Annotated in this window: 43 protein-coding genes and 2 other annotated features; of the genes, 13 read left to right on the top strand and 30 right to left on the bottom strand. The window is 34.9% G+C overall.

The window, feature by feature from the left end; translation table 11 throughout:
* From OEV82_RS08210 to menC, 12 genes are all read right to left on the bottom strand, one after another.
* The coding region (locus tag OEV82_RS08210; protein WP_263061564.1) for a hypothetical protein at positions 1-198 on the bottom strand (198 nt) is incomplete at its 3' end.
* 143 nt (positions 199-341) lie between these two features.
* Complete coding sequence (locus OEV82_RS08205; protein ID WP_263061569.1) at positions 342-1,931, bottom strand: bifunctional metallophosphatase/5'-nucleotidase; 1,590 nt, start codon at positions 1,929-1,931, stop codon at positions 342-344.
* A gap of 422 nt (positions 1,932-2,353) precedes the next feature.
* The gene (locus OEV82_RS08200) at positions 2,354-3,526 is read right to left on the bottom strand and encodes an acyl-CoA dehydrogenase family protein (RefSeq protein WP_263061563.1); all 1,173 of its coding nucleotides are present in this window, start codon (positions 3,524-3,526) and stop codon (positions 2,354-2,356) included.
* A 222-nt stretch (positions 3,527-3,748) separates the two neighbouring features.
* On the bottom strand, positions 3,749-4,933 hold the full coding sequence (locus OEV82_RS08195) for a CaiB/BaiF CoA transferase family protein (RefSeq protein ID WP_263061562.1): 1,185 nt from the start codon (positions 4,931-4,933) through the stop codon (positions 3,749-3,751).
* A 79-nt stretch (positions 4,934-5,012) separates the two neighbouring features.
* Positions 5,013-5,873 carry a hydroxymethylglutaryl-CoA lyase gene (locus OEV82_RS08190; protein WP_173658057.1) on the bottom strand — a complete coding sequence of 287 codons (861 nt, stop codon included), beginning with the start codon at positions 5,871-5,873 and terminating at the stop codon, positions 5,013-5,015.
* Between the two features lie 44 nt (positions 5,874-5,917).
* Positions 5,918-6,697 carry an enoyl-CoA hydratase/isomerase family protein gene (locus OEV82_RS08185; protein ID WP_173658056.1) on the bottom strand — a complete coding sequence of 260 codons (780 nt, stop codon included), beginning with the start codon at positions 6,695-6,697 and terminating at the stop codon, positions 5,918-5,920.
* A 506-nt stretch (positions 6,698-7,203) separates the two neighbouring features.
* The gene (locus OEV82_RS08180) at positions 7,204-7,641 is read right to left on the bottom strand and encodes a membrane lipoprotein lipid attachment site-containing protein (RefSeq protein ID WP_263061561.1); all 438 of its coding nucleotides are present in this window, start codon (positions 7,639-7,641) and stop codon (positions 7,204-7,206) included.
* A 79-nt stretch (positions 7,642-7,720) separates the two neighbouring features.
* The gene (locus OEV82_RS08175) at positions 7,721-8,647 is read right to left on the bottom strand and encodes an MBL fold metallo-hydrolase (RefSeq protein WP_263061560.1); all 927 of its coding nucleotides are present in this window, start codon (positions 8,645-8,647) and stop codon (positions 7,721-7,723) included.
* Between the two features lie 243 nt (positions 8,648-8,890).
* Complete coding sequence (locus OEV82_RS08170; RefSeq protein ID WP_173658252.1) at positions 8,891-9,640, bottom strand: amino acid ABC transporter ATP-binding protein; 750 nt, start codon at positions 9,638-9,640, stop codon at positions 8,891-8,893.
* Positions 9,641-9,655: 15 nt separating this feature from the next.
* Positions 9,656-10,360 (bottom strand): amino acid ABC transporter permease, encoded by a 705-nt coding sequence (locus tag OEV82_RS08165; RefSeq protein ID WP_173658253.1) that lies wholly within the window; start codon positions 10,358-10,360, stop codon positions 9,656-9,658.
* Positions 10,344-11,168: an amino acid ABC transporter substrate-binding protein gene (locus OEV82_RS08160; RefSeq protein WP_263061559.1), complete on the bottom strand. Its 825-nt coding sequence runs from the start codon at positions 11,166-11,168 to the stop codon at positions 10,344-10,346. The genes OEV82_RS08165 and OEV82_RS08160 overlap by 17 nt, the downstream gene beginning before the upstream one ends.
* Before the next feature lie 154 nt (positions 11,169-11,322).
* Positions 11,323-12,438 carry an o-succinylbenzoate synthase gene (gene menC, locus OEV82_RS08155; RefSeq protein WP_263061558.1) on the bottom strand — a complete coding sequence of 372 codons (1,116 nt, stop codon included), beginning with the start codon at positions 12,436-12,438 and terminating at the stop codon, positions 11,323-11,325.
* 323 nt (positions 12,439-12,761) lie between these two features.
* Here menC and OEV82_RS08150 point away from each other — a divergent pair, with 323 nt between their 5' ends.
* The 4 genes from OEV82_RS08150 to OEV82_RS08140 all read left to right on the top strand — a co-directional run bounded on the left by OEV82_RS08150 (position 12,762) and on the right by OEV82_RS08140 (position 16,178).
* A complete protein-coding gene (locus OEV82_RS08150; RefSeq protein WP_263061557.1) occupies positions 12,762-14,108 on the top strand; it encodes a cytochrome ubiquinol oxidase subunit I in 1,347 nt (448 codons plus the stop codon).
* Positions 14,105-15,115, top strand: a complete 1,011-nt coding sequence (locus tag OEV82_RS08145; protein ID WP_161921738.1) for a cytochrome d ubiquinol oxidase subunit II — start codon at positions 14,105-14,107, stop codon at positions 15,113-15,115. Before OEV82_RS08150 ends, OEV82_RS08145 begins: the two co-directional genes overlap by 4 nt.
* 20 nt (positions 15,116-15,135) lie before the next feature.
* Positions 15,136-15,246 carry a cytochrome bd oxidase small subunit CydS gene (gene cydS / locus OEV82_RS16160; RefSeq protein ID WP_377701276.1) on the top strand — a complete coding sequence of 37 codons (111 nt, stop codon included), beginning with the start codon at positions 15,136-15,138 and terminating at the stop codon, positions 15,244-15,246.
* Positions 15,247-15,413: 167 nt separating this feature from the next.
* Positions 15,414-16,178, top strand: a complete 765-nt coding sequence (locus tag OEV82_RS08140; protein ID WP_263061567.1) for a MerR family transcriptional regulator — start codon at positions 15,414-15,416, stop codon at positions 16,176-16,178.
* Positions 16,179-16,977: 799 nt separating this feature from the next.
* Here OEV82_RS08140 and OEV82_RS08135 read toward each other — a convergent pair.
* The 3 genes from OEV82_RS08135 to OEV82_RS08125 form a co-directional block, all read right to left on the bottom strand.
* On the bottom strand, positions 16,978-18,480 hold the full coding sequence (locus OEV82_RS08135; RefSeq protein WP_173660834.1) for a DHA2 family efflux MFS transporter permease subunit: 1,503 nt from the start codon (positions 18,478-18,480) through the stop codon (positions 16,978-16,980).
* Positions 18,481-18,791: 311 nt separating this feature from the next.
* The gene (gene cyoE, locus OEV82_RS08130; RefSeq protein WP_173660836.1) at positions 18,792-19,715 is read right to left on the bottom strand and encodes a heme o synthase; all 924 of its coding nucleotides are present in this window, start codon (positions 19,713-19,715) and stop codon (positions 18,792-18,794) included.
* Positions 19,716-19,868: 153 nt separating this feature from the next.
* Positions 19,869-20,087 (bottom strand): YkvS family protein, encoded by a 219-nt coding sequence (locus OEV82_RS08125; RefSeq protein WP_263061556.1) that lies wholly within the window; start codon positions 20,085-20,087, stop codon positions 19,869-19,871.
* A gap of 565 nt (positions 20,088-20,652) precedes the next feature.
* Between OEV82_RS08125 and OEV82_RS16100 the strand changes: the two genes are divergently transcribed.
* Positions 20,653-21,318 (top strand): glycosyltransferase family 2 protein, encoded by a 666-nt coding sequence (locus OEV82_RS16100; RefSeq protein ID WP_317634311.1) that lies wholly within the window; start codon positions 20,653-20,655, stop codon positions 21,316-21,318.
* 12 nt (positions 21,319-21,330) lie between these two features.
* Positions 21,331-22,221, top strand: a complete 891-nt coding sequence (locus OEV82_RS16095; protein WP_317634310.1) for a glycosyltransferase — start codon at positions 21,331-21,333, stop codon at positions 22,219-22,221.
* Positions 22,222-22,323: 102 nt separating this feature from the next.
* Here OEV82_RS16095 and OEV82_RS08115 read toward each other — a convergent pair whose 3' ends face one another.
* Positions 22,324-22,914 (bottom strand): VanZ family protein, encoded by a 591-nt coding sequence (locus OEV82_RS08115; RefSeq protein WP_173660841.1) that lies wholly within the window; start codon positions 22,912-22,914, stop codon positions 22,324-22,326.
* A 299-nt stretch (positions 22,915-23,213) separates the two neighbouring features.
* Here OEV82_RS08115 and OEV82_RS08110 point away from each other — a divergent pair, with 299 nt between their 5' ends.
* Complete coding sequence (locus OEV82_RS08110; protein ID WP_173660843.1) at positions 23,214-24,443, top strand: cytochrome P450; 1,230 nt, start codon at positions 23,214-23,216, stop codon at positions 24,441-24,443.
* A 307-nt stretch (positions 24,444-24,750) separates the two neighbouring features.
* On the opposite strand, the gene OEV82_RS08105 is transcribed toward OEV82_RS08110, so the two are convergent.
* From OEV82_RS08105 to OEV82_RS08095, 3 genes are all read right to left on the bottom strand, one after another.
* The gene (locus OEV82_RS08105; RefSeq protein ID WP_263061555.1) at positions 24,751-25,626 is read right to left on the bottom strand and encodes a DMT family transporter; all 876 of its coding nucleotides are present in this window, start codon (positions 25,624-25,626) and stop codon (positions 24,751-24,753) included.
* A 166-nt stretch (positions 25,627-25,792) separates the two neighbouring features.
* A complete protein-coding gene (locus tag OEV82_RS08100) occupies positions 25,793-27,034 on the bottom strand; it encodes an MDR family MFS transporter (protein WP_263061554.1) in 1,242 nt (413 codons plus the stop codon).
* 269 nt (positions 27,035-27,303) lie between these two features.
* Complete coding sequence (locus OEV82_RS08095) at positions 27,304-27,966, bottom strand: hypothetical protein (protein WP_173660910.1); 663 nt, start codon at positions 27,964-27,966, stop codon at positions 27,304-27,306.
* 133 nt (positions 27,967-28,099) lie between these two features.
* Here OEV82_RS08095 and OEV82_RS08090 point away from each other — a divergent pair, with 133 nt between their 5' ends.
* Positions 28,100-29,230: a DEAD/DEAH box helicase gene (locus tag OEV82_RS08090; protein ID WP_263061553.1), complete on the top strand. Its 1,131-nt coding sequence runs from the start codon at positions 28,100-28,102 to the stop codon at positions 29,228-29,230.
* On the opposite strand, the gene OEV82_RS08085 is transcribed toward OEV82_RS08090, so the two are convergent.
* Positions 29,217-29,474, bottom strand: a complete 258-nt coding sequence (locus OEV82_RS08085; protein WP_173660914.1) for a hypothetical protein — start codon at positions 29,472-29,474, stop codon at positions 29,217-29,219. The two genes, OEV82_RS08090 and OEV82_RS08085, sit on opposite strands and share 14 nt — an antisense overlap.
* Positions 29,467-29,742: a DUF1292 domain-containing protein gene (locus tag OEV82_RS08080; protein WP_173660916.1), complete on the bottom strand. Its 276-nt coding sequence runs from the start codon at positions 29,740-29,742 to the stop codon at positions 29,467-29,469. Before OEV82_RS08080 ends, OEV82_RS08085 begins: the two co-directional genes overlap by 8 nt.
* Before the next feature lie 674 nt (positions 29,743-30,416).
* Here OEV82_RS08080 and OEV82_RS08075 point away from each other — a divergent pair.
* On the top strand, positions 30,417-30,983 hold the full coding sequence (locus tag OEV82_RS08075) for a nitroreductase family protein (protein WP_263061552.1): 567 nt from the start codon (positions 30,417-30,419) through the stop codon (positions 30,981-30,983).
* A gap of 97 nt (positions 30,984-31,080) precedes the next feature.
* Positions 31,081-31,614: an NADPH-dependent FMN reductase gene (locus OEV82_RS08070; protein ID WP_263061551.1), complete on the top strand. Its 534-nt coding sequence runs from the start codon at positions 31,081-31,083 to the stop codon at positions 31,612-31,614.
* 83 nt (positions 31,615-31,697) lie between these two features.
* On the opposite strand, the gene pdxR is transcribed toward OEV82_RS08070, so the two are convergent.
* On the bottom strand, positions 31,698-33,101 hold the full coding sequence (gene pdxR / locus OEV82_RS08065; protein ID WP_263061565.1) for a MocR-like pyridoxine biosynthesis transcription factor PdxR: 1,404 nt from the start codon (positions 33,099-33,101) through the stop codon (positions 31,698-31,700).
* 123 nt (positions 33,102-33,224) lie between these two features.
* Here pdxR and pdxS point away from each other — a divergent pair, with 123 nt between their 5' ends.
* Both pdxS and OEV82_RS08055 read left to right on the top strand, forming a co-directional pair.
* A complete protein-coding gene (pdxS, locus tag OEV82_RS08060) occupies positions 33,225-34,079 on the top strand; it encodes a pyridoxal 5'-phosphate synthase lyase subunit PdxS (RefSeq protein WP_263061550.1) in 855 nt (284 codons plus the stop codon).
* Positions 34,080-34,229: 150 nt separating this feature from the next.
* Complete coding sequence (locus OEV82_RS08055; RefSeq protein WP_263061549.1) at positions 34,230-35,732, top strand: glycine betaine uptake BCCT transporter; 1,503 nt, start codon at positions 34,230-34,232, stop codon at positions 35,730-35,732.
* A gap of 55 nt (positions 35,733-35,787) precedes the next feature.
* On the opposite strand, the gene OEV82_RS08050 is transcribed toward OEV82_RS08055, so the two are convergent.
* The 8 genes from OEV82_RS08050 to trpE all read right to left on the bottom strand — a co-directional run bounded on the left by OEV82_RS08050 (position 35,788) and on the right by trpE (position 43,655).
* Positions 35,788-36,822: an NADH:flavin oxidoreductase/NADH oxidase gene (locus tag OEV82_RS08050; protein ID WP_173659296.1), complete on the bottom strand. Its 1,035-nt coding sequence runs from the start codon at positions 36,820-36,822 to the stop codon at positions 35,788-35,790.
* Positions 36,823-37,279: 457 nt separating this feature from the next.
* Positions 37,280-38,083 (bottom strand): tryptophan synthase subunit alpha, encoded by an 804-nt coding sequence (trpA, locus tag OEV82_RS08045; RefSeq protein WP_173659298.1) that lies wholly within the window; start codon positions 38,081-38,083, stop codon positions 37,280-37,282.
* Positions 38,083-39,279, bottom strand: a complete 1,197-nt coding sequence (gene trpB / locus OEV82_RS08040) for a tryptophan synthase subunit beta (protein ID WP_263061548.1) — start codon at positions 39,277-39,279, stop codon at positions 38,083-38,085. Before trpB ends, trpA begins: the two co-directional genes overlap by 1 nt.
* Before the next feature lie 6 nt (positions 39,280-39,285).
* On the bottom strand, positions 39,286-39,888 hold the full coding sequence (locus tag OEV82_RS08035; protein WP_263061547.1) for a phosphoribosylanthranilate isomerase: 603 nt from the start codon (positions 39,886-39,888) through the stop codon (positions 39,286-39,288).
* Between the two features lie 20 nt (positions 39,889-39,908).
* Positions 39,909-40,679 carry an indole-3-glycerol phosphate synthase TrpC gene (gene trpC / locus OEV82_RS08030; RefSeq protein ID WP_263061546.1) on the bottom strand — a complete coding sequence of 257 codons (771 nt, stop codon included), beginning with the start codon at positions 40,677-40,679 and terminating at the stop codon, positions 39,909-39,911.
* Complete coding sequence (gene trpD, locus OEV82_RS08025) at positions 40,680-41,699, bottom strand: anthranilate phosphoribosyltransferase (RefSeq protein ID WP_263061545.1); 1,020 nt, start codon at positions 41,697-41,699, stop codon at positions 40,680-40,682. It lies immediately after the preceding gene.
* Positions 41,696-42,283 carry an anthranilate synthase component II gene (locus OEV82_RS08020; RefSeq protein WP_263061544.1) on the bottom strand — a complete coding sequence of 196 codons (588 nt, stop codon included), beginning with the start codon at positions 42,281-42,283 and terminating at the stop codon, positions 41,696-41,698. Before OEV82_RS08020 ends, trpD begins: the two co-directional genes overlap by 4 nt.
* The gene (gene trpE / locus OEV82_RS08015; protein ID WP_263061543.1) at positions 42,264-43,655 is read right to left on the bottom strand and encodes an anthranilate synthase component I; all 1,392 of its coding nucleotides are present in this window, start codon (positions 43,653-43,655) and stop codon (positions 42,264-42,266) included. Before trpE ends, OEV82_RS08020 begins: the two co-directional genes overlap by 20 nt.
* Before the next feature lie 62 nt (positions 43,656-43,717).
* Positions 43,718-43,986: a binding site (T-box leader), on the bottom strand.
* A gap of 77 nt (positions 43,987-44,063) precedes the next feature.
* Positions 44,064-44,313: a binding site (T-box leader), on the bottom strand.
* A gap of 215 nt (positions 44,314-44,528) precedes the next feature.
* Here trpE and OEV82_RS08010 point away from each other — a divergent pair.
* Positions 44,529-45,170: an FMN-dependent NADH-azoreductase gene (locus OEV82_RS08010; protein ID WP_263061542.1), complete on the top strand. Its 642-nt coding sequence runs from the start codon at positions 44,529-44,531 to the stop codon at positions 45,168-45,170.
* Positions 45,171-45,392 lie beyond the last annotated feature (222 nt).

The raw sequence follows: 45,392 nt of genomic DNA, 5'->3' as shown, positions 1-45,392 counted from the left end.
ATCTACTAAACGTGCAACGTGATTTTCCGGAACAAACATTTCTATATCTAAAATCATCATTGTTTGTTTATTATTATAAGGCTGGAATACAAGTTTCTTTTGTTTCTTTTTGGGTTGATTTCCTTTTTCAATTATTCCCTCTAGAGCTAGTTCCATTTGCATGTTATAATTTGTTTGAATAGTCATTTGATTATTCATAAAAAATCGTCCTTTCTGTTGAATGTTGTCTCGTCAACTTCATTCTACAAAAAAGGACGATTTTTTTGTACCATTAAATAGCAAAAGGGCTAGACCGAAGGTCAATTAAAAATTGACTTTTCGGACAGCCCCTTTTTACTCATTCAATAATTAATTCCTTTATCCGGATGCTTATATTTGTTATAGTTCTTTCCCACATCTATAATACGACCTTCAGTATTCGTCGGTATGTTCGCACTTCCTAATCTTTGTAAATGTTGTCTAAAGTTGTCCCAATCAAATTTACCTAGTTCTTTTACACGACCTTCCTCATATGCTTTCTGGAATATGTCATAACCATCGCCACCTTTTGCTGTAAAGTAGTTTGTAACAATCGTATAAGTTTCTATATCTTTTATTTTTACATAATCGCCATTCTCATCGATAAAATAGATTGCCACTACACGTTTTCCTGCTGCTTTTGTGGAGTCAAATTCAACTTTACCGCCAGCTATATGTAAAAATCCACCAAATTCCTCTGGATACGCATGAACACTATGTTCAAAAGCTTTCTTGAGCTCTATGCCAGTTAAATCTATAGTAGATAATGTATTTCCAAAGGGTAAAACTTGAATTATCTTACCGTTCGTAATCGGACCCGCTTCAATTGGAGCACGGATACCGCCACCATTTTGAACGGCCATTAAAACTTTTTCATCATATTTTTTTGCTGCATAAAGCATCCCATCCGTAATTAAATTCGCTAATATAGTTTCACTGTTACGGACACTAGCGTTCCCATTACTCGATCTAGGATTCTCAAGGGGGTGGTTTAAATGAACTCCTATTTCTTGATTGGCAAAGTTGTAAATTTCTGACTTATACTCATTTAATAAGTCTACAGCTTCCGGGTCTTCTTCGAAATTTTCAATTTTCAACAAATCCCCTTCTGCCTCAATGACTTTTCCACGATTATCAAATGTAACATTTAGCATCCCTAGATTCGTGTTATATTCACCTGCTTGTACAATAACGGTGGGTTCTTCTTTTGCTTTACCATTTACATCCGTTTTAATCAGCACTGGTTCTGTTAATTCAGTATGACTGTGACCTCCAACAATAATATCGATACCATCCACTTTCATAGCAAGTAATAAATCATTATCCACTTTTGCATTGTCATTAAAGCCGATATGGGTTAAGGCGATGATTTTATTAACACCCATGTTCTCGAATTCTTTTACGGCTTTTTTTGCTTTCTCAATAAAACTCGAAAAAATGACTTGACCTGGACTGGATATAGTGGTTGTTTCTTTTGTAGTTAAACCAAAGATTCCTATTTTTTCACCATTTACTTCTTTAATGATACTGTTATAAATATGTCCATTTTGAGCAAGCGTAGATATTTTATCATGATATAAGTCGTTAAATTTATCATCTCTAGAGAAGTCGATATTTGAACTAACGAAAGGAAACTTTGCATTCTTAACAAAGTCAACTAATGCTTGATGACCTTCCAAACTTGAACCTAAATCAAACTCATGGTTGCCAAAAGTCATTACGTCATAGCCCATTAAATTCATAAATTGAAGATCTGCCTTCCCTTTTTTCGTATGAAAATAAAGGGTTCCTGTAAACACATCACCTGCATGAAGAAGGAGAGCATTAGGATTATTCATACGAATTTTTTTGACTGCTGTTACGGTTTTAGCCACATTATCCAAATTAGCATGTGTATCATTGTTATGTAAAATCGTTAACGTAAAACTATCTTCCTTCTTTGTTTCAGCTGAAACAAAGAAAGGATTTAAAATAAGAAAAAGGGAACTGACAAGTAAAGTTTTTACAGTGATCGCTATGACTAGCAGTTTCTTTAAAGGCGATTTTACCTCCAGTATATAGTGACCAATCGGCTTCGTTCAATTAGACAAACCAGTTTTCACGGTGAAACCTAGTGAATGAGGTAAACTTAATAAATAGACATGTATTTATATTATTGCGTTTTTCAAACTATATTTGTATATATTATTTCTTTTTTTCTCTTTTTACACCCTTTAATAAAAGGTAAAATATCTTCAAATCGTAATGTTGGGTTGTTAGTATTTACATATGATGAATTTTGAAGATAAGTGATTGTTTGCGGAAGGCTTATTGTTGCTTAAGTAGAGGCAAATCATTAAACATTTACTGTAGAACTACTTTTCATATATTCTTTATGAATTTGTGCTGCAATAATATTTCGCTGAATTTCTGAAGTTCCTTCGTAAATTTTTGTAATTCTTGCATCACGGTAATATCTTTCAATGGGATAATCTTTAATATATCCAATCCCCCCATGAATTTGCACAGCTAAATCAGCGACCTTGTTATACACCTCTGAACCAAGTAATTTTGCCATTGCCGCTTCTTTAATCATTTTCATGTTTTGGTCAACCATCCACGCAACTCGATAAGTAAAAGTCCGTAATGTTTCAATTTGTAATGCCATTTCAGCTAAATAATGTTGGATAATTTGTTGTTCAAAAATTGGCTTTCCAAATTGTTCTCGTTCATGTGCATACTTTATAGATAATTCTAATAACTTTTGAGATGAACCTAAATTGCGAGCAGCAAGACCTGCACGTCCATTCGCCAAGATCTTTAAAGCATTCACATATCCCATTCCTTCTTCACCAAGAACATTGTCTATCGGTACTTCACAATCTTCAAAAAATATTTCTGAAGAATAAGATCCACGCAATCCCATTTTTTCTTCCTTTTTCCCTACGACAAACCCTGGAAAATCTTTTTCCACAATGAAGGATGTGATACCTTTTGCCCCTTTTTTCGGGTCAGTCACAGCCATTACGGTAAAGACATCAGCAATCGGTCCATTTGTAATATAATGTTTAGAACCGTTCAATATATACTTATCTCCCCTTTTCACAGCACTTGTCTTTAAAGCTGAAGCGTTCGAACCAGCATTTGGCTCTGTTAAAGCAAAAGCCCCGATCAGCTCTCCAGTTGCCATTTTGGGAAGATATTTTCTTTTTTGTTCCTCCGAGCCCAATTCAACAATCCCAACTGTACCTATACCAGTATGCGCACCAATTACAGTTGTATATCCATTTGACGTACGACCCAGTTCTTCATAGATTGCACACTTACCAACCATGCCGATTCCTAACCCGCCGTATTCTTCAGGAATACTCAAACCGAATAGTCCCATTTCCTTGCTCATTTCTAAAATACGTTCAGGGATTTTATCTTCTCTTTCTATTTGATCAGCGACTGGCTCAACTGTATTTTCAACAAAGTCCCGAATAGATTCTTTCATTTCTAGGATTTCTTGGGATAAATTAAAATCCATGTTCACACTCTCCTTTTTATAATCAATCCCCGTGCTATTTTCCAATCAATCTTCCTATTATGAACGATTTTGATATTTTGTGATTATAATTAGAGAAAAAAATTAATCATATGTTAATACAGATTACATACCGTACTCTCTTTTTCAATCGTCCAACTCCATTTCTGAAAGAAGATATCCATAATACGAATGATGTAAGTATTGCGAATTTTGGATTTAACTTCAAACTACCCCTTCATCTTTGAATTTTTGAATTGCTTTCTGTGAATAGCCTAATTCCGTTAAAATTTCCACTGTATGCTCACCTAGTAATGGTGGATAGTATCGAACTTTGGCAGGTGTTTCTGAAAACTTTACAGGAAAGCCTGGAACTTTAAGATCTTTTATCTTCGGATGTTCGATTTCGATCATCATCTCTCTTGCTTTCACTTGAGGGTGATTTATTATTTGATCAACGGTATGTATTGGACCACAAGGCACTCCTGCTTTATCCATTTTTTCAAAAATTTCCTTACTTTCCATCTTAATTAATCGATCGGATAGAATTGAAACAAGTTCTTCTCGATGGGCAACCCGGTCATCATTTTTCTGAAAACGAGGATCCGTTAACAAGTCCTTCCAACCGAAGGCTTCACAACATTTTTTCCATAATCCATCGTTTGCAACAGCTAATATAATATCTATATCCTTTGCTCGAAAAGCTTGGTAAGGAACGAGCGATGGATGGGCTGAACCCATTCTACTTGGAACCTTTCCGGTCGCCATATACCCTGTTGCGAGAAAATTTAACAAACTAATTTGACCATCTAGTAAACTAACATCAATATATTGACCTTTCCCCGTTTTTTGCCTAGCAAATAATGCGCTTAATATTCCATATACGGCAAACAATCCTGTAGACAAATCAACGATCGACATTCCCGCTTTTGCAGGACCTCGGTCCGGTTCACCAGTAATACTCATCAATCCACCGTAACCTTGAAGTAGAAGATCATAGCCTGCTCGATCTTTTTCTGGACCAGTTCTGCCAAAACCTGATATGGAACAATAGATAAGTTTTGGATTTATTTCTTTCATTTTTTCATAACCGAAACCTAGTTTATCCATGGCTCCTGTACGAAAATTTTCTACTAAGACGTCTGCTTCTTTTGCTAACTTATAAATAATTTCTTTTCCTTTTTTACTTTTCAAATTAACTGTAATACTTCTCTTATTTCGATTCGTACTTAAAAAATAAGTGCTTACGCCGTTCCATGTAGGAGGTGTAAATCTCCTCGATTCATCTCCCAATCCAGGTTGCTCTACCTTTATAATTTCAGCACCTTGGTCACCGAGTAACATTGTACAATATGGCCCAGCAAGGGTTCTTGACATATCTAAAATCTTTATACCTTCTAAAGGCTGCATAAAATACCTCCTCATGAAGAAACAATTTATACGTTTCGTTTCTTTGATCGTACGCTCCCTGAAATCCCCTTAATTTTTTTCACACTCTTGTCGATAAACTTTTAGCGTATGGACTCACATTTAAAAGTTCATTATAATCGATCCCTGTTTTTATCCCCATTTTAGAAAGCATTTTGACTAAATCTTCTGTCGCTACATTCCCAGTAGCACCAGGAGAATAAGGACAACCTCCAAGTCCTCCCACTGAGCTATCAAACTTCGTTACTCCTGCTTGCATTGCCGCAATAACATTTGCTAATGCAAGTTTTGATGTATCATGAAAATGTCCGACAAAGGTTACTTCTGGATATAAGTCTTTTAATCTCGCAAAACGCTCATAAACGATTTTTGGGTCAGCCTGACCGTTCGTATCTCCAATATCAATTTCATCTGCCCCCAGACGGACAAAACGATCAACCACAAACTTCACGTCTTCAAAAGATACAGAACCTTGGAATGGACATGTAAAAGCCATTGAAACATATGCCCGAATAAACATCGAATGTTTTTTTGCAACTGAAAACATGTCTTCACATTCATTTAAGGATTCCGCCGTTGTTTTATTAATATTCCTTTTGTTAAACTCGTTGCTTGCACCGATAAATACGGCAATTTGTGGTGCCTTTACTTCAATAGCCCGATCCAACGCTTTCATGTTTGGTGTTAAAGCAATATAAGTAATACCTAGTTGATTACAATATGTAGCAATTTCTTCAGAGTCTGCCATTTGCGGCACCCATTTCGGATGAACAAAGGAGGCCGTTTCCATACGCTTTATACCTACTTTCGCAAGCTGTGCGATTAACTCCTTCTTCTTTTCTGCTGGAATTGGTTCTGGTTCATTTTGTAAACCGTCACGTGGTCCAACCTCAATAATTTCTACTTCTTTTGGAAAAAACAAAACACAATCACTCCTCCATCTTCGTTATCCTCTAAAGTTAAACATTATTTATTAAAGATCGGTTTACGCTTTTCAAAAAATGCCTGAACCCCTTCTTTAAAATTGTCTGATTCAAAGAGCAGACCTTGAGCAAAACCTTCTAATTCCAACGTTTCATCCAACTCAGCTAATACACTACGATTGACCAATTTTTTCATTAAGCCAATAGCCAAATTTGGCGCTTCTGCCAATCTTGTTGCCAGTATTTCTGCCTCTTCCATAAGGAGATGGTCATCAACTACTTTGTTCACGATTCCCAATTCATGTGCCTGTTCTGCAGTAACTTTCTCTCCTAGAAACATAAACTCCAGTGCTCGATGTCGTCCGATTAATCTAGGTAAAAAATAAATAGCTCCTAAATCTGGTACAAGTCCTACTTTTACAAAACTTTGTATGAATACAGTAGATTGACACGCTACAATCATGTCACATGCTAAAGCAATACTTATACCTGCCCCGGCAGCAGCTCCATTTATTGCGGCTATAACCGGCTTTTCAATGTTGACAATTGACCGGATCAACTCATGACCGTATTGTAATCTTTCACGCCCCGATACAGCATCAATATCCTTCATTGTGCTTAAATCGCCGCCAGCTGAAAAAACTTTTCCTTCACCAGTTAAAATAATGGATTTAATATCCGGATCATGCTTCGCTGTTGAAAAGAAATCAATTAAGTCTTGTCTCATTTCTAGCCCAAGGGCATTTCTAACTTCAGGGCGATTAAATTTTACAATTGCCACACCATCCTCTCTTTTTGCAACTTTAATAGATTGATAGTTCATTTAATACTCACCTCACATAAATTATCAACGAGGCTTACGTTTTTCTACAAAATCGCAAGCTCCTATTTAACGACTTTCTTTGTCAATGCTCTGATATACTTCATCCTCTATTTTTTATAAAATATCGTTGAACTCATGTTGTATACGTTTACAAATTATAAAATAACTTAACATTGACTCTTACTATCTATTTTTCAATTTCTAAAGTTTAAACCGAATAATGCGACACTGGTATGAACGGATTGTTTTTCTAGTGAAGTATTTCCGTTTTTTCTTATCCAGTCTTTTTTACGATGCATTCCCCTTGACGATATTTTATATATAAAAAGTTTTTTCGTCAACGAGAATTCTTAATATTCAATATTATCATTATATAACAAACAATTAATTTTCATGTTTTTATTATTCTTTTTGAATCTATGCTAACTGCCGATTATAAAAAAACCCAAGTTCTATATCATTACTAGAACTTGGGCTATCCGGTCATTCCTTTCTGTTTGTATCGATCATAATACACCCGTCAGTTGATTTATTAATACAAGTAGTTTGACGATATCTGATATTGTTTGAAATGTTTCAGAGTTTACGAAACCATGAAGTGTAACTTGTCCGTTTTGAACTGTATCTTTTAACTCAGTTAATAAGTCTTCATTTTTCTCTACAATTTGTTGGTGTACTTCTTCTGCAACAGATGGTACATGAAGTTCATTAAATTGTTCGATTTTTTTAATTAAACCGATGACTTGTTCATTTAGTTGTTTATATGTTTCTCGGTTTGTTGCAGCATCCGCTGCCATTTGCGGTGCTTCCTGGGCAAAATTACTTAATTCTTGAATATATTGAGTCGCCTTATCGACATAGTCCTCTGTTCCATTTGTATCTGCAAAAAGGGAACAACCGCTCAAAAAAAGTGTAAATACAAGGATGATCAACAACTTTTTCATAAATTCCCCCCATTTTTTCTCTTCTTCCAACCATACTTACGAAAACGTTGTAAAAAAGATTCATGAATACGAAAAGATATTAGTTAACGGCTTTAAAAGTATACACACCATTTTGTCCATATCGACGTACTTTCCCTTGTTCTTCCAAATAAATTAATCTTGTTAACGATGCCATAAATGGACTGGCGATAAAATTCTTTTTTAATTGGCCATAAACATCGTATGTAATTTGTAAAGCTGTTTTTGCTTCTTCTTTGACTAATTGATAAATTTGTTCTAATCGCTTTTCATGGCCTTCTTTAATTTCAAGGACCCGATCATGGAAATGCTCAATAGGCTCTCCATGACCAGTTAAAGCAAAATCAGTTGGATATTGTAATATATGGTCAATAGATTGTAAATAATATTGTAGTGCATTATATTCTTCCGCTTCCCATAAACCGATAACGGGTGAAAATTCCTGTAATACATGATCACCAGCAAACATGAATCTTTTTTCAGGATTATAAAAACAGAAATGATCATAGGAGTGACCTGGTGTCCATATCGGTTCATACCAATCATTACCTATTTTAATTCTCTCATCCATATTAAATAATACATCTGGTTCAAATTGGTATATATCTGAACGGTCCAACGGCTCTGGTATATTAGCAATCCCATGAACCCTTAATAATTGAGCCATACGGTTTTCAAAATCAGGATCTCGATGTTTCTCCATTTCACCAAGGCCAATCTTCGATACAATAATCGGAATTCCTTTTTTCTGTAACCATTTTGCTAATCCGATATGATCTTGATGAACGTGGGTCAGAACAACCTTTTCAATCGCAACCCCTTTGTCTAACACTTGTTGCCAAAGGGATTTGGCTTGTTTTGAATAGGATCCTGTATCGATAATGGTGTAACCCTGCTCACCTTCGACTAAGTAACAATTCGTTGCACCCATTCCCCCTGGATATTGTACTTTCAAAAGATATATACCTTCTATAATTTTTGTTAACACTGTCATTTCCCCTTTGTTTACCTGCTTTTTACTTTTAAAATATAATTTATTACTCCTAGGTTTTATCTTAAAACCTATTATCTAACCTATACAAATATTTTGATTTCTTCTCACCGTTTTTTTATTTCAATTTCCAATCTAGGAAATGAGAAATCTCACCTGTGAATTGGCCGATATGCATCTTTTTATAATTTAAAAATAATAAACAGTTCCCATTTGAGAACTGTTTTGAAACACAAATTTTTATGCTGGATTCAATATTCGATGTAAAAATTGCTTCGTTCGGTCAACTTGTGGGTTTTTAATCACTTCATCAGGAGTTCCTTGTTCGACAATATATCCTCCATCCATAAACACAACTTTATCCGATACTTGATAAGCAAATTGAATTTCGTGAGTAACAATAACCATTGTCCAATTATCTTTAGCCAAATCTTTTATAACTTTTAATACTTCTCCTACCAATTCTGGATCTAATGCCGATGTAGGTTCATCAAAAAGCATTAACTCCGGCTCCATTGCGAGTGCTCGTGCAATTCCAACCCTTTGCTGTTGGCCGCCAGAAAGCTGGTAAGGATAAAGATTTATTTTATCCTCTAATCCAACTTTTTTTAGCAAACTTTTAGCTAAATTTAATACTTCTTTCCTATCCCTTTTTTGAACAATCAACGGTCCTTCCATAACATTTTCAATAGCCGTCTTATGCGGAAAAAGATTATATGACTGAAAAACCATTCCTGATTTTCTTCGTAATCTCAATAGATCTTGTTTCTTTTGTTTTTTAGTAAAATCTAAAGTAAACCCATCTTCAAATTGAAATATTCCATTATCGGGAATCTCCAATGCATTTAGGCAGCGTAGGAGAGTCGTTTTCCCTGAACCTGATGGTCCAATAATTGAAATCACTTGTCCTTTTTCAATACTAAAATTTATATCCTTTAATACTTGTAAATCGCCAAATTGCTTCGCTAAACCAGTTACTGATAAATACATTGTTCCCTCCTCCTACTACCGTGCCGTATACCGTTCTAAACGTTTTTCCAATCTTGACTGGATCATCGATAAAATAAAACAAATAACCCAATAAATAAGTGCCGCTTCCACATATAAAAGTAAAAAATCATAAGTAACAGCAGCTATTTCCTGGGACTTCCGAAACAGTTCAACAACAAGAATTTGTGAAGCTAGCGACGTATCTTTTACTAAACTAATAAATGTATTAGATAAAGGCGGAACTGATACTCGTGTTGCTTGTGGAAGTATAATTCTTCTTAACGCCATAGTTTTTGTCATCCCAATAGTCGCAGCCGCTTCCCATTGCCCTTTTGGAATCGATAATATCGAACCCCTGATGATTTCTGATGCATAAGCACCTACATTTAAAGAAAATGCAATAATAGCAGCCGGATATGGATCAAATGTTATATCCAATGTAGGCATCCCATAAAATATAATAAACAATTGAACAAGTAACGGTGTTCCACGAATAGCTGAAACATAAAATGTCGCAGGAATTGTTAAAAAGGGAGATTTAGAGATGCGCATCATTGCTGTTAGTAATGCAATTATTAAACCGATAATAAAGGATATAATTGCTAATGGAATTGTCGCTTTAATTGTACCTGTTAACATTGGAACAAGGGAGTTGATAAACAACTCCCATCCTTCTGTTTGTCCGGTTATTGTAAATAACACATTATTTAGTGGATACATCTTCACCAAACCATTCTATCGCAATATTTGATAACGTTCCGTCTTCAATCATTGATTCTAATGCTTCATTTACAGCATTTACTAATTCTTCGTTTCCTTTATTAAACGTAAAGGCCATTTCTGATTTTTCATCGGATTCAGCAACAATTTTTAAGTCATCGCCTTTTTGTTTCAAATAATCTAATACTGCTAATTTATCATTGACGGTCACATCTGCATGACCTTGTTTAATTACCTCTGCCGCTTGGAATAGACCTTCAACACTTACAAGTTCTGCACCATACTCTTTGGCAATTTCTCCATAATTACTTGTTAAAGTTTGAGCAGATTTTTTTCCTTTCAAATCTTCAAAAGATGTAATATCTGTATTATCCTTAGGTACTACCACAACTGCTGATGAATAAGTGTATGGAATAGAGAAGTCATAGTTGGCTAAACGATCCTTATTAATACCAACTTGATTGGCAATCACATCAAAACGACCTGCATTTAATCCAGCAAACATTGCATCCCATTGCGTTTCCTCAAATTTTACTTCAACACCCATACGTTTTGCTACTTCACGAATAACTTCTACATCATAACCTGTTAATTTCCCTTCGTCATTATGAAAAGAAAATGGAGGATATACGCCTTCAGTACCAACTGTTAATACACCTTTTTCTTTTATATCTTCATATAGGTTTTTTCCTTCATTTGTATTATCTTCGTTCGTTTCATTGTTGTTTTCTCCGCTGCCACAAGCAACGAGTGAAATGGCGACAACAGCAAAAATTAATGTGAATATTAGTTTGTTTAATCTTTTCATGTGTTAAACCCCCAGTAAGTTAGTAGGAAATAGTAAGTTGAGTATAGTACAAGTTTTATTTTATGTAAACTACCTTTATACATAATTGTTAACATTTTTACATCGAAAATTCTTGCGTAATTCAATCGTTTTCTAGATGTTTTCACAATTATTATTATAGTTGATAAACTTTTTCCCATTCTAAAAAGTGATCAACCTTTTCTTCATCTAACTGATATCCTATACCAGGTTGATCTGGAACCTCAATCATACCATTTCTAGCAACGATCTCAGGGTAAATAATATCCTTTTCCCAATATCGTGATGAACTCGAAATATCGCCAGGTAACGTAAATTGCGGCAGCGATGCTAAAGCAATATTTTGTGCTCGACCTACACCTGTTTCCAACATTCCACCACACCATACATGTATATCCTTCTCTTTACAATAATCATGAATTCGTTTGGCCTCTGTTAATCCACCTACTCGTCCAGGTTTAATATTTATAATTCTACAACTCCCAAGCTCATAAGCCATTTTTACATCTTCTAAAGAATGAATACTCTCATCTAAACATACCGGTGTATGTATAACAGATTGCAACTTGGCATGATCCATAATATCGTCATCCGATAACGGTTGTTCAATCATCATTAAGTCAAATTCATCCAATTGTTTTAGATGTTCAATGTCATCAAGAGTATATGCAGAATTTGCATCAACCATTAAAGGAATACTTGGAAAATGCCATCGTACTTCTCGTAATACTTTTATATCGTAACCTGGTTTAATTTTGATTTTAATGCGTTTATATCCTTCTTGAAATGCTTGATCAATGGTATGTAAAAGCTCATTGATCGTCGGTTGAATTCCAATTGCGATACCAACTTCAATTTTCTTTCTTTCTCCACCTAAAGCACGTGCCAATGACACCCCTTCTCTTTTTGCATAAAGGTCCCAAATTGCTCCCTCTATGGCTGCCTTCGCCATATGATTCCGTTTAATAGGCTTAAAAATATTTGACACATCTTGCGGGTGAGTTAAACACTCCATTTGCAAAATTGGAATTAAATAATCTTCCATCATATGAAAAACCGTTTTCACCGTTTCTTCTGTATACCAAGGTACCTCAAAAGCAACAGATTCGCCGTAGCCACAATTTCCCTCCCCGTCTCTTGCTTCAATTAAAAAGAACTCCTTATCTTTTACAGACCCAAAACTAGTTGAAAAAGAATGCTTTAAACGCATCTTTAACTTTTTAATCTTTATTTCAGTAATCGGAAGTGCCATCATTTCCCCTCTTTCTTTCTGTAACATGTACAAATATTAACAATTAGCTCCTTTTATTATAACAATTCTTGCGACATTCCCATTTATTTTTCATTCCCCTCGTTTTTCTAGGAAAAATGTGTAAAATTTTCTTTTTTTGACAAGATAATGATGAGGTGATTCGTATGTATAAAAACCATGAGCGAAAGTTAGTATGGCTCACCTTTACAGTAGCCGTTCTCTTATTTCTTTCAATGGTTCGAAGACTATTCGCAGGTTAAGGTTTTGGTTAAGTTTCGAAAAAAGTGAAAAAATTGTCTATATAAAACTGGAGGAGACTTGTCATGACTGGAGATTCCGTTTTTTTCAGTAGAGTTTTGACTGAAACAACTTTAACCTTTCATATTATCTATGCCACCTTAGGAGTAGGTGTGCCCCTGATGATTATGATTGCTCAATGGATTGGGATTAAGAAAAACGATCAATATTATATATTGTTAGCTAGACGTTGGACACGAGGATTTGTTATCACAGTAGCTGTAGGCGTAGTGACTGGCACCGCCATCGGTTTACAACTTTCTTTGTTATGGCCGAATTTTATGGTTCTTGCCGGCAACGTCATTGCCTTACCACTATTTATGGAAACCTTCGCTTTTTTCTTTGAAGCCATTTTTTTAGGGATTTATTTATATACATGGGATCGCTTTGAAAATCAAAAGAAACATTTATTACTTTTAATTCCAGTAGCCATCGGGGCTTCTTTTTCAGCGGTTTTTATTACGATTGTAAATTCTTTTATGAATGCGCCACAAGGTTTTGACTTGATTAATGGCCAATTGGCAAATGTGAATCCTATCACGGCAATGTTTAATCCTGCAATGCCGACAAAGGTTGCTCACGTTGTCGTTACGGCATATATGACTTCAGCCTTCGTCTTAGCTTCCATCGCAGCATTCCGTTTAGCTACAGGCTCTAAACATGTTTATCATAAGAAAGCTTTGTTATTAACGATGAAACTCGGATTAGTATTTTCAATCGCAACAGCCATCATAGGGGATTTTTCTGGTAAATATTTAGCTGAATATCAACCAGAGAAACTTGCTGCTGCTGAATGGCATTTTGAAACATCCAGTGAAGCCCCTCTTCTTATGTATGGCATTCTAGATGAAAATAATGAAGTAAAATATGCCATTGAGATACCATTTGCTCTAAGTATTTTAGCTCATTGGTGGCCATCTGCCGTCGTTACAGGATTGGATCAATTTCCTCCTGATGAAATTCCACCTCTCTATATCCATTATTTATTCGATACAATGGTGACAATCGGTATCGGATTACTACTTCTATCACTCATTTACTGGTTTGGTGTAAAACGTGGTTGGTCTTTTGTCCATTCGAAACTCTTTTTGTGGTTTGCCGTTTTAAGTGGTCCTTTAGCAATGATTGCGATAGAAGCTGGTTGGTGGTTAGCAGAAGTCGGTCGACAACCATGGATTTTACGGGGAATTATGCGTACAGCAGATGCAGCAACGACAAACCCAAATGTTGATTTAATGTTAGTGCTTTTCTCGATTCTGTACATAATTTTAGGGATAGGTACGATCATTGTCATGATCAGAATGTTTAAACGAAATCCGATTGAAAAAGAACTAGCTGATCGGGAAATCGAAAAAGGTGGTATGCTGAAATGAACTTAGAAATTATTGGTATTTCCGTATTAATGGCCTTTTTATTCGGCTATATTATGGTAGGAGCTATTGATTTTGGTGCAAGCTTTTTTAATGCCTATAGTTTAATTATCGAGAAAGAACATATTTTAACAAATATTATCCAGCGATATTTGTCACCTGTTTGGGAAGTGACAAATGTTTTCCTAGTTTTCTTTTTTGTCGGGATCGTCGGTTTTTTTCCTCAAACGGCTTTTTACTATGGAACAACGCTCCTAATACCGGTTAGTATTGGGATTGTTTTACTTGCCATCCGAGGTTCCTATTATGCCTTTGAAACATATGGCAATCGCGGTCATAAAGGATATGCATTTATCTATGGCTTATCGGGTTTATTTTTACCAGCATCCCTTTCTATTGTATTGACGATCTCAGAAGGCGGCTATATTTATATAAAGGATGGGAAACCCATTTTAGACTATTGGGTCCTATTTACTGAGCCATTGACTTGGTCTGTTGTGTTGTTAAGTATCACTGCAGTTCTCTATATTTCTGCCGTATTTTTAACATGGTATGCCAATAAAGCAGGTGATAAAGAAGCAACACGTTTAATGCGCAAATATGCCTTAATTTGGGCGTTACCTTTAATCATTACTGCTGCAGGAATCATTGTTGAGTTAAAGGGACATAATCCAGAGCATTTCGATAACATTATGAATTTATGGTGGATGTTCGCTATTTCATTTATTCTCTGGTGTATGACTGTTTACCTTCTTTGGCAGCGTCGAAATTATGGAGAAGCTTTCCTTCTTCTAGTTGCTCAATTCGCCTTGGCCTTTTATGGATATGGAATCAGCCATTATCCATATCTACTTTACCCGCATTTAACAATATATGACGGATTTACAAATGAGGCTATGGCCATTTCTTTAATTATTGCATTTATATTAGGTTTTTGCTTATTAGTTCCTTCCTTATATTTATTACTCCGACTATTTTTATTTAGTAAAAAATACGTGTCAGGGAAATAGTTGAAAAGGAGGGAAAAACCTTGAAGGCATTTTTCATATTTGTTGCACCATTTCTAGTATTATTCGCATCGATGATATTAGGATTTTGGTTAGCCCTCAATGACCAAAACCTTGAACAAGATGAAAAGTAGTGATTCTTAATTAGCCGAGACATACCATTGATACACGTATGCTCGGCTTTTTTTGTGATTTTTACAATATAGATCAATATAAAAAAAAGTGATCAAAAAATAAAAAAACCTATTGACCTTAACGTTACGTCAACCTGTATTGTAATGATTAAAGGAGGTGGTTCAAGCTGGAATACACCATTCAAAAATTAGCACGTTTAGCCGGAGTAACTACTCGTACATTACGTTATTATGACAAAATCGGTCTTCTCAAACCTGCTCGTATTAATTCATCAGGGTATCGCATTTATGGCCAAAACGAAGTAAATCTTTTACAACAAATTATGTTCTATCGTGAACTTGGTCTACAACTGGAAACAATAAAGGAAATCATTCACGACCCGTCCTTTAATCGGAAGAATGCTTTAAAAGAACATTTGCAACAATTAATTGCAAAAAGAAAACAAATAGATTTATTAATTGAGATTGTCAAGAAAACCATTAAACATGAAGAAGGGAGAATTCAAATGAGTGATCAAGAAAAATTTGAAGGTTTTAAGAAAAGATTAGTTGAAGAAAATGAGAAAAAATATGGTGATGAAGTTCGAGAAAGATGGGGTGAAGAAGCTCTAAAAGCCTCCAATCAAAAGGTGTTAAATATGAGTCAAGAAGATTATGAAAAAGTTACGAAGCTAGCTGAAGATGTGAATCAAACATTAGCCAAGGCGATGGAAACAGGAGATCCTGCAAGTGAAATTGCGCAAAGGGCAGCTGATTTGCATAAACAATGGTTAACATTTTACTGGAAAGAATACAGTAAAAAAGCCCATGTTGGCTTAGCGCAAATGTATGTTGATGATGAACGTTTCAAAGCCTATTATGATAAAGTAAAACCAGGTGCTGCAGAGTTTTTAAGAGATGCCATTTTAGTCTATACCGGTCAAAAACAATAATCATTGTTTGTATCAATCCCACACAATTGAGTGTGGGATTTTCCTTTTGCTGAATTTGTGCCAACGTATAGAAGTATATTACTTTTCTCATTGGACTTTGATTACTACACTTTTTCCTAGTTGCTCTGGAAGTTTCTGTTTTCAATCTGATGAACACACTTTTTTCGCTTCTCTCGTCAGATTTCTGTTTTCATCATGCCGATGAACGCACTTTTTTCACTTCTCCCGCCTTTTATCTGTTTTCATTATGCCGATGAACACACTTTTTGTGCTTCTCTCGTCAAATTTCTGTTTTCATCACACCGATGAACGCACTTTTTTCGCTTCTCTCGTCAAATTTCTGTTTTCATCACACCGATGAACACACTTTTTTCGTTTCATCTGCCTTTTTTCTGTTTTCATTATGCCGATGAACACACTTTTTTCGCTTCTCTCGTCAAATTTCTGCTTTCATCACACCGATGAACACACTTTTTTCGCTTCTCTCGTCAAATTTCTGCTTTCATCACACCGATGAACACACTTTTATTGCTTCTCTCGTCAAATTTCTGTTTTCATCACACCGATGAACACACTTTTCGTGCTCCTCTCGTCAATTTTCTGCTTTCATCACACCGATGAACACACTTTTTCGCTCCGATCCCCATTTTTCTGTTTTCACCATACCAATGAACGCACTTTTTTTCGCGTTCTCTCACCAAACTTTCATCAAGCCCTTAAATAAACTTTTTTCTACATAGCACAAATAAAAAAAGCAAGTAGAGATTGTCTTATATTTCTCTACTTGCCATATTTTTAACTATTTTTGTGTTGCTGGTCGAACATCAACATTTTTAGAAGGGTGACGTTGCCCTTGATTTTCTTGTGTAACACGTTTCATAAAGCACGCTAAAATTAACGCAAATACAATTATAATAGCCGAGACGAAGAACGTATCATTAATTCCATCAAGCATAGCTTCTAAACCTATTTGTTCCATTTTTGCATCTGTCAATACTTCGCCCATTCGCTGAGATTCATTTATTAATTGCATTGTATAAAACTTAGTACGAATCGACAAAATGGTGATTAATAAAGCTGTCCCGATCGCTCCTGCTACTTGGTTTAGCGTATTGTTCATGGCCGTGCCATGCGGATACTTGTTCACAGGTAACTGGTTTAATCCATTTGTTTGAACTGGCATCATTACCATTGACAATCCAAACATTCGTGCCACATGGAGAATGGCTAATTCAGTCATGGTCGTTTCAAAAGATAAATGGCTAAACATAAAGGTTGTAACTGTCAAAATCGTTAAACCAAGAACAGCAAGCAATCTGCCACCAAAACGATCAAACAATTTCCCATTAATCGGTGACATAATTCCGTTAACTAAAGCTCCAGGTAGCAATAATATTCCTGCTTGCATAGGTGTAAGATTAATAATATTTTGAGCAAAAACCGGGATTAACATAAAACCAGAAAATAAAGCCATATTGACAATCATAGAAATAATAACACTTAATGAATACATTGGATATTTAAAGATCCGGAAATCCAACATTGGTGAAGCCATTCTATTTTGATATATAACAAAAACGAAAAGAGCAACAATACCAACAACAATGGTAGTAATGACCTCAGGATTTCCCCAACCTACATTTCCTGCTGAACTGAACCCATACAATAAACTTCCGAATCCAACCGATGAAAGGACTAAAGAAAGCTTATCAAGTCGTAAATCTACTTTCTCTTTTCGATCCCTTAACAAAATAAAGCCGAGAACAAAACAAATAATGGAAATTGGTGCAATTAAAGTAAATAAAGCACGCCAATTAAAGTGTTGGATTATCCAACCGGAAAGAGTTGGACCGATTGCTGGTGCAAACGTTAAAATTAACCCTAGGAAGCCCATAATTGTTCCTCTTCTGGAAATGGGGAAACTTACCAACAAAACATTCATTAATAAGGGCATTAATATGGCAGAACCTGATGCTTGTAACATACGTCCGAACAATAAAAATGAAAAAACAGGTGCAACTGCAGCTACAATTGTACCTATTGTAAATAAGCCTATTGATGTTAAAAACAATCCACGCACTGTGTATTTTTGTATTAAATAAGCAGTCGTTGGTATCATTATTCCGTTGACCAACATAAATCCAGTTGTCAGCCACTGTACGGTGGCCATATTAACACCTAAATCTTCCATAATTGATGGAAGGGCAACATTCAATAATGTATTATTTAAAAATGCGATAAAAGCTCCTACCATTAAAATTGAAATAATTAAATAGGGAGGACGTTTCATACTTTCATCCATCCTCAATTCCCCCTTATCAATGAAATATATCGTGTATTGATTGATTTTGTACTACGTGCAAAAAATATCTTATATGATACATCCGTTTTTTTCAATAAAAATATTTCGACACCCGAATTGATTTTATAAAAATTATATTTATGTAATAAAAATATAGGATATTACCTATAACTTTTTTTCATTATTTTCTTTTCTAGAAAATATATAAATGGAATTTTTTGAGGGATAGAGGAAATGAAATTCAAACTAGTAGCATATGGAAAAGACAATTGCAAAATTCACAAGAATTAATAAAAAAAGGGATCTACATATTAGACCCCGATTAAAATCATAAATAAAGATAATAAAATAAGGTATACTAATGAAAAACGCAAGTTCCCCTTCGCCCATTTTTGCTTATCATTTGCTTTAAAACCTTTAACTGAATAAACAACCCAAGCAAGACCTAAAATTGTTGCAAATATCACAAATGACCATCCAAGTGTACCTACTAATAGAAATGGAAATGGGATTAGATGAGCAACCCATAGTAAATTATGTTTAATCGATTCATGAACACCTCGAACAACAGGAAACATCGGAACACCGGCATTCTTATAATCCTCTAATCTATTAATATATACAGCTAAAGAGTGCGGAATTTGCCAAATAAATAAAATAATAAACATTGTTATCGGTATGAGATGGTTTGCTGGAAGTAATGCAGCCCATCCGATTAAAGGTGTAAAGGCACCTGAGACACTACCGATAATTGTATTCCAAGTAAATTTACGCTTTGACCAAAAAGTATAAAGAATAACATAAACAAACCAGCCTAAAAATGAGTAAAGGGCAGCTTCCCATGTCACAAGCAACAAGAGACCATGTCCTATAATCGTGGTAATAATTCCCGCCCATAATACAGAGTTCAAGGAAAAATTCCCATTTACAGTTGGACGTTTTTCTGTACGTTTCATTTTTTTGTCTAAGTCTACTTCATACCAGTTATTCAACATTAATGCACCTGAAATGACAAAAGTACTACCCATCATTGTTAATAGAAATAACCACAAATTGTCTTGAAAACTCTGATTCGAAATATATAAAGCAAGACAAAATCCTGTTAATACCGGTAATACATTTGCAACTAGTACTTTTCCCTTTAATAAAAATTTAACATCAATAAAAAATTGCATCAGTTTTGATAGACTTTTACGTTCCACTTTTTCATCATAAAGTATTTGTTGATTCGACATTTTCAATCTCCTAAACACGTAATTAATAAAAATAGTTTAACATGAAAATGTTTCGATTTCTAAATAAAATAACCGTTAGAAGTTGCCAATCTTGCTCAAATTTGGATCAAACAGTAAGAAAGGGCATACATTTTCCTGCCCTCATTTAACTTTTTATTTTTCTATAATTTTATGATTAACGACTGTCTTAATCGGTTCCCCTGTTTTTTCATTCATCCCCATTTTAATAATGACCGAATTCTCTCGAACAATAAGAACTTCCCCTTTTGCTCCTTTAAATTGCCCTCTCTTTACTTCAATGATATCGCCGACATTCGCCTTATTTACTTTTTTGTCTTGTACTTTATTGCTATTTTTTTCTTCGTTAACCATATCAAATCATACTCCTCTTTCAATTTTTTCAAAAAAATGATCATCCATTCTTATTTAATATTGCCTAAACTGGTTCTTTCATAACAAATTGATAGGAGTACAACGGCTAATCTTATTTTACTATTGAAATACTTGGAGAAAAACATTTTTTTATAAAAATTCGGTTACAATTTAGAGCTGTACGTTTGTTCCCCCCCGCAATGGGAATAAGATGGTTGAAGGAACATGGACGCTTACACAAAAATCATTTTGTTTAACATGCATTATCATTCTTTCTGCTTCATTTATAAGGTTTTCTAGTTAAGCTATGATTCCTAACTCTCTTTATATTGATTTCATTATAGATTTAACCAAATTTCCCGATCTTAATTCCTAGATCTTCAGTACGTTTAGCCTTGATTCACTTTTTTTAAAGTGGAAGGTTCTCCAATTTTTTAATTAAAAATAGAGAAAAGTAGGAATCTAATCCTTTTGACCCCCATATATTAGAATTGTCACAAGTATACGACTTTTTTCATAATAGATCATAGTAAAATCGGACGAACACCAATGGAGGTGCCTTTTTATGAATAATGAAATAAAAGTATCTGGACAACTCCAATTATTTACAAAAGCAAAAGATCAAGTCATTTCTTTCAATCCAAATCAAAAGAGAAGTAAAATTAGAAAAAGGTATATGATGCCAAGAATTGTAGCATTTATCCCTGCACATAATGAAGAAAAATCAATACGGGATTGTCTTGCTGGGCTTGCTGACCAAAGTTTGCCTAAGTATATCCAACTTGATATATTCGTCATTGCTGATAATTGTTCTGATCGGACAGAAGAAAAAGCCTTTGAAGCTGCAAAAGATTTTGGATTAAATGTCATTATTTTAAGGACAAAAAATAATAAACAACGTAAAGTAGGAGCTTTAAATACGGCTTGGAAATATATTTATGGTGATCCTTTAGCCATCTATTTTCGAGAAAAAAGTGAGTATCAAGAAATGTACCAACAATCGATTAAAGCTATATTAGGAATGGATGCCGATAGCCGTCTTGCACCAGGTGCATTACAAGCTTTATGGAATGATTTAATGAGTCAACGCAACATAGGTGGTGTAATGGCGAAATACACAATGCGAATGCCTAAGAAAAAGAAACTTTTAGCAAAAGATGATGTAAATTATGAAGATAAAATTGCAAGTGGTGAATATGGAGGGCCAATGGCCCGATGGTGGACACATTAGCAAAAACAAGATATGGCTAGTTGGTTATTAAATCTCCAATATCACGGGGGTAGCACATATGTACTTGGAGGCCAAGCAACCTTATTCCGACCAGAAGCATTGCAATCTGTAGTTGATGTTAATAAACTGGATGGCCCTTGGCAAAATGACAGTGACGTTGAAGACATGTTGTTAACTTGGCAGTTACAAAAATTAAATTGGAAAACATTAATCAGTCCAAGCGCCCGCTGTTTTGTTGATTCAATGAAAAGTTATCACACGTTTCGTCAGCAACGAAATAAATGGCAATCGGGAACCGTCGAATTGCTAACGAATAAAGATTTAAATGTCCAAACAAGACATAAATGGAAGCTATGGCGTTCACAGTTTAAATTTCTTTTAGATCTAGTTATCAGAATACTGTTTATCGTGCTATTGGTTATTGCACTTGCAACTGATCAATTTTATTGGTCATGGATATGGATAATACCGGTCATATTAGCATCTATATTAAATACAATTTTAGCTATAAAAACCCCTATGCATCGACCAATTGATGTCATATTAGCAGCTCTTTTAATTAGCCCCGAAATTTATTTATGGGTCAATTTAATTACTTTCTGTCAAGTTTGGTTAGATAAGTTTTCGGCCCATAAAAAAGACGGCTGGGCAAATCAGTATAACGCAGAAAAAGGGGCAACAACGAGTAAACTCGGAATAGGCTTATTAACTATCGCAATGATTGGAATAGTAATAACATACCTTTGTATTCAATATAGAGAATACTTGACTAGTCAATCAGTTCAAGAAGCGATTGATCCATATTTAATGTCTGGATGGATTCTATTAACATATCTTACGATCATTGCATCAATCGCCATGATCTATCAAATATGGACTTTAAGAGCAAAATATAAAGCTTGAAAGGTTCGTTATAGAAAGGCTTCTAGTAAAGCTCTTTTTTTATGTACAAACGAAATGCTAGGCCAAACAATATTAATGTATGTGGCATGACAAAGGGTTTTTCTAACTTGTTTTTTTGGGAGTTTTTTTAACTGAATTTTTTTTTGAAATAGTATATAAAATGTAACCAATTGCTCCCCCAAATGTATTCATAATTATATCATCCACATCGGTTCCACGTGGTAAAATTAACTGGATCGTTTCAATGCATAAAGAAATACCGAAACAAATTAGAACTGTTAAAAAAAAGTTTTCAAATCTCTTCCATAAAATTGGAAGGAAAAAGCCTATTGGTATAAACATGCAAATATTACCGAAAACTTCAATAAACAAATAACTAATATGACCATTCTCCACTAAAATTTGTGTTTCATTGATTTTATGGAAAGGCTCAAGATTAATTCGTTCGGGATCAAAACCAATATCAATAACATATAATTGATTATTTAAAACTTTGATTTCAGGGATTATAGTTTGTGAAGCTAAACCTGTTAAATATAAAACAAAAAGCAATAATCCAACTTCACGATAAAAACGAACAGATTTCCATTTATTCTTTCGTAAAATATACCCTAAACGAATGAGCATATATATGGGCAACATCATTATTATATAATGTAGCATATCTTCAAGATACCATCTTATTTGTTCCAATTTGAAAACCCTTTCCAAGAAGAAATACAAAGAACATACTCCTTCAGTATAACAAGCCTATATCCGATTTGTTTACTAATTTTTACTTTGCAAAAAATATGTAATAATGTGTAAGTAAAAAGTAAGAATTTATTTCATAATCAAGCAATTATTACAATCATGTTAAATAAACGTAACGAAAAGTTAATTGGGAAAAGAGTCTCTTTTCAATTATAATGGATAGTTGTAGACTGGATACAGTATAAAATTGATATAGATACGTAGAATACGAACTGGAAAATATTAAAAGGAGTATTTTTATGAGTATGGTGAAACAAATCCCGAAGGATTTAAGTTGGGATAATCGCATTCAATTGATGTTAGAAGGATACCTATTTGTTCAAAATAGATGTAATCGTTTAGATACTGACGTATTTCAAACAAAATTAAATGGAAAAAATGTCATATGTATGAATGGTAAAGAAGCTGCAGAAATCTTTTTTGATGAGGAAAAATTCGAACCGTTAAACAATATCCCTCAGTTACCAAACAAAAATACAAATGAAAAGATGACGATAAATTCCTTAGATGACCAAATGTGTGAACAATTATGTAATGAACTCCTATCTTCCACACGAATAAGTGAACTTAACTCTTTGTATTTCACAAGACTAGAAGAGCAAGCAAAATATTGGAGTAATCAAGAACAGATCATCGTTTTTGATGAAATAAAAAAACTAATTACTAGAGTTGCATGTCATTGGGCAGGGATCCCGATTAAAGATGAAGAGTTATCAGAACGTGCAAATGATTTATACGCATTAGTTGATCCTTTCGAATCAGCTGGTTTAAAACAAAGAGATAATAAACGGATTCAAAACCGTGTTGAATCCTGGATACAAGAAGTCTTTGTTCAAGTATGGAAAGAAGAAATTCATCCCGAACCAAATGCAACGATTACTCAAATTTCTAATTTTCAACAGAATGAGAAATTATTAAGTGTCACTTTAGCAACAAATCTACTTATTCAAATATTAAAAATGATTGTCTTAAATGCTAACATCATTACTTTTGAAGTATTAGCTACGATCCAACATCAAGAATATAAACGGAAATTATATGATATCGATCAATATGACGATTGGTTTATTCAAGAAGTACGCCGATATTTTCCATTCGAACCATTTATAGGTGCCAAAGTTCGCAAAGAATTTACTTGGGAAGGTTATCGTTTTGCAGAAGGAAGTTTAGTATTACTAGATATGTACGGAACAAATCATGATCCACGTATCTGGTATAATCCAGATCTTTTCTGGCCAGAACGATTTAAAGATTCAGAAATGCTTCCATATGTCCGGAAGAATCACAATTCCTATTGGAAAATGTTAAGTGAGAAAGTCACAAGAGAATTGATGAAAACAACCTTATATTTCTTAACCAATCATATAAATTTCGAAGTGGTCGATCAAGATTTTGATTTTAGCCTGCGAAAAATTCCAACTATGTTAAAGACCGGACTTATTTTGAAAAATATAAAGACCGTTCAATAAGAAAAAGGAGTCTATACTTTTGTACGGCTCCTTTTTTGTTACAAAAAATTTTTTCAATATATACACCTTTAAACAAGGATTTTCCTTAAAACTGTAATTACACGAACAACTATTTATCCAAGTTACCTTAAATGGTTAAAAATGGGTACGAATGTTATGTAACGTTCTTCATGATAACAACATTAATGACTACAGCTATTGTTATGGCGACTTCCCGAACCAAACACCTCGACAACCTGCTAATACTCACCTCAAATGCTTTATCTAAGATAATTAACATAGATCACGGTTGATAAGTGAGTTTATATTATTTTTCAACTAATCTCGCATTTTTTTGCTCATTTATAAATGTAGCACCTAATATAAGGGTACCACCAACTGCTTGAATAAAAGTGAATGTCTCATTTAACAGTAGTGCTGACAAAACAATAGCAAAAATAGGATCAATATAACTGTACAAAGCAATTCTTTGCCCGTCCAACTGTTTTAATGCAGAAAAATAAAGCATATAAGCAAAACCGGTATGTAAAATACCAACAATCAAAATAAATAACAAGGATTGAATGTCTAGATTTTTTACATTTAATCCTTCTGTTACGAATACATAAGGTAAAATTACAATCGAAGCCATTGCCAATTGACCTATCGTCGTTTCTTGGTCAGATAGATTTCTAATAAATTTATTTATGAACATGACACTGGCATAAAAGGCTGCAGCTAATAATCCGAAAAAGACCCCCATGACATGATGTTGGCTAATACGATCACCGTTGTCAATTCCAACAATAAAAAAGATTCCAATAATTGCAGCTATAATACTTCCAACTTTGAAACGAGCCATTTTCTCCTTTAAGATAAATGGTGCAAGAATCATAACAAAAATAGGAGCAAAATAATAACTAATGGTTGCATTGGAAATCGTTGTATAACGATATGCTTCAAATAAAAACATCCAATTAAAGCCAAGTGCTCCACCTGATAAACAAAGGAGCATGATATTTTTCTTTGTTGTCCGAAAACGAATCGTTTGGTTTATTAGCAGGCCAGCTGCGATTAAAGTGATACACCCAATAACACCCCGAAGAAGAGCAATTTCACTAGACGATAGATTGATATTTTTCACAAATAATCCGACACTCCCAAAAATTAACATCGTCACGATCATTTTTATCTTCCCTGTCACAATCTTTCCCTCCTATCCAAAGGAGTAATATTTAAGCTCATTATAGTCTTGCTTGTTTAAAAAATCTATCCATTCCATTATTAAAACACCAGATTTTTGTAATCTTAAAAAACCCTTAAGACAATGTCCTAAGGGATAACCTGTTAAAATCTATTAATATATCTTTCTATTTAGCCTGCTCCAATCGCTTATCCAATGCAGTGCCGATTTTTAGTAAAATTAAAACACCAAAAAGTCCTGTTATCGCAATAAAGATTGATGTTAATGCACTTGAAAGATAAGCACTAATCATGACAGTTATTGAACAAATCAATTGTGATAAATAATAACCCATTCCATTAATTGCTAAATATGAACTGCGGGCATGTTTTGGAGGTAATGATGCAATATAATTTTGTTCAACAGGTACGCGAAGTACTTCCGCCACAGAAGCTATAAACATTGCAAAAAATAATAATGGAATTGAATTCGAATACGAAACAAATGCATAACCTGCAACAAAAAAGAATGAACTAAGAACCATCACATGTCGATCTTTAAAACGGGTAACCATTGCTGTTGCAAACAATGCCATTAAAACTACTAATATCGTATTTTCAGTACGCAGTAATCCTGCCATTAAGATCCCGTCAATTTCCCAATGAAAAAATGGCTGTTTGTTCATCTCATTTTCTAATCGAATACCTATATAATTATTAAGTTGATACTCTAATGACATAATAAGTATAAGTGCGACCGTGTACAAAATAAATAAACGATCACGGAATACAGTACGATAATTGCGAATCATATTCGTTACATGCTTCAACAGCGATTCTTTTTCTTTCTTCTCAACTATATAGCTTTCATCGATGAAGAAAGTAATTAAGATAACTGTGATTGCTGCGGTCACTGTTAAGGCAATTAACAATTCGAATAAGTAATCTTTAAATAAAAATCCTCCTAAAACACCACCTAAAGCTACAGCTAAATTAAACCCCCAATAAGATAAAGAAAAGACAAATTTTCTTTCATGCGGTTTACTAACATCAATTAACATTGCATCATTGGCGGGATCTGCTAATGACCAACAAATAGTATTAACCATCATCATCAGAAACGTTATTTCCGGTGAAAAAAACCACGGAGAATTGCACAACATCATGATAAAAAACGCCATAAGTCTTATTGTTTCAGCAAAAACAATCAACTTTTTACGGCCAAAGCTATCAGAAATATAGCCACCAAAAAACGACAGGAGGATCCCGACCAAAACATTAATGAATAACAAAATTCCCGTGATTTTCACACCGAAGTACGAAGACAAATAGATCGCCATAAACGGGAAAATCATATTGCTTACGGCAGAACTTAAAAATGATTCGATTAAACGAATTTTTACCGTTCGATGTAAACGAAAAAAATTCATACTTCCACCTTATCCTATCTGTTTTTCAAAATAATTGACCGATTTAAATATAAATTTATTCCATTTTTTAAAGCTTCCGAACCATTATTCAGTATAATTTGAATTTTGAAATAAAACAATAAAAAATCATTCGAACACGAAAAATAACTATTTTAATGAAAAAGGACAATACTCAATGCCTAACATTGATTATGAACTAAGTTTTGTCGAAATTTCCTAGGAAATGTAGGTAGATATTGTATGTTTAATATAATTCATGATCTGTTTTATTACGAAATATTATTGTGTCTATCTTGAAATTTTTTTGTTACTAAAAAGGAATACATCAAAATCCATTCAAATACATTTGTCAATGTCGTTTGATTAAGTGAATTTGTAATCATACTTCCTACAATCATAATAAGAATCCCAAAGAATAACCATGGCCATTTTTGTTTTCGCCATAAAATAAGGCTGGTCATTAAAATAAAAATTGATAAGATGATCACCATTACAGGAACTCCCGTGTCGCGAATATTTTCATACATTAATATGCCATTCTCCCATTTTTTCTCCAGTTTAATCCCGAAAACTCCTGTAACTAACTCATAAAAAATCAATCCTATTGTTAATAAACATACGAGCAATTTCACCCAAATCTTCTTGGACCAAACAACGTTAGCCCGGTATAACAATTTCCATAAAACTAAAATCAATAATGGCGTTATGAGCGCATGAAGCCAATAACGCACATAATTTAAAATTTTTAACAAATTTCCTTCGCCCACCCATTTGCCAATAAATAGTATTAACATTTCATAAATAAACGCTAAGATTACAAGTAAAAGTACATTTTCTAATTTTAGCCAACCGTACTTGTTCGCTAACATAATTCCTTGTACAAAGAGAAAAATAAAACCGACGATTAAAACAAAAGTTACTATAATATCCATCTTAATCATTCCTTCTTGTATTTTCCGTTTAGAATTCCAAATGTTAAGGAAAATTATTTTTAGAAATTAGTTGTGAAACAAAAAGGATTTTGTGTAAAATGAAGCGACGAATGATTGAAAAGGATGATAAATCATGACAAATTGGTCCCAATTACAAACATTAAAACACTTTATAAAAGAAAATTGGCAACAAGCATGGTTTGTACAGCCGACACCAATTCAAAAACAGGCAATTCCATCTATATTAGAAGAAAAAGATGTGATCGCACAATCACCTACTGGTTCTGGAAAAACCCTTGCCTATATCATTCCAATTCTTGAACAAATTGATGAATCGAAAAGAGATCTACAATCGGTAATTATTGTGCCATCTAGGGAATTAGCAATGCAAATATTAGAAGTCATTCAAAAATTTACTATTGGATCAGATATAAAAGCAGCTGCATTTATCGGTGGAGCAAATATTAAAAAACAAGTTGAAAAATTAAAGGTAAAACCTCACATTGCTGTAGGCACCCCAGGTAGAATCAGGGAACTGATAAAAATGAAAAAGATGAAAATGCACCAAGTAAAAACGATCGTTATTGATGAAGCCGATCAATTAATGAATCAGGAACATATTCAAGATGTAGAAGCGATTATTAAATCAACATTAAAAGAGAGGCAACTCCTCTTTTTCTCGGCAACAATAACAAAGAATACAGAAGTAAAAGCAAAGAGTCTGATGAAAGAAGATTTTGTACATATTTCTATCGAAAATCAACGGCAGCGCGGCAACACAGACTATTTTTATATTCCATGTGAGCAAAGAGAAAAAGTTGAAATAATCAGAAAAATAATGCATGCTCATCCAGGGAGAACGATCACTTATATTAAAAATAATGAACAGCTTGAAGAAGTGGCATTAAAATTAACCTTTCACGGTTTACCGGTCGCCATCCTTACAGGGGATTCAACAAAGTGGGAACGAAAACAAGCATTGAAAGAATTCCGCTCTAATAAAAAGCCATTGCTACTAACGACAGATGTAGCAGCTCGAGGACTAGATATTGAGAATATTGATTTAATTATTCATTATGATTTCCCTAGCACATCCACTCAATTTATACACCGATCAGGACGAACGGGAAGAATGGGAAAAAAAGGAACAGTTATATCTTTAGTTAATGCAAAAGAAAGAAGCTTTTTGAAAAAAATGAGTCAAGAATTAAAGATATTAATGAAAATGAAAAAAGTAGCTTATGGTAAAATTATCGATGCATAAAATTTGCAGAAACCCATAACCAAGCGGCTGCCCAATAAGTTAAAGAAAATCGATTGTTCAAAGGAGAGTTGGCGGCGACTCCAGCAGGAATAGCAAAAGCTATTTTGCTAATTACGTAACCATCAGACTTCCGCAAACGCACTTTTCGCTTAAGGTGGCTGAACCGTGCCACTGGTGGTTCTTCTGCCAACGTATCAATCATTCCTAAACAATCCACTTTCTGGGCAGCCCTCTTCTCACTCATCCGATTCATAATCTAAAATTTCATCAAAGGCTTTCGATACCTTATCAAATTCATCATCGCTACCGATTGGCGCAATATCTCCTTCTTCATCAATTTTCAAAAAGAAAAGATCAATTTCTTCATTTGTCTCATCTTCCAGATCTTCAACAAAACTGACAGCAACATATTGCGTTCCTTCTAACTCTAATGTTGCAATAACTTCCACGTCATGTTCCTCGTTTACATCATCACTAATCGAGAAGATTTCACCGACTTCAATTTTTTCCATTACAATCAATCTCCCCTTTAAAAATGATCCTTAATATCTTTTCACAATTGTACCTATTGCATACGTGAATAAACTCCGATAACCATCTTCCAATGTAAGATTTATATTTATAACATTAAAAAATAGGCATTCTGATTGAAGACCATCTACGTTTATTCAACTTCAGATGCCTATATTTCATGATATATTTTCTTTTATAATGTAAGCCAGAATTTAAAAGCCGATGATTTTTACCAATTAATTCCTCCTTTTTTATACTGGCTAATCTCACAAAAGAGATCATTCACATAAAGAATGGTTCCTTTTGGATCTGTTATTGCAACAATGGCAGATTGCTCTAAATGCATATTTATATCATATAATTCTCTCAACTCTGTAGATGTAATATGATTTTCATTTTCAGTTAGATCAACATGTTATTATGTTGCTTGTATTTATGATGAAGGTATTTGTTTTCCATATTTCACCCTCAAGTTAAGATGATTGATATATTAGACTTGTTTTTATTTTAAATTTATTTTACTATAAACAATGCCTTCTATCTATTTCTTTAGTAAGGGTTACCTTTTTGTTCAAAAATTGCAACAAGGACTCCCTCTTCCTGTATACTTCCCATTGAATAATCATTTTTTTGTGAATATACTAGTTATAGTAAGTAAAAGGGGTGGAGAAACATGGATATTGCAAAATTAATCAAGTCACGTAGATCAATAGGCGCCGTGAGTGAGAAAGATGTTCCAGATGAAGTAATTCAAGAGCTTTTGGACATTGCTGTCTGGGCACCTAATCACCGAAAAACTGAACCTTGGAAATTCCGTGTATTTAAAGGAGACGCTCGAGTGAAACTCGGTGAAGAAATGGCACGGATTACAAAGAAAAAAGTAGCCGGTTTAAGTGAAGAGGAAGCTCAAAAGAAAATTGAAAAAGTTCGTAAAGGACCTTTACGTGCACCTGTACTAGTTATCCTTGCAGCAAGTCCAACAGGTAAAAATCCGGAAATTGAAGAAGTTGTTGCAGCAGGATGTGTGCTACAAAACCTTTTACTTGCCGCAACGGAAAAAGGTTTGGCCACTATTTGCCGTACTGGGGATATTGCCCACGATCCAGAATTAAAACAATATTTAAAATTAGAAGAACACGATAAAGTCATTGGTATTGTCTATATCGGTTATCCAAAACAAGAATATAATATTAAAGCACAACGTGTCCCTGCCGAAGAAAAAACAATATGGTTTAAATAATCGTGTAAGCCCGGCAAACAAAATATTGTGTGCTGGGCTTTTTCCTATAAACTATAACTTTTCATTCTAGAGACAACTAGTGAAAGGAGGAATATAATTGAAACTCATCGGTATTTCAGGTGCTCTTTCCGGTAGTAAAACTGCTCATATGGTCGCTCAAGTTCTTCATACAGCAAAATTTATCAATCCGCATATTGAAACTGAACTCATTGATTTAAAAGATTATGATGTCGAATTTATGCGTGGCTATGCTCTTTCTACCTATAACGAAGATACGGTTACAGTCGTTAATAAAATTTTAAAGGCGGATTCTTTAGTTATTGGTACACCAATTTATCAAGCCTCTATTTCCGGTTGCTTAAAGAATCTTCTCGATTTATTACCAGAATATGCTTTCGATAAAAAAACAGTAGGTTTTATCACGACAGCTGGATCCGAAAAATATTTTCTTGTTGGTGAATATCATTTACGACCAATCATTCAGTTTTTTGGTGGCATTCTCCCATCTCGAAATGTATTTGTTCCCGATGATAGCTTTAACGATGAAAGTGAGATTGTTGATAAACTCATTTTAAAACGAATACAAGGGCTGGCAAAGGAGATTTTGGAGTTAAGCCATGAAAAGAAATAAATTTGTGTAAAGATAACTTACAGTTCTGTTTTTCACTCTTTACGAATTTTGTCTCATATAAGTGTAAGATGCCTAAACTATTTTTAATCGCTAATTCTCCAACTTCGTAGTAATAAACGAATCCCTTCCTCCAGTTGTTCTTCCGGAACACCGGCAAATCCAAAGACAATCTTTGGTGGAGCTTCCGCCTTTTCTTCTAATAAGTAATACGATAACGGATACACCTTCACTTTCTCTTTCAATGCCCGCTCCACTAGCTCTTTTTCCTCCATACCGTTTTGTACCATTAACACGATGTGAAAACCGGAATGGGCTTCAATGACCTTAATTTCCTTTTTATATGGTCGTAACATTTCTAATGTTTTTTCTAACTTGCGTCGATAAATTTTCCGCATCCGATTCAAGTGGCGTTCGAAATCACCTGCTTGCATAAACTGTGTTAATATCGCTTGGTTTAAACGTGGCACTGTGCAATGGTAAAATGATAATTTTCTTTTATATAATTTAAGCAGCTGATTTGGAAGAACCATGTAACTCATTCGAATGGAAGGCATTAATGACTTAGAAAATGTACCTAAATAAATTACTTTTCCCGCTTGATCCATACTTTGCAAAGACGGAATCGGTGTCCCACTATAACGAAATTCACTATCATAATCATCTTCAATAATAAATCGATTCTTCTTCTCTTGTGCCCATTTTAGTAATTGAATTCTTCTGTTCACCGATAGCACAGAACCATATGGAAAATGATGTGAAGGTGTCACATAGACTACATCTGGCTTTAATCGTTCAATGACTTTTACCTGTATACCTTCACTATCTACTGTTATTGGTTTGACTTCATTAGGGAAATTTTTTAATATCTTTGAAATCACATGATACCCTGGATCTTCTACACCATAAACCGTTTCCTTTTCAAAAAGTTGAATGAGCATCAAGAGTAATGCTTCAATTCCTGCCCCAATAATAATCTGTCCTGGAGAACATGTGACCCCTCTCGATTGATATAAATAATGAGCAATTTCACAACGTAAACTGTATTCGCCCTGTGCGTCGCCATGTAATAACAGTGTTTGATGTTCTTCACCAATGATTTCTTTTGCATACTTTCGCCATTTAGCAAAAGGGAAGTTTTCTGTATCAATCCAGCTCGGATGAAAGTTATACTGAATTTGAACTTTTTCATCCTCATCAAAATGAACAATCTCATGATCTAAATTTAGAATATCTAACTCCTCGTAAGCTAAAACAAAATAACCCTTTCGTGGTACGCTTTTGATATACCCTTCAGCTATCAGTTGTTCATAGGCCGTTTCAACGGTGTTTAAACTTATTTTTAAATAATCTGCTAACTTTCTTTTTGATGGTAGTTTCACACCATAATCAATTCTCCCAGCAATAATTTCATTTTTGATATATCGATACAACTGTTCATATATCGGTATATCAATGTCTCTTTTCAACTCACAAGCTAACATATCCATTTTTTCTTCACCTTCATCTGGTCCCATTAAATTTATCAAAACTGGAACTTTTTATCATACCAGTTACTTTTTATAATATAGTAAATTTAAAAAAATACAACAATTTTTAAAGGAGTGTAGAAAATGACGAAATTACAGTTTCCAAAAGGTGGCGTCATAATGGACGTTATCAATGCAGAACAAGCAAAAATTGCTGAAGCAGCTGGTGCAGTGGCAGTAATGGCTTTAGAACAGGTCCCATCAGACATTCGTAAAAATGGTGGTGTCGCGCGGATGGCCCATCCTAAAGTTATCGAAGAAGTATTGAATGCAGTCAATATTCCCGTAATGGCGAAAGTTCGTATTGGACATATTGTAGAAGCACGAGTTTTAGAAGCCCTTGGTGTTCATTACATAGATGAGAGCGAAGTTTTAACACCTGCCGATGAAGAATTTCATTTATTAAAAAGTGAATTTACTGTTCCATTTGTTTGTGGTAGTCGTGATTTAGGTGAAGCGGCTCGTCGTCTCGGTGAAGGAGCATCAATGTTACGAACAAAAGGGGAAGCTGGTACAGGAAATATCGTTGAAGCTGTAAGACATCTCCGAAAAGTAAATGCCCAAGTCCGTAAAGTAGTAAATATGAATGAGGATGAATTAATTACGGAAGCAAAAAACCTTGGGGCACCATATGAAATTTTAAAACAAATTAAAGAAGTTGGAAGATTACCTGTGCTCAACTATGCCGCTGGCGGCGTCGCAACACCAGCTGATGCTGCATTGATGATGGAATTAGGGGCAGACGGTGTATTTGTAGGTTCTGGTATTTTTAAATCAGAAACACCAGAAAAGTTTGCTAATGCCATTGTACAAGCAACTGCTAACTATAAAGATTATGATTTAATTGGAAAACTATCTAAAGATTTAGGAACACCGATGAAAGGGATTGATGTTGCCACACTTGCTTCAGAGGAAAGAATGCAAGAACGTGGATGGTAACAATTGCAAGATTTTTCAGAAGACATGGCTAATATTAGCCATGTCTTTTTTCACCTAACTTTTAAACTGTTGGATTATTATGATTTGAATTAGGCATATTAAAAATGAAAACATTGTTTTCTATCTTTATTACAAGTTAGGGGAATTAAAATGATGAAAGATAAGTCTGTCTTTTATATTTCTGCAATTTTTCTATCACTCATTGTATTATTTGGTATCATCGCACCAAAAGCTCTTGAAACGGCTACAGAAAATATACAGTATTTTATCACAGACTATTTTGGCTGGTATTATTTAATCGTTGCTACCATTTTTTTAATCGTCTGCATTTATTTATTTATCACTCCGATGGGACGTATCAAATTAGGAAATCAAGATGATAAGCCTGATTTTACACGTTCATCCTGGATTGCTATGCTTTTTAGTGCTGGAATGGGGATCGGTCTTGTTTTCTATGGTTCCGCTGAACCCATTAGTCATTATGCCATCAGTTCTCCGACAGGGGAAACTGGAACGGCGAATGCAATTAAGGACGCACTCACCTATACTTTTTTTCATTGGGGATTACATGCATGGGCCATTTATGGAATCGTAGGATTAATCATCGCTTATTTTACTTTTCGAAAGAAAGAACCTTTAACAATTAGTAACACATTAAAACCGATATTAGGTAAAAAAGTGAACGGAAAAACAGGAAAAATTATTGATATTTTAGCCATCCTATCGACGGTTTTTGGAGTAGCAACTACATTAGGTTTCGGTGCGATGCAAATCAATGGGGGGCTTTCCTTCCTTTTTGGAATACCGACTAATTTTTCCATACAAATCATTATTATCGTAGTTGTTACCTTTTTATTTATTGCATCATCTTTGTCTGGTCTTGGAAAGGGGATTAAAATTTTAAGTAATGGAAATATGTTTTTAGCTGGATTACTGTTAGTAATTATGCTTATATTCGGTCCAACGATGATGATTTTAAATTTATTTACGAACACAATCGGTACTTATTTACAAAACCTTCCTTATATGAGTTTTCGATTGGCACCACTGAATGCGGATATTCGTGATTGGATTAATTCCTGGACAATATTTTATTGGGCATGGTGGATTGCCTGGTCACCATTTGTCGGAATTTTTATTGCGAGAATTTCAAGGGGAAGAACCATACGCGAATTCGTTCTTTGCGTCCTACTTATCCCTTCCATTTTTGGATTCATATGGTTTTCTGCCTTCGGTGGAACTGCAATTCATTTAGAGTCGTCAGGTGTTGCTAAAATATCTGAACTAGCATTAGAACAGGCGCTTTTCGGAGTATTTGATCATTTTCCATTTGGAATGGGAATGTCCATTATTGCCATAATCTTAGTAGCTGTGTTTTTTATTACATCTGCCGATTCTGGCACGTTTGTTCTAGCTATGATGTCGACTAATGGGGTTGCCAATCCAGCAAACCGGATCAAGCTTATGTGGGGAATCTTACTTACATCTATAGCACTAGTGTTATTATATTCTGGAGGATTAATGGCTTTACAAAATGCAATGATTGTTGCCGCTTTACCATTTTCAGTAATAATGATCCTGATGACCATTAGCTTATTTAAATCATTAAATAAAGAAACAAAACAAATGTTTAAAAAACATATCAAAAGATAAAAGTTTATTTTTAATGAAAAAACCAGACCTGTCATATAGGTCTGGTTTTTACCTATTATTTCACCCTTGGGAAACCTCTTAAGTATTGTTTTGGAATGACCCCTTCTTGTCTCAATTGAATCGAAGCTTCAAGTGCCCAATTTGGATTCCTTAACATGCCACGTCCAATCGCAACGAGATCTGCGTCACCATTGGCTATGACTGAATTTGCTAATTGTGGTTCTTCTAATCTCCCTACCGCAATAACCGGAACATCACAGGCTTCTTTAATTTTCCTTGCAAAAGGTACTTGATATGCAGCATGAGATCCAGGTTTACCACCGCTTCCAATTGGTCCTTCTCCACCAGAACTTATATGGAAGAGATCAACACCGGCTTCTTTATACTGTTTGACAAGTTCAATCGCATGGTCAATTCCATATCCATTTTCAACATACTCGACAGCAGAGATACGTAAAATGAGTGGCATATGTGCTGGCATTTCACTTTTAACTGCTTGAATCACTTCTCTGCCAAACAGTGCTAAATCTTTACCATATACATCTGTCCGTTTATTTGTTAGTGGAGATTGAAATTCGTGTATGAGATATCCATGGGCACCATGTAGTTCAATTGTGTCAACGCCAGCTTGTACAGCTCGTCGGGCAGCTTGACGGAACTTTTCTACCATTTCTTTTACTTCATCAGTCGTTAATTCTCGCGGTGTTTTGAAATCATTATTGAATGGGATTGGTGATGGTGCTACTGGAATTTCCGCATCTTCTGCTTTTCTTCCCGCGTGGGCAATTTGAATCCCCACTTTTGCGCCATGTTGATGACACCCTTCAATAATTCTCTGAAATGCTGGAACTTGAGCGTCAGACCATAATCCTAAATCATAATCTGTAATTCGCCCATCTGGTTCTACATCAGTCATTTCAATAATAATGAGACCTGTTCCACCAATTGCTCGACTTACATAATGTACATAATGCCATTCATTTGGTATACCGTCTTTTTTTGTCACAGAATATTGACACATCGGTGGCATAACGATTCGATTTTTTAATTCCAATCCTTTAATTTGATACGGGCTAAATAAGTTATACAAAAGAAAAACCTCCATTCAGAATATACTGTTTCATACTATTTATTATACGATGAAGAAAGACAAGATTCATTTTAAGTGTATTGTAGGAGGTTGGGAACCAATACAAAAAGCGGCAAAAAAGTTCGCACAAAAATGAACTCATACGCACAGTTTTCACTCAATTTCGCACAAAAATTTATGAATTCGCACACTTTTATTAGGTTTTCGCACGCATTTTTTAAGTTTAGCACATTTTTTAATAAAAATCGCACACTTTACTTCGTTTCAAACCGTTTTTTTTCCTTAAAATGGCTGAATTAGTTAAAATTAATCATGTTTATGAGCAATTTGCTCGTTTTTTCGATTAAAATTCCCAATTATGAGTGATTTTTTTTAGTGTAACTTCGTAATACACAACGAATGCCTTTTATAGCATTGCATATTGCAGAACAATCTCCCCTAAAACATACCGAGTCGTTTAACCCTTGTGACTAGGTTCTAATGTGTGGTGAATACTTCCACGAATGAACACTTTTATTTCTTCTGTCCTATCTTCATGAAATAATTCAACAATTCGACTTCCAACAATGACACCGTCACAATGGTAACTTAATTTTCTTGCTTGCTCTACATTTGATACACCAAATCCTGCTAAGACAGGAACAGAACTATACCGTTTTAACATTTCTAAATAATCTTTCACGTGTGAATCATGATTCTTTCGTGCTCCTGTTGTTCCCATTACGGAAACAGCGTATAAAAATCCTTCCGAACGACTCGCAATTTCCTTTACACGGTCCCTAGAGCTTGTTAAGGCGACTAACCGGATAAATGCAATATGATGTTGATGTAAATATCCAGTAACAAGTTCCTCCTCTTCCAAAGGTACATCTGGAATGATAACCCCATCTACTCCAGCTTCCTTAGCATCTACGGCAAAATTTTCTAAGCCATAACGGTAGATTGGATTCAAATAGGCCATAAGAATTATTGGTACAGTTCTAGTCTTTTTACATTTTTTCAAGTGCTTTAAAACACCGGTCAAAGTTGTTCCTTCTTTAAGAGATCGCAATCCCGCCTTCTGTATAGTAGGTCCATCAGCAACGGGATCCGAAAACGGAATGCCAAGTTCAATCGCTGATACCCCACATTTTTCTAAAAATTGAATTCGTTCGTCTAAAACATCTAACCCACCATCACCAGCCATAAGATATGGAATAAAGAGCTTTTCTCCCCTTAATAACTTATTCTGAAATGTCCTTTCAATCCGCTCTTTCCCCATCACTCTACCTCCAATCGTTTTTGTACTTGCTCGACATCTTTATCGCCTCGACCAGATAAACAGACAACAATGGTTTCATCTGAACGCATTACCTTTGCTAATTTAATGGCATAAGCAACGGCATGGGAACTTTCTAACGCCGGGATTATTCCTTCCGTTTTTGATAAAAGTTGAAATGCATCTAAAGCTTCTTTATCAGTTACCGAAACATACATTACCCGATTTATGTCATGTAAATAACTATGTTCAGGACCAACACCAGGGTAATCAAGGCCAGCGGAAATTGAAAATGCTTCTTTAATTTGCCCATGATCGTCTTGTAACACTTTAGATAAAGCACCGTGTAATATCCCTTTTTCTCCTTTTGTAATTGCAGCCGCATGTTGATTTGTTCTTAGACCTAACCCCGCTGCTTCTACACCAAAGAGTTTGACATTTTTCTCTTCAACAAATGGATAGAACATACCGATCGAATTACTACCACCACCAACACAGGCAACAACAGCATCAGGTAATTTTTTCGCTTGTTCCAATATCTGTTCTTTTGTTTCTTTACCAATCACCGATTGAAAGTCACGAACCATTTTTGGAAATGGGTGTGGGCCAACTGCTGAACCAATTATATAATGAGTATCTTGAACATGACTTGCCCAATAACGTAATGCCTCATTAGTCGCATCTTTTAAAGTTCCACTTCCATTCGGTACACTGCGTACTTCTGCTCCTAATAATTCCATCCGAAAAACATTTAACCGCTGACGTTCGATGTCTTCTGCTCCCATAAAAATGATACAATCTAAATCAAATAAAGCACTTACCGTAGCAGTAGCAACTCCATGTTGTCCAGCACCGGTTTCTGCTATCACTTTCTTTTTCCCCATTCGTTTTGTCAGCAAAGCCTGCCCAATTGTGTTATTAATTTTATGTGCTCCTGTATGATTTAAATCTTCTCGCTTAAGAAAAATTTTTGCTCCACCAACATGATTTGTTAACTGTTCCGCATAATATAAAGGGGTCTTCCTCCCAACATATTGTTTTAAATGATAACTTAACGCTTGCTGAAATTCCGGATCGTTCTTAGCTGTTTCATAGGCTTTTTCCAATTCAATTAATGCAGGCATTAATAACTCCGGAACAAACTGACCACCGTAATGCCCAAATTTTCCATTTTTATCTGGTAAAGTATAGGTTGTCATCTTTTATCACCTTTCCTCTTTTGCTTTATGAATGAACCGTTTTATTTTTACAACATCTTTTTCTCCATTCGTTTCAACTCCACTTGAAACATCAACCCCAATAGGATGAACAATCTCAATTGCTTTTTGAACATTTCCTTCCGTTAAACCACCGGCTAACAAAAGTTTCTTTCGATCTAAATCGTATTTTTCCATTAATTCCCAGTTAAACGTTTTTCCACTTCCGCCTCTATTCTCACTTGGACTATCTATCAAATAATAATCACAAGGGTAACCTCGAATTTTATTGAGATATAAAGGTTCAGCCGGTATTGCTTTAATAATGTTAAATGGCAACTGACTAGCGATATCAGCTGATTCATCCCCATGTAATTGAAGATAATCCAGGCCCACAAGTTTTGCGATTTCTATCATTCGCTCCGGCTGTTCATCTACAAAAACACCAACTTTTTTTACTTGTGTTGGTAATCCCTGGGCAATAATCGCTGCACGCTCAGCTGAAATATTCCGCTTACTATCGGCAAAAACAAAGCCTATAAAATCAGCTCCAGCCTGCACGGCTGCTTCTGCCGCCTCTTTTGTTCGAATTCCGCAAATTTTAACTAACATGTTCTCTTGCCCCTTTAGTTTCAAGTCAAATCGACTTGGAATTCTTGAAACTTCTTGGCTAAGTCTTCCGCCAACATAAATGTTTCGCCAACCAGTATAGCTTTTGCACCCGCATCCCTTGCCAATTCAACATTTGCTTTTGTTTTCATTCCACTTTCACTAACGATAATTGTGTCAGCATTTGAAATCATTGCCGCTAATTTCTCAGTCGTTGCTAGACTTACGTCAAAGGATTTTAAATTTCGATTATTAATCCCAATTATTTCTGGATTTAACCCCAAGGCCCGTTTCATTTCCTCCTCATTGTGTACCTCAATTAGAACTTCTAAATTTAATTCTTTCGCATATTGGTAAAGTTCAACCAATTCCTCTTGAGATAGTGCAGCTACAATGAGCAGAATGATGTTCGCACCATTCGCCTTTGCAAAATCAATTTGGATGGGATCAATAATAAAATCTTTACATAATATCGGAATATCAACCGCTTCTCTTACTAGGCGAAGGTCATCCATAGACCCCTTAAAAAACGGTTCATCTGTCAACACCGAGATTGCAGCAGCACCTAATTGTTCATATTGTTTTGCTCTTACAATCGGGTCTACACCAAGATCGATTTCTCCTTTAGAGGGGGAGGCCCGTTTAATTTCTGCTATAATATTCATGTGACTGGATTGTTGGACACGTTCTTTAAAAGTTGGTACCTTTTTTTCTGGACCCTTTATAAATGAATCTTTCTTTAATTTGCTCACTTCCATTTTTTTTTCTGTCAAAATGTCATTTAAAATTGTCATTTAGTACACCCCGCTTAATTTTTTACAATATTTCACCAGTCCTTCTAATCGTTTTAAAGCTGCTCCAGATTGAATACTTTCTTCTGCAAGCTTAACTCCTTCCCGTATGCTCTCCGCTTTGCCACTAGTAAACAATGCTAATCCAGCATTTAAGAGTACAGTATAGTAATGAGCGCCGATTTTGCCGTTCAACACTTGTAATAAAATTTCTGCATTCTGTAATGCATCACCACCTCTAATTTCCTCTATCGCGTAATAGGGTAGGCCAACGTCTTCCGGACGAAGCGTAAAAGAATTTATTTTTCCTTCATTTAAAAAAACAATATGATTTTCCCCAGCTAATGTCGCTTCATCTAAACCACCCGCACCATGAATCACCATCGCTCTTCTTCTTCCTAATTTTTTAAGGGTTTCAGCAAGCATAGTCAGTAATGCTTTGTCATAGACACCTAAAAACTGAGTATCAAGGTCAACAGGATTGACTAAAGGGCCAATAACATTGAATACCGTACGAAGCCCTAATTCACGGCGAACTTTAGTAAATATTTTTAATGACGGATGAACATTGGGTGCAAACAAAAAGGCAATTTTATTTTCGTGTAACAATTCTTCAACCTGTTCATTGGATAAACTTAACGAAATTCCTAGAGTCTCCAGAACATCAGCACTACCCGATTTACTTGTCACACTACGATTGCCATGTTTAGCGACGGTGACACCCGCTCCAGCAATAACAAAAGCGCTCGTTGTGCTAATATTAAAGCTAAACGATTGATCTCCCCCTGTACCGCAATTATCAATCGCATCTTGTAAGGGACTTGTTTTAAACGTTGACTTTGCACGGATAACATCTACAATGCCTGCAATTTCATCGGCTGTTTCTCCTTTTGCCTTTAACGCTGTTAACAAAGAAGCAATCTGCGTATCCGTCGCTTGTGTAATACAATACTCTGTTACAACTCTCATCTCTTCATAATTTAAACTTTGACCGTTGATTAATTTTTCCAAATAAAATTTCATCCCACATTCCTCCTTTGAATTTCTTGTAAAAAATTTTGAATGATTTGCTTACCTGCTACTGTTCCTATCGATTCCGGATGAAACTGTACTCCATAAACCGGATAATCCTTATGTTTTATAGCCATTATTTCCTCATCATCTTTGGATAAAGCTGTAATCTCTAATTCTTCCGGTAATGTATATTGGTCAACGACGTAAGAATGGTATCGCATCACTTCCAATGAATCTGGTAAATTAGCAAACAAGCCTGTTTTACAATGCTCCATATCAGAAGTCTTTCCATGCATAATCTTTTCCGACTGTTTCAATTTAGCACCAAAGGCAATAGCAATCGCTTGATGACCTAGACAAACGCCAAATATGGGAAGAGAATCATAAAACTGTTCTATTAAACTTTTACAGATACCAGCTTGTTCAGGAAGTCCAGGTCCTGGAGATAAGATAATGGCTTCCGGATTCATTTTTGCAATCTCTGCCAAAGATATCTTGTCATTTCGGACGACTTTCACATGAACATCCTGTTCTGAAAAATACTGATAAAGATTGTACGTGAATGAATCATAATTATCGATTAACAGGAACACCCTTAGCCACCTCCATCAGCGATCGTGCTTTATTTATAGTTTCTTTATATTCAAGCTCCGGCACCGAATCATAGACAATTCCTGCTCCCGCTTGAAGATATGCGAAACCATCCTTCACAACGAGGGTGCGAATCGCAAGTGCAAAATTAAGGTCAAAATTCCAATTAATAAAACCGATACCACCGGCATACACCCCTCGTTTTTGTTCTTCCAGTTCATTGATAATTTGCATAGCTCGAATTTTTGGTGCACCGGATACGGTTCCAGCAGGTAAACAAGCAATTAAGGCATCGATACTTGTGAAATCATTTCTTAAACGTCCTTTCACCTCTGACACAATGTGCATCACATGTTGATATTTTTCAATTTTCATAAATTTAGGCATATAAATTGAACCAATTTCACATACACGGCCTAAGTCATTTCGACTTAAATCCACAAGCATTTTGTGCTCGGCTATCTCCTTCTCATCCGCTAACAGCTCTTTTTCTAGCATTTCATCTTCCTGTTTTGTTTTTCCCCTTGGTCTTGTTCCTGCAATTGGATTTGTAATAATTTCACGATTAATAGTTTGAACAAGGCTTTCCGGTGAAGCACCGAGCAACTGATAATCCTCAAAATCGATATAAAACATGTAAGGGGATGGGTTCGCTTCCCGAAGTTTTAAATAAAAAGCAAAAGGATTTCCTTTAAGACTACCTTTCATTCTTTGTGATAACACGACTTGGAAAGCATCGCCTTTTTCAATATAATGCTTAGCCTTCTCGACCTTTTCTTTAAAGGCTTGTTCTGTCATCGTTAATTGAAAATCAATCAAACATGAATCTTTCTTTTTATAAGAGGATTGGGTTGAAAGAACGCTTTGTAAATCTTCCAATCGACTATCCAATACATGTTCAGGCTCATTTTCAAAAGTGATTGCGATGAAATAGATCTCATTTGTTTCATGATTAAAAGCAATGATGGATTGATAAAGCATGAAATGTAAATCAGGCATATCAATCTCATCCGGTTGTTCGTGGCCAATCTTTTCAAATTGTCGAATCATATCATAAGATACGTAACCCACTGCACCACCATAAAATGGAACAGGAAGATTTACCTCAATTTTCGGAAAATGTTTTTTTAAAAAACTTAAAGCATTTTCCTGAATTCTTTCGATATGACCATCTGGATATTGCAGAATGGTCTCATTTCCACATCCCATCATTTCCATATAAGGGTTTGTGCCGATAAATGAAAATGTTCCTTTCGTCTCGTGCTGAAAAGTACTTTCAAGTAAAAATTTCTTTTTGCCTTGTAATCGTTCATAAACATCAACGGGGGTGACTGTTTCATTCTTTTCGACAACCACTTTATAAGATTTACTCATGTTAAACCTCCTATATTTCTTCCAAAATAAAAACCCTCTACAAACACAAACTTGTTGTGTCTGTAGAGGGCGATTAAACACCGCGGTGCCACCTCTATTGAAAAGGAAAACAAAAATGTCTTCTCTTTTCATCTCTTTCGGATACGGGATGAAGCAACATCCTTATATCCTATCCGTATAACGTCGGAAAACGGACCTCCATACTTGAACAATTTCGTTCAGGAAGTCTCTTGCAAGTCCATTCGGTAACCATTCACGTACTGGAATCCCACCATCACCAGCTCTCTGGAACGTTTCAAAGTTACTTACTTCTCTTGCTCATCGATTTTTTATATTCAATTTTAAAAGACGAGATCATACTTCGAGCGAACACACCAAATATTATAAAATGCAAAAAGTCCTTCATCCGTAAAGGACGAGGGACCGCGGTACCACCTTTATTAGCTGAATGCAGCTCACTTTGACGTGATTAAACAAATAATGTTTAATCACTGTCTCATGTAACGACGAGACATATCGCCAAAGCCTACTGCATGGCAATCCATGGTTCGGTTTGGAGCTCAGAAGCCCATTCATCGATTTTCCCACACTGGTTTGCACCGACCACCAGCTCTCTATAGTGTTTCAATCGACTACTCTTCTTCTTCATAGCGTTAAACGAATAAATTTTAAAATAATATTATACAATTCCTAATATATTGTCAAGGGAAAATTTTCATTACGGCGTTTCAACTTATATTCCAAGTGTTTTTATTTTTCAAATGGTATTCGATTTGATAAAATTTTATATGCTTTTGTGCATCATTGAGCAACAATCTAAAAACGGAAAATAAAACACATATACAAAAAATATAGAAAAAGTGAGGTATTTCTATGAATGTTTTGATTGTAAAGGGAAACAATCGCCCAGCATCAGAAAGTGTTTCAAGTAAAATGTTCGAAACCTTTCTAAATGCAATTAAAGATCATAAACATTTAAACGTGTCAGTCTATGATGTATTTGCCGAAGATATGCCCTACATAGGTCAAGATTTATTTAGTGCTTTAGGTAAACTAGCAAAAAATGAACCACTTACAGAACTTGAACAACGGATTTTAACTGCTAAACAAAAAGCAAAAGCTGCCTTCTCTAAAGCAGATATTATTGTATTTGCATTCCCATTATGGAATTTAACGATTCCTGCTAAACTACAAACATTTATTGATTATATTTGGGAAGCTGGATATACATTTAAATATGATGAAAATGGTAAACTGGTGCAATTAATGGCTGATAAAAAAGTTATTTTATTAAATGCACGTGGCGGCATTTATTCTACTCCTGAAACAGCACCAATGGATATGTCTGTGAATTATATGCGTAATGTTTTTGGTGGAATGTTCGGTATGGAAATTATTGCCGAAGTTATAATTGAAGGACATAATGCAAATCCAGACCGTGCTGAAGAAATGATTGCTGAAGGACTACAACGAGTAACTGAAGCAGCAAAAAAACTTGAATTACAACTAGCTTAATTACCAAGGTCAGATTCATATTGTACATAGGTACGAAAGAATCTGACCTTCGTTTTTCGGCTCTATAATAAATGTTGGGGTTTTCATACAATTTTGGTCAAAAAAAGACACGCAACCCCGTCATTCTTTTATACTTGAATTGTCCAGAAACAAGCAAAAAGAATGGAGTTGCGTGTACTATGAATTCTATCATGAATATCCCAGGATTAAAAGACTGTCAGG

The organism is Pallidibacillus thermolactis (genome assembly GCF_025660415.1).
Lineage (GTDB): Bacteria > Bacillota > Bacilli > Bacillales > Caldibacillaceae > Pallidibacillus > Pallidibacillus thermolactis.
Note: the sequence above shows the minus strand (reverse complement) of the source record. Positions and strands in the feature narration are given on the sequence as shown.

Coding starts and splice junctions, on each gene's coding strand:
- OEV82_RS08095 (WP_173660910.1), bottom strand. CDS start 27,966: ATGGATATTATAGTAACTTTTGTTTTAATCGTCGGTTTTATTTTTCTC.
- cyoE (WP_173660836.1), bottom strand. CDS start 19,715: ATGTCGAATCAACAAATACTTTATGATGAAAAAGTGGAACGTAAAAGT.
- OEV82_RS08165 (WP_173658253.1), bottom strand. CDS start 10,360: ATGTATCCACTAAATAATGTGTTATTTACAATAACCGGACAAACAGAA.
- OEV82_RS08150 (WP_263061557.1), top strand. CDS start 12,762: ATGACTGGAGATTCCGTTTTTTTCAGTAGAGTTTTGACTGAAACAACT.
- OEV82_RS08145 (WP_161921738.1), top strand. CDS start 14,105: ATGAACTTAGAAATTATTGGTATTTCCGTATTAATGGCCTTTTTATTC.
- OEV82_RS16100 (WP_317634311.1), top strand. CDS start 20,653: ATGAATAATGAAATAAAAGTATCTGGACAACTCCAATTATTTACAAAA.
- OEV82_RS08170 (WP_173658252.1), bottom strand. CDS start 9,640: ATGTATTTATCAGTAACTGGTTTAGCGAAGCAATTTGGCGATTTACAA.
- OEV82_RS08185 (WP_173658056.1), bottom strand. CDS start 6,697: ATGAACTATCAATCTATTAAAGTTGCAAAAAGAGAGGATGGTGTGGCA.
- pdxR (WP_263061565.1), bottom strand. CDS start 33,101: ATGGATATGTTAGCTTGTGAGTTGAAAAGAGACATTGATATACCGATA.
- OEV82_RS08125 (WP_263061556.1), bottom strand. CDS start 20,087: ATGGTTAACGAAGAAAAAAATAGCAATAAAGTACAAGACAAAAAAGTA.
- OEV82_RS08035 (WP_263061547.1), bottom strand. CDS start 39,888: ATGTTAGTTAAAATTTGCGGAATTCGAACAAAAGAGGCGGCAGAAGCA.
- OEV82_RS08200 (WP_263061563.1), bottom strand. CDS start 3,526: ATGGATTTTAATTTATCCCAAGAAATCCTAGAAATGAAAGAATCTATT.
- OEV82_RS08080 (WP_173660916.1), bottom strand. CDS start 29,742: ATGGAAAAAATTGAAGTCGGTGAAATCTTCTCGATTAGTGATGATGTA.
- pdxS (WP_263061550.1), top strand. CDS start 33,225: ATGACGAAATTACAGTTTCCAAAAGGTGGCGTCATAATGGACGTTATC.
- OEV82_RS08110 (WP_173660843.1), top strand. CDS start 23,214: ATGAGTATGGTGAAACAAATCCCGAAGGATTTAAGTTGGGATAATCGC.
- OEV82_RS08085 (WP_173660914.1), bottom strand. CDS start 29,474: ATGAGTGAGAAGAGGGCTGCCCAGAAAGTGGATTGTTTAGGAATGATT.
- menC (WP_263061558.1), bottom strand. CDS start 12,438: ATGGCACTTCCGATTACTGAAATAAAGATTAAAAAGTTAAAGATGCGT.
- trpC (WP_263061546.1), bottom strand. CDS start 40,679: ATGACAATTTTAAATGACATTTTGACAGAAAAAAAAATGGAAGTGAGC.
- trpA (WP_173659298.1), bottom strand. CDS start 38,083: ATGGGGAAAGAGCGGATTGAAAGGACATTTCAGAATAAGTTATTAAGG.
- trpD (WP_263061545.1), bottom strand. CDS start 41,699: ATGAAATTTTATTTGGAAAAATTAATCAACGGTCAAAGTTTAAATTAT.
- trpB (WP_263061548.1), bottom strand. CDS start 39,279: ATGACAACCTATACTTTACCAGATAAAAATGGAAAATTTGGGCATTAC.
- OEV82_RS08180 (WP_263061561.1), bottom strand. CDS start 7,641: ATGAAAAAGTTGTTGATCATCCTTGTATTTACACTTTTTTTGAGCGGT.
- OEV82_RS08090 (WP_263061553.1), top strand. CDS start 28,100: ATGACAAATTGGTCCCAATTACAAACATTAAAACACTTTATAAAAGAA.
- trpE (WP_263061543.1), bottom strand. CDS start 43,655: ATGAGTAAATCTTATAAAGTGGTTGTCGAAAAGAATGAAACAGTCACC.
- OEV82_RS08100 (WP_263061554.1), bottom strand. CDS start 27,034: ATGAATTTTTTTCGTTTACATCGAACGGTAAAAATTCGTTTAATCGAA.
- OEV82_RS08135 (WP_173660834.1), bottom strand. CDS start 18,480: ATGGATGAAAGTATGAAACGTCCTCCCTATTTAATTATTTCAATTTTA.
- OEV82_RS16095 (WP_317634310.1), top strand. CDS start 21,331: ATGGCTAGTTGGTTATTAAATCTCCAATATCACGGGGGTAGCACATAT.
- OEV82_RS08075 (WP_263061552.1), top strand. CDS start 30,417: ATGGATATTGCAAAATTAATCAAGTCACGTAGATCAATAGGCGCCGTG.
- OEV82_RS08160 (WP_263061559.1), bottom strand. CDS start 11,168: ATGAAAAGATTAAACAAACTAATATTCACATTAATTTTTGCTGTTGTC.
- OEV82_RS08010 (WP_263061542.1), top strand. CDS start 44,529: ATGAATGTTTTGATTGTAAAGGGAAACAATCGCCCAGCATCAGAAAGT.
- OEV82_RS08055 (WP_263061549.1), top strand. CDS start 34,230: ATGATGAAAGATAAGTCTGTCTTTTATATTTCTGCAATTTTTCTATCA.
- OEV82_RS08195 (WP_263061562.1), bottom strand. CDS start 4,933: ATGCAGCCTTTAGAAGGTATAAAGATTTTAGATATGTCAAGAACCCTT.